Here is a 57671-nt window from a genome sequence, read left to right as displayed (position 1 = left end):
CGGCGTATTGTCCGTGACCAACGTGACCGCCGACGCGGCAAGCGGCATCAAAACCGGCGTCGTGAGCAACAAGCGCGTCTACATCACCGCACGACAGGTGCCGACCGAACCCGTGCAAATCAAATACAGCGTAGCCAACGCAGCAGGCACGTCGACCGGCGTGATCGTACTGCAGCCGCCGGCGTTGACCACCTCCAACTCCATACCGAAAGCCGACAACATCACCACGCAGGTACGCACCGACGGCATCGTCTCCATCGACGTGCTCGACCACGTTACCTACTCCGACGGCACCACGGTAAACCTGCAAAACGACCTGCAATACGACAAGAGCACGTTCAAAGGACTCGTATTCGTATCAGGCAACACCGTACGATACCAAGCATCCAACCAAACCGGATCCTTCCCCGTAACATACACGGTCAAAGACAATCTCGGCAACGCGGCATCTGCCACAATCACCATCAACGTGCATCAAAAAGACGCCGAAAACAAGGCGGCGCCAACACCATCCGACGTTGAAGCACAGGTTGCGGCAGGGCAGAAAGTACAAATCCCAATCATCCTGACCGGCATCGACGCCGATGGTGACGACGTGCAGCTGCTCGGCCTCGGCAACAAGGCTCCGACGCTCGGACGCATCAGCGAAGTCGGAGCCACCTACCTGGTATACGAGGCATATGCCGACTCCGCAGGAACCGACACCTTCTCATACGCCGTCGAAGACTGGACCGGCCAACGATCCCAAGCGCAAATCCGCGTGGGCGTGTTCAAATCCGGCACTGACTCGGGCGTGTACGCACGCGACGACGAAATCACATTGCGCCCCAACACCGCGGCAACCGTACCCGTGGCGCAAAACGACATTTCCGGAGACAACACCGACCTGACCGTCAGCAAAGACGTCGAATCGCAAGACATCAGCAATGTGAACGTAGTGGATAATGCGCTCGCCTTCACCACGCCTCAGCAGGCGGGCACCTATTACGTGGTGTATACGGTCAAAGACAAGGCAGGATTGTCAGACACAGCAACGCTGACGGTGAACGTCGATGGCAACGCCACCATCGAACCGCCGACCGCATACGACTACCGTGTGCCTTCTTCGGCGACGATCGACAAGAAATCGGTCGACGTGGACGTTTCGCAATGGATTGCGAACCCTTCCGGCAGCGCCGACGAACTGCACGTGGCCGTTGATGATTCGGCCACCGACCATGCGCATGTCAAAGGCGGAGACAAGTCCACGACCATTACCGTGGAATTGACGGACGAGGCGCGAGCCGTGCCATACACCGTGACCAACACGACGTATGACATCACGTCCACGGCGTTCATCCAAGTGCCCGCATACGGCGTGTTTCCGCCGGCCCTTCGGCCGAAAGCGCCGGCTTTGAAGGTGAACGCGCGAGAGACGATCACCATCAATATCGCCGATTACGTGCGTGTGGGCGCAGGCAAGACCGCGTATGTGGACGGCGCCGATTCGGTAAGCGCCACGAAAGCCGCGGACGGCGACCTGTATGCGAACGACCAGACGTTGAAGTTCACCGCGCCGAAGGACTACTCCGGCCCTGCATCCATCACTTTCACCGCGGTGGATGGCAAGCGCGACAAGAACGACAAGGTGAAAATCATCAATTCGGCAGTGTTGACGTTGCCGATCACCGTGATCGGGCGCGACGTGCCCGCGCCGACGTTCTCTTCGTCCACCATCGACGTGGTCGCCGGCGAGAGCGCCACCACCATCGACCTGACCGCGTTGACCCATTCGGCGTCCGACCTATACGACGACGAAAAACAGTACACGTATTCGGGTGGCGCTGATTCCGACCAGGTGAGCGCCAAAGTGAGTTCTAACGGCAAACTGACCGTGTCCGCCGACAAAACCACGTCGCCGGGAACCACGGTGAGCGTGCCCATTTCAATCCAATATTCGAAGGGCACGGTGAACGCGGGCGTCACGGTTCGTGTGACGACCTCCAACAGGCCTTTGGCACGCATCAACGCGAAAACCGTGAAGGTCAAGGCGGGAAGCAGCGAGGAAGTGAACCTGCTTGCCGACGCGTACAATCCGTTCCCCGATTCCGCATTGACCGTGACCGGATGTACGTCCGACGGCGCGTCGAAGCTGACCGTGGACTGTCCGTCAAACGGTGTGGTGTCGATCAGCGCAGCTTCCGACATCGGCGCGAGCACCAACAAGGTGATCGTCAACGTGCGTGATGCCACCAATACGAAGGAACGTGAGATAACAGGCACCATCAACGTTTCGGTAATGGACAGGCCGGATGCGCCTCTGCTCTCCCCCATCGCGGGAGACCCGCAGGATGGCGCGGTGAATCTGAGTTGGACGGCCGGTTCTTCGAACGGCAGCCCGATCAGCGGATACAAGGTGACGTGGAACGGCGACGGTTCCGGCGAGAAATTGTGCGGTTCCGTGACCTCCTGCCAGATTACCGGTTTGAAGAACGGCAAGACGTACTCGTTCAAGGTGCAGGCCAAGAATGAGGTCGGCTGGTCGAAGGAGTCGAACAGCGTGGAAGGCACGCCTGACAAGCTTCCGGACGCGCCGACCGATGTGAAGGCCGAAGCCGGCAGGAACACCGTCGTTGTCACATGGAAAGCTCCGGAAGGCAATTTCTCCGCCGTCGACGGCTATGAGGTGACGTTAAATGGATCCAATATAGCGAATCCGACGCAAAAGGTTGAAGGTACAAGCTTCACGTTCAAATTCGACGACAATGCGATTACCAATGGCGCATCCTATACCGCCACGGTCAAGGCACATAACAAAATGAACTGGAGTCAGCCATCCGCCGTGTCCAATGCCGTTTCGCCTTGGGGTAAGCCTGACAAACCAACCATCTCCGCAGTGCAGAATGGCGACAAGATTGTGGTGAGCGGGCGGATCAATGACGCCCGTAACTCGAAATACCAGTCGATTACGGTAAGTATCAGAGACGAAGACAGATCCGTAGAGACCAATGCCACGGACTATTCCGTCGAATTCGACATCAAGAACGAGTGGTATTACAAAGAGATTAAGCCAACGATTACCGTGGTCACGGAACGCAGTGGTTCGTCGAGCAGCGAAACATCCGTTTCGCCCTTCACAGCAGTCGACCCTCCAACCAATGTGAAGCTGGAACTCAGCAACAATACATGTGTGGCGACCTGGTCCAAAAAAGGGCGCGTCACAGGCTTTGTTGTAAGGGCCAAGGATTATTACAATGCTGATCTTCACGAGAACAGAGCAGAATGGCCGCTTTCCGGTAACTGGAGCACCTGCGATACGGTAAATGTTCAGCAATACTTCATTGATACGTCACATATCAGCACCCCTGAAACTGCCAACAGCAATACCGTCGGCAACAAAATTAAAGCGGAAATCACTACCATGCCGACCCTTTCCTGGGATGCCAATGACACGAATCTCATCAAGGTCGCCGGCGGATCGGTGAAAACATGGAATCAAATTGGCAGCTACTCTTTCGTATTCACCGGAGGTGGCAAAACATACGAAATCCCTTGGGCCCAAGGTACCAGTCAGTTGAACGCCGAAAAGCTACCAACGGGGGTTGACTACACATGGAAGTTTAAAGTCACCGGTCCAGACCCGGCACTCAACAACGAGGCAGACGGATCAACGATCAAAGACTCCGACCGCTATAACGAACCGACCCCCGATCCTAAGCCTGATTCCAATCCGGACCAGTCGGGATCAGGGCAAAGTGACGCCCCTACGGCTTCATCCGTAGCTCTTTCCACCATCGATGGAAAAAGCAAGCCGTGGGTGAGAGGCCTGGCCTATTACGCCAATCGCTAGCCGGTATGGCAATCTCGACGAACAATCCAATATCGACAACCAATCATCAATACGACCAATAGAAGCAAGCAAGGAGCACCCATGAGCAACGAAAACGATGACGACGCCACCCAGCTGGGTTCCATCGGGCACCATATGAACAAGCCGCAACAGCCTGGCAATCCGCAGATGCGCCCCGCATTCCAAGCTCCAAGCCTGCCGACGCATCCGCAGAAGCAAAGCGGCGACGATGAAGACACCGTGCTCAGCGCATACAACGCAACGCCCTCCAGGCCTGCAATGCCTACGGTTCCAACAACGCACCCCATGAAGGCGCAACCGGCACAGCCGGTGCAGATGCAACAACCGTTGCCGCAATCGCAGCCAATTCCGGCAGCGGCACCACGCCAATTCCCGCAGGCCACGACATCGCAAGCCAAGCCCGCGCAGCCAGCCGCAACCTCGTCCATGATGTCCGCGCCACAGGCCGACATCACCGAATTCCACAACCAGTTCGCCAAACTGGTCGACAGCGTCTCCCAGGTCGTGGTCGGCAAGGAACAACCGATCCGCCAATGCGCCACCGCCATGATTGTCGGCGGCCACATTCTGCTTGAAGACAACCCCGGAACAGGCAAGACGCAGCTGGCCCGAGGCCTCGCCAACTCCATCGACATGTCGTTCAAGCGCATCCAGTTCACTCCGGATCTGCTGCCTTCCGACGTGGTCGGCGTAACCTACTACGACCAGAAGAACGGCGAATTCGAATACCGCGAAGGCCCGATTTTCGCATCCATCGTGCTTGCCGACGAAATCAACCGAGCCTCGCCGAAAACACAGTCCGCGCTGCTCGAGGTCATGGAAGAGCAGAAAGTCACCGTCGACGGCGAAACCCACCCGGTACCGCAGCCTTTCATGGTCATCGCCACCCAGAACCCCATCGAACAGCTCGGCACCTACAAACTACCGGAAGCGCAGATGGATCGTTTCCTCATCAAAACAACCATCGGCTATCCGAGCCATGACGTGAGCGTAAGCATTCTCAAGCAGGTCAACGTCACCGACCGTGCATCCACCGTACATGCGGTGCTCACCGGCAACGACGTGCTACGCATGCGTGCCATCAGCGAAACCGTTCATCTTGACGACGCGATCCTCGAATACATCGTGCGCTTGGTGGAAGCGACGCGCCACAACGAACGCATCCAAGTCGGATCGTCCATGCGAGGCGCACTCGCGCTGACCCGATGCGCCCGCGTGTGGGCGGCGTCCAACAATCGCGGATATGCGGTACCCGACGATGTGAAGCAGCTGGCGGTCGCCGTGCTCGCGCACCGCATCACGCTCACCGCAGAGGCCACGTTCGCCGGATACACCCCCGGTCAGATGATCGAACAGATCCTCGAAAACGTACCTGCACCGACCGTAGGCGCCACCGTCTGAAACGTATACCCGACACAGCTGCACGCGCAGCACGACAGAAGCGCACAACCGCACGAAACGTTCACAAACCCCCGAAAGGTCAAGTATGCGACAATCCAAAACCATGCAACGCAGGAGAACCATGCAACGATCCCTGCGACGCATCAAGCATCGCATCAAACGACTGGTCACCTCATATGTGTCACCACTCGGATGGGCAGTGGCCGGACTCACCATCGCCTCGCTCATAGCGTTCACGATCCTCGGATGGCATGAACTGCTGGCCATGGCGATCATATTCGTCTGCATGATGGTCGCCGCCATCATGCTGTCGCTCGGCAACACGTCGTTCACTGCCACCATAGACGTGTCCAGAAGGCGAGTCACCGTGTCAGACACCGTGAAAGTCGACGTGTGCGTCGACAATCCGGGACACACGCCAACCACATCCGCACGAGGCGACCTGTCCATCGGCGACAATCACGAACGATTCTCCATCCCCATGCTCACCGCTGGCCAATCACACCAAACAACCGTGGAATTCACCGCCGTCTCCCGCGCGGTGTTGCCGGTCGGACCGCTTTCCATACGCAAAGGCGACCCATTCGGACTCGTACGGCACGAAAAGAAACTCGCCGACCAAATCAACGTGTTCATCCACCCGCAAACCGTCATGCTGAACACACTCAACGCCGGAATTCCGCGAGACTTCGAAGGTCAGCCCAGCGGCGAAATCGTCGACGACGACCTCGACTTCTACGGACTGCGCGAATACGAGCCGGGCGACGACGTGCGCAACGTGCACTGGCTCAGCTCCGCAAAAACGGGAGCGCTGATGATCCGCCAATACGAAGCAACCCGACGTACCAACACCGCATTGACCATCAGCGTGAACCCAGACGACTACCTCAGCTCCGACGAATTCGAACTGGCGGTATCCGTCCACGCATCCATCGGCGTGCAATGCCTGCTCCAAAACCGCCCGGTAACCTCCCATGCGGGAAACGAACACGCCACGCCATGCAACTCCACGGAATTCCTCGACGGATGCAGCGCCATTACCCCCGACATCAACGACAATCCGAACCTCGCACAAACCACCCTCACCCACACCCCCGACTCATCGTTCTACTACATCACCGTCGGCAGGCTCAAAAGCATCGACGAGATCAAACACATAGCGCTCGCGCTCCCCCGATCAGCAACCTGCGTGGTACTGCAAACCGCCATCGGGCAACCACGCGCCATCAAACAATACGCCGACTTCACCCTGGCGACCGTAGGAAACCTAGACGATCTTCCAATGATCATGGGGGTACTGGCATGAGCACCGCAGGATTCAGCAAACACAGCATCAACGCCAATACCGGCGAAACCCGCGCCGACCACACCACCGGATTCGGCAACACCTTCACCGAATCATCCACCGGCACCTTCACGGAAACAGGCACCGGAACAGGCTCATGGGCCGACTCCACACACTCCGCCATCTGGATGTCACGAGACGGCAAATCGCAAGTCCTTCCCTACTTACACCGACCACGCGCCTCGCAATACGCAAGCTTGCTCGTAGCAGCCCTGCTCACCCTCGCCGCAGCCAGCAACCTCATCGACGTCTACGGATCAGCCGCATCCTGGGCCCTCGCCGCCATTCCAGCCACCATCATCGGATCACTCGTGGCGCTCGCAGGCACGGTTCCCGCGCTCCGCCTCTGGTGGCAGATACTGTTCACGGCCGTCGCGCAACTGGTTGTCGGCCCGGTTCTGTTCCTCAACGACACCACCATCACACACTTCATCCCAACCCTGCGTACGCTTACGCAAGGATGGATGCAGACGCTCGGCTCCTTCAAATTCATCCTGTCGGTCGAACCTCCAACCGGCACCACGGACGGCTGTCTGCTTGCAGTATGGACCATCTGCCTGTGGTTCGCGCTGCTCACCGGCATTTTCGCAGTGACGGAAGATGGCAGATTCACCATGATCGCCATTGTTCCCGTCATCGCCAATCTTGCGATCTGCGCATTGCTTGGCTCATCTTCCGGCTATTACCGCATATTCGTCGGCAGCGCAATGGCGCTTGTGCTCGTGATTTGGATCAGTGCACGTTGGAAATTACTGGAATTGGGACGTTGGATCAGTTCCGTGGTAATCGTGGTTGTTTCCATCGCATTGGCGATCGGAGGATGCCTTGCCGTCGGCCGGGACCGCACCATTCTGCGCGACCATTACGATCCGCCGCTCAGCCCGTACGATTACACAAGCCCGTTGAGCGGCATGCGTTCGTACATCAAAAACAGCAAGGACGATGTGCTCCTCACCGTCGAAAACCTGCCCGCAGGTTCGAGCGTGCGGCTAGCGGTCATGGACCGTTTCGATGGCAACGTATGGAACCTGTCCGATTCCGCCATGTCGTCGGACTCCTCCAATTACCATCGCGTCGGCACCTCCATCACCAACAACGCCGAAGGCAAGAAATTCACCGCAACATTCACCGTGAACAAAGGCCTGAGCGACTACTGGCTGCCCATGGCCGGAGCCGCATCGAGCGTGACCTTCGACAACAGTGAAAACGTCGACTCGTTCTATTACAACAGCGACACCATGTCGGCCATCTATCCCTCACGCACCTCCGAAGGCCTCACCTACACGGAAACCGGCATCATGCCAGCAGTTCCCACCGACAAGCAAATCGCCAAAGCCAACGCAGCCTCCATCAGCCAGCCTAAAGCCGAAGACGTGCCCGACTGTGTGGACAAACTCGCCACAGCCATAGCCGGCGGCCAATCCAAAGGCGGCGAAGCAGCCCAGGCCATCGCCGAAAAACTCAAGGAATCAGGCTGGTTCTCGCACGGCTTGAGCGGCGATTACCCGTCTACCGCCGGCCACGGCAACTACCGTATCGACCAGCTGCTCGCCGGAACGGCCATGGTCGGAGACAGCGAACAATACGCCTCCGCAATGGCACTCATGGCACGCAGCCTGGGACTTCCAAGCCGAGTGGTGCTTGGATTCCTACCAAAAGACGATGAAGGCGACATCAGCGAAAACCGCACCGAAAAACAAGGGAAAAACACCGTCATCGAATTCACCGGCAACGACGTGACCGCATGGGTGGAAATCAAACTGGACGGCTACGGCTGGGTGGCGTTCTACCCGACGCCAAAGGAAACCAAAGTCCCCGACGAAAACCAGAACCTCACCCCACCGAACCCGCAAGCCCTGGTACGTCAACCCCCAGTACCCCTCACCGACCCGCTGCGCGACGACACCCAAGCCAAAGGCAAGTCCTCAATCGGCGGAAGCATGGCTGACGAAACGTCAATCAACCTCTTCTGGCAGCATTTCGGCAGAATCGCAAGAAAAGTAGCCATCTACGGAAGCCCCCTGTGGACGCTGCTCATCGTATGCGGCCTCCTGCTCGCCATCAAAGCGATCGCACTGGCACGGTCAAGAAAACACGGCAGCGCGCAACAGCGAGTGGCGGCAGGATGGCAATCCGTGGCGGCGCTCGCTCGGCAAAGCGGACTTGACATTCAAGGCACGCGCAGCGAACAGGCGGTCTCCATCGCAAGCCAGATGGATATTTCCTGTGAAACGTTGCTTGCCTTGGGCACACAGGCCGATTACGCGGCCTTCTCCGGTAATACCGTCAACGAGGAGCATGTGCAGCAGTATTGGCATGATATTGCGCAGGAACGCAAGTACATGCTCAAGTCATTGCCGACATTGCGCAGATGGCGCGCCAAACTTTCGCTTGCCGACGTTTTCCATTTTCGAGGCAAACGCGGCGCGAGCGACGATTCAGCGAATAACGCAGCGGATACGGCAACCAATATTTCGGATGACAACGATTGAAACGTCAGCAAAATCGGAGATCATGAGGATATCGTCGATTTGCAGGAAGGCACATTGCAGACGTTGCGAACCGTTCAATAACGCGCATGTTCCCGCAATGGCAAGCGTCGATGATTAGATTGCCGCTTTGTTCTCAGCGCATTCAATACAATATTTACAGATCACGAGATAAGGAGACCATGATGGTCGATTTCGATACCGCGGCCGCAGCTGTGCAGGATCCGAACGCAGATCCCGTGCTCTTGGCGAAAATCGCTTACGAAAATCCAGAATTCGGCGCGAATGTGGTTGCCAATCCGCGTGCGTACCCTGGTCTGAAACGTTGGGTCGCCCAATTCGGCGATGAACGCGCACGCCAGCAGCTGGTCGCATTGGGGTGGCCGGTTCCGCAGGAAGGCGTTATGCAGAGGAATACCGAAACCGTTCCGGAACAGGCACAGCAATCCCAAACGCAAGCGCAGTATCAGCAGCCGCGGCAATCGTCGGACGTGCAGCATCAGATGCAATACCAGACGCCGGCAACCGTCCAACACCAGCCTGAATCGTTCATGGAAGCGTCGGCATCGAATATGGCGAACGACGTTTCGACGGAATACGTCGAACCGTACACCAATCCAGCGGATTTGTCGGAAGTGGCCGATTATTCTTCGGCCCAGCCGCAATATGACGCACAGCCGTACGCGGACAACGCCCAGCACGCCATGCAGCCGCAGGAACCGGCCGCGTCGAATAGCGGTTTTACCGCGGAATTGGCCATGACCACGCAAGACAAGATGCTGATGGCCCAGATCGCGAGCGAGGCTCCGGAGCTGCACCCCTTCCTCGCACGCAATCCGAATATCTACCCGGATCTGCTTGACTGGCTTGCCAATCTCAATGATTCCGCCGTCAACGCGGCCATCCGCCTACGCCAGTAGCAAATAGCCGGTCAGCAAGCGCCAGTTGGCAGGTAGCGAATCGCAATAGTTGAAGAGGGCTGTACGCGCATCCTCACGCGTACAGCCCTCTTCGACTCTCGACATCGTTCATTGTCACACCGTCATTTCAATCATTCCAAACCTTGCGGTTTGACGGCATACTTGGCGATACGCAACAGAACGTCTCAATCAACGCTGCTCGAGCGTAAAGAACTGGTCTCCGATACGAACCGTGCAAGGTGCTTCAAACTTTATCGGCTCGTGCTCAACCTTGGTCTCCTCATTGCCTTGAATAATGTACGTGCCATTAAGCGATCCGTAATCCTCAATCCACAACGTACCATCCTGATCGAAGCTGATCGCCGCATGATTGCGTGAAATCGTGCGCGTCGGATCCTCCAATTTCACGGATTTGGCACCTTCCGGCACTTCAACGGACGGCTTGCGTCCCAAGAGCACGCCCATGTCGATAATCACTTCCTGACCGGTCTGCTCATTGTAAAGCGTGTATTCCAGCTCCGGCTGCTTCATGGTGAAGGCCGAAGACAGCACCGTGCCATCCCAATCGATCTCATCATCGTTGGCCGGTTCGTCGTTGATTGGTTCCAGCAACATGGAAACCTGCTCCATCGGCTGAGATTGCACCGTTCCCGGCATTGCAGAATCGACGAAGGAAGGCATTACGGTGGCGTCATCGTCGTACCAGCCTGGTTCAGGCGGCGGCGGATATGGAAGAAAGCTCATACCCTCATTGTAATTTGACGTTTGATTTGCGATATTAAATTCGCTCTGCAATACAGGCAGTTTTGTAATATGCCGACTGTTGGCATAATGATCGCAACAATCGTCTTTTTTGTATTAAAAATGGGGATCAGCTGTTTGAAGCCAATCCCCATTTTTATGTCTATCGGATGATTTCAGACGTTACGTCGTTCCATCATCGCCTTTCGGATCACAGGTTGTCGCCCAAATCCATCTGGCCGCCATTGTCGTCCAGGAAGTCATCCGGATTGAAGTCGTCGCCAAGCTTCAGATCGCCGAAATCGATGTTGGAGAAGTCGACTTCGGACAGATCCGCATCGCCGAAGGCAGCATCGGACTCGTCGCCACCCAAACCGAAGTTCGGGTAGATGGTGTCGCGAATGGCCTTGTCGGGCTCGACCACGGCGTTACGGTAACGGGCAAGACCGGTACCGGCCGGAATGAGCTTACCGATGATGACGTTCTCCTTGAGGCCCTTCAGGTCGTCGACCTTCTGGCTCAGGGCGGCTTCGGTGAGCACGCGGGTGGTCTCCTGGAAGGAAGCCGCGGACAGCCAAGAATCGGTTGCCAGCGAAGCCTTGGTGATGCCCATCAGCTCCGGACGACCGGCGGCAGGCTTGCCACCTTCCTTCACGGCCTTCATATTGGCGGCCTTGAAGCGGGCCTGATCCACCAGTTCACCCGGAAGCAGGTCGGTATCGCCGGAATCGATCACCGTGATACGACGCAGCATCTGGTGCACGATGACCTCGATGTGCTTGTCGTGAATATCCACGCCCTGGGAGCGGTACACGGTGTGCACTTCCTCCACAATGTTCACCTGGGCGGCACGAGGGCCGAGGATGCGCAGGATCTTCTTAGGATCGACGGAGCCTTCGATCAGCTGGGTGCCAGCTTCGACATGCTCGCCGTCCTTGACCAGCATCGGGGCGCGACGGGTCACCGGGTAGACGATCGGTTCGACGGATTCGTCATCCGGCTTCAGCATGACCTGACGGCCGCGCTCGGTGTCTTCCACCTTGACCACGCCTGCGAACTCCGCGATCGGAGCCTCGCCCTTCGGGGTACGAGCTTCGAAAAGCTCGGTAACACGAGGGAGACCCTGGGTGATATCGGATGCGGAAGCGACGCCGCCGGAGTGGAAGGAACGCAGTGTCAGCTGGGTACCAGGCTCGCCGATGGACTGTGCCGCCACGATGCCAACGGCCTCGCCGACGTCCACCAGCTTGTTGGTGGCCAGAGACCAGCCATAGCACTTGGCGCACACACCGCGCTTGGAATCGCAGGTGAGCACGGAACGGGCCTTGACTTCTTCCACATCGTGGGCGACGAGATCGTTGAGCACGTCCATGGACAGTGCGTCGCCGGCCTTGTACAGCACGGTTTCGCCGTCGGCTGGATCGATCACGTCAGCTGCGAGCAGACGGGAGTACGGACCACCGTCGGCAGCCTTGACGAGATGCAGGTTGCCTTCAGCGTCACGCTCGCCGACCTTCATCGTCAGGCCGCGCTTGGTGCCGCAATCCTCTTCGCGCACGATCACGTCCTGGGAGACGTCCACCAGACGACGGGTCAGGTAACCAGATTCTGCGGTACGCAGTGCGGTATCGGCCAGACCCTTACGCGCGCCGTGCTGGGAGATGAAGTATTCCAGCACGGACAGGCCGTCGCGGTAGTTGGACTTCACAGGTCGAGGAATGATCTCGCCCTTCGGGTTGGCCACGAGGCCTCGCATACCTGCGATCTGGTTGATCTGCATCATGTTTCCTCGTGCACCGGACTGCACGATGATAGCCAGATTGTTCTTGGAGTCGAAGTGTTTCTCGACAGCCTCGGAAACCTCACTGGTGCACTTGGTCCACAGGTCGATGAGTTCCTGGCGGCGCTCCTCTTCGGTAAGCATACCGATTTCGTAGTTCTCGTTGACCTTGTCGGCTTCGGCTTCGTACTTCTCGATGAACTCGTCGCGCTCGGACGGCTGGATAACGTCGGAGAACGCGAAGGACACACCGGACCACGGTGCGCGGGTGAAGCCCATATCCTTCAGAGCGTCCAGCGTTGCAGCCACCTGTGCAGTGGAGTAACGGGTTGCGATGTCGTCGACGATCTTGCTCAGACGCTTCTTCGGAGCCTGATCGTTCACGAACGGGTAGTCGACCGGCAGCGTGCTGTTGAACAGGATGCGGCCGTAGGAGGTTGCGAAAAGCACGGAACCATCGTGGAAGCGCTCTTCCTTCACCACCGCCGGGCTGCCCGGTTCAGGATCGATGACTTCGATTTCGCTCGGTTCCCAACCCTTCGGAAGCACGAAGTCTTTCGGAAGGCGGATAAGCACCTTGGCCTGCATGTCGATCTCGTGCTTGTCGAGCGCCATTTCGGCCTCTTCGAGCGAGGAGAACACACGGCCCTGACCCTTGGCTCCGTCGATGACGGTGGTCAGGTAGTACAGACCGAGGATCATGTCCTGGCTCGGCATGGTCACGGTGTGGCCGTCTGCCGGCTTCAGAATGTTGTCGGAAGCCATCATCAGGGAGCGGGCCTCGGCCTGGGCTTCGGCGGACAGCGGCAGGTGGACTGCCATCTGGTCGCCATCGAAGTCGGCGTTGAATGCGGCGCAGGCAAGCGGCGGCAGGTGGATGGCCTTGCCTTCCACCAGGATCGGCTCGAATGCCTGAATGCCCAGACGGTGCAGCGTAGGTGCACGGTTCAGAAGCACCGGATGTTCGGCGATGACCTCTTCGAGCACACCCCACACTTCGGAATCGCCACGGTCCACAAGACGCTTGGCGCTCTTCATGTTCTGCGCGTAGTTGAGGTCCACAAGACGCTTGATGACGAACGGCTTGAACAGCTCGAGGGCCATCGGCTTCGGCAGACCGCACTGGTGCATGCGCAGGGACGGACCGACCACGATCACGGAACGGCCGGAGTAGTCCACACGCTTACCAAGCAGGTTCTGACGGAAACGACCCTGCTTGCCCTTGAGCATGTCACTCAGGGACTTCAGCGGGCGGTTCGAAGCGCCGGTGACCGGGCGTCCACGACGACCGTTGTCGAACAGGGAGTCGACGGCTTCCTGAAGCATGCGCTTTTCGTTGTTGAGCATGATTTCAGGAGCGCCGAGCTCGATCAGTCGCTTCAGACGGTTGTTACGGTTGATCACACGACGATAGAGGTCGTTGAGATCGGAAGTGGCGAAACGGCCACCGTCGAGCTGCACCATCGGACGCAGATCCGGCGGAATGACCGGGATCACGTCGAGCACCATGGCTTCCGGCTTGTTGCCGGTGGTCAGGAAGGCGTTGACGACCTTCAGACGCTTCAGGGCGCGGGCCTTGCGCTGGCCGGTGCCGGTGTCGATTTCCTCACGCAGCTGCTTGGAAGCGGCCTCAAGATCGAAGTCCTGCAAGCGCTTCTTGATGGCTTCGGCGCCCATGCAGCCTTCGAAGTAGTCGCCGTAGCGGTCTTCCATTTCGCGCCACAGGTCGACGTCGCCTTCCATGTCGCCCGGCTTCAGGTTCTTGAAGCGGTCGAACACGGCGCTCAGACGCTGAATCTGCTCGTCGAAACGGATGCGGATCGCGGCCATTTCACGCTCGGCGCTGTTGCGCAGCTTGGCGCGTGCGGAGCCCTTGGCTTCACCTTCGGCCTCAAGTTCGGCCAGATCGGATTCAACTTTCTTGGCACGCTCTTCGATTTCCGCGTTGCGACGCTTCTCCAGATTGGCGATGTCGTTGTCGAACTCGTCCTGCAGACCCGGAAGATCCTCATGACGCTGTTCCTCATCGACGCTGGTAACCATGTAGGCGGCGAAGTAGATGACCTTTTCCAGATCCTTCGGAGCGATGTCCAGCAGGTAGCCCAAACGGGACGGAACACCCTTGAAGAACCAGATGTGGGTCACCGGAGCGGCAAGCTCGATATGGCCCATGCGCTCACGGCGCACACGGCTCTTGGTGACTTCCACACCGCAGCGTTCGCAGACGATGCCCTTGAAGCGCACGCGCTTGTACTTACCGCAGGCGCACTCCCAGTCACGGGTAGGTCCGAAGATCTGTTCGCCGAACAGACCGTCTTTCTCCGGCTTCAGGGTACGGTAGTTAATGGTTTCAGGCTTCTTGACCTCGCCGTGGCTCCAATTACGGATGTCTTCGGCAGTGGCCAGGCCGATCCTCAGTTTGTCAAATGCGTTGACGTCCAGCACTCTATTGTCCTGTCTATCGATTCTTAATGCTTAATCACGTTTCGTCAGGCTGGTCGCGCCACGTTTTCATACGACGCGACCAGCCATGGGATCACTGGAATTCAGGCTCTTCCGCAACCTGGTCAGCCTTGGCGACCGCGTCGGGGCGCGCGCCGATGTTGAAGCCAAGATCGTCGGAGGAAGCAGACGGATCGTCGTCCTCGTCCTTCATGTCGATGGCCACACCTTCCGCGTTGAGCACTTCGACGTTCAGGGACAGGGACTGCATTTCCTTGAGCAGCACCTTGAAGGATTCCGGAATGCCTGCCGGCGGCAGGTTGTCGCCCTTCACAATGGCGCCGTAGACACGCACGCGGCCGTCGACGTCATCGGACTTGGTGGTCATCATCTCGTGCAGCGTGTAGGCGGCACCGTAGGCCTCGAGGGCCCACACTTCCATTTCGCCGAAGCGCTGTCCACCGAACTGGGCCTTGCCACCCAACGGCTGCTGGGTGATCATGGAGTACGGGCCGGTGGAACGTGCGTGGATCTTGTCGTCGACCAGGTGGTGCAGCTTCAGCATGTACATGTAGCCAACGGAAATCGGCTTCGGGTACGGTTCGCCGGTACGACCGTCGAACAGCACGGCCTTGCCGTCGTCTCCGACCAGCTTGTTGCCGTCGCGATCCGGCAAGGTGCAGGAAAGCAGTCCCTTAATGGTTTCCGGACGAACGCCGTCGAACACCGGGGTTGCCACCGGGGTGCCCGGCTCGCCCTTTTCGGCGCCCTGCGGAATGTTCTTCTTCCAAGCGGCTTCGATATCTGGGTCGAGGGAGATGTCCCAGCCGGCATGTGCGATCCAGCCCAAGTGCAGTTCCAGCACCTGGCCGAGGTTCATTCGAGAAGGCACGCCCAGCGGGTTCAGCATGATGTCGACCGGAGTACCATCCGCGAGGAACGGCATATCCTCTTCCGGCAGAATGCGGGAGATAACACCCTTGTTGCCATGTCGGCCGGAGAGCTTGTCGCCCTGGGTGATCTTACGATGCTGCGCAATGTAGACGCGAATCATCTGATTCACGCCGTTCGGCAGCTCGTCGCCGTCTTCTTCGGCGTCTTCGCGGGTGATCTCCTTGACGTCGATCACCGTACCGGTCTCGCCGTGAGGCACACGCAGCGAGGTGTCACGAACTTCGCGGCTCTTCTCACCGAAGATGGCGCGCAGCAGACGCTCTTCCGGAGTCAGCTCGGTTTCGCCCTTCGGGGTGACCTTACCCACCAGAATGTCGCCGGCTTCGACTTCGGCGCCGATGCGGATAATGCCACGCTCGTCGAGGTTGGCCACCGCGTCTTCGCCGACGTTCGGCAGATCACGGGTGATCTCCTCGGCACCCAGCTTGGTTTCGCGGGCGTCGATCTCGTATTCCTCGATGTGGATGGAGCTCAGGGTATCGTCCTGCACGAGACGCTGGGAGATGATCACAGCATCCTCGTAGTTATAGCCGTTCCACGGCATGAAGGCGATGAGCAGGTTCTTGCCCAGAGCCATTTCACCCTTCTGGGTTGCCGGGCCGTCGGCCAGCACGGTGCCGGCTTCCACACGTTCGCCGTCGTGGATCAGCGGCACCTGGTTGTAACAGGTGGTCTGGTTGGAACGGCGGAACTTGGCCAGCTTGTAGGAGCTGGTGGTGCCATCGTCGTTCATTACACGGATGATATCGGCGGAAACATAGGTCACCACGCCCGGCTTCTCAGCCAGAATCACATCACCGGAATCAACGGCTGCACGCCATTCGGCACCGGTGCCCACCAGCGGGCGCTCGGATTCGATCAGCGGCACGGCCTGGCGCTGCATGTTGGTACCCATCAGTGCTCGGTGGCCCTCATCGTGTTCCAGGAACGGAATCAGGGATGCGCCGACGGAAACCATCTGGCGCGGGGAAACGTCCATGTAGTCAACGGAGCTGACCGGCACATCGACCGCTTCTTCCTCACCGACTCGGGCAAGGGCCTGCTTCTTGACGAAGTTGCCGTTCTCGTCGAGCTCCTGGTTGGCCTGTGCGATGACGTGCTCGGCATCGCGGTCTGCGGTCATGTATTCGACCTCGTCGGTCACATGGCCGTTGACGACCTTACGGTACGGGGTCTCGATGAAGCCGAACGGGTTGATGCGGCCGAAGGTTGCCAGAGAGCCGATAAGACCGATGTTCGGGCCTTCAGGAGACTCGATCGGGCACATACGGCCGAAGTGGGACGGGTGCACGTCTCGCACTTCCATGGATGCACGGTCGCGGGACAGACCGCCAGGACCCAGAGCGGACAGACGACGCTTGTTGGTCACACCTGCCAGCGGGTTGTTCTGATCCATGAACTGCGACAGCTGGGAGGTTCCGAAGAACTCCTTGATGGTGGCGTTCACAGGGCGGATGTTGATCAGGGACTGCGGGGTGATGGCCTCCGGATCCTGAGTGGTCATACGCTCGCGGACCACGCGCTCCATACGGCTCAGACCAGTGCGCAGCTGGTTCTGGATCAGCTCGCCGACCTGACGGATACGACGGTTGCCGAAGTGGTCGATATCGTCGACGTCCACGCGCAGATCCACATCCTGACCATCACGCTTGCCCGGGAACTTGGTGTCGCCGGCATGCAGAGTGACCAGATACTTGATGGTGGAGATGATGTCTTCGCGAGACAGGCTGCGATCGTTGATATCCTTCTCCAAGCCAAGCTTGCGGTTGATCTTGTAACGGCCGACGCGGGCCAGATCGTAACGCTTGGTGTTGAAGTAGAAGGAATCCAGCAGATTGCGGCCAGCTTCCGGCGTCGGGGTGTCGGCCGGGCGGATCTTGCGGTACAGATCGGTCAGAGCCTCGTCCTGGGTCTGCACGGTCTCCTTGGCGAGCGCGTCCATGACCAGCGGGTAATCCTTGAAGGCGTCGGCGATCTCGTCCTTGGTCATGCCGATGGCCATGAGGAACACGATGGCGGACTGCTTGCGCTTACGATCCACACGCACGCCGAGCACATCACGCTTGTCGATCTCGAACTCGAGCCATGCGCCACGGCTCGGAATGATCTTCGCGCCGAAGACTTCCTTGTCGGAAGTACGATCCTGGCTACGGTCGAAGTACACGCCCGGGGAACGCACCAGCTGAGACACGATCACTCGCTCGGTACCGCCGATGATGAAGGTGCCGTGCGGGGTCTGCAGCGGGAAATCGCCCATGAACACGGTCTGGGATTTGATTTCGCCGGTGTCGCCGTTCTCGAACTCAGCGTTCACGTACAGCGGAGCGGAGTAGGTGTAATCCTTCTCCTTGCACTCCTGCACGGTGTGGCGCGGTTCCTCGAAATATGGATCGGAGAAGGTCAGGCTCATGGTCTGAGCGAAGTTCTCGATCGGGGAGATCTCCTGAAAGACCTCGTCAAGACCAGAGGTGTGGGACACGGTGTTGGTGCCGTTCTCCAAATCCTCCTCGACACGCTTCTGCCAGCGCTCGTTGCCGATGAGCCAGTCAAAGCTGTCAGTCTGTACACCCAACAGGTAGGGTACATCAATGGGCTCGCGGATGGAGCCGAAATTCACACGGTCCGACGCCTTGTGCAGATCAATATCGTGCTGGTCGGCGCGTGCGATGATGGTGGTGGTGTTCGTCGTAGCCTCAGCCAATGGACGTTCCTTATCGCTCGCTAAATCGTTTCGATATGTTTCCCCGGAAGCGCTCCCATTGGCCACCATATGCCTAGTACGCGGGCGCTTCTTCTTTGTCAGCGTGCCCGCTATATGACACGCATGTACGCAAAGTCATGAGAATAACATATCCTGTAGATTTTTATTCGACAGTTATGCCGACCGGATCGGACTTGGCTTTGGGATGCCCTTCAAGTGAAAGCTGCGCCGAATACACGCCCCGACCCACCTTCGGTAGGGTGGATTCCTCCACACACTCACTGCCGGTACGCGTTCCCGGCCAAGTAATCGTCTGCTTGACCTCGTCGCCCTTCGCCAACAGACGATAATCAGCATCCACAGGACACACATTCGACTTCCAAATCACATCATCGCCCGATTTGATCGTCAACACAACGTTGGAAGCCGATATATCAACCAAACAGCCGACCTTGCTGGAACCGTCATATTTGATATCCGTCGTAAAATCCATCGAACCGCCCACGCCGAAACTCGACGCCGCAGGAGTCAACGAAAGCGCAACATTCGTCGCGCTGCAATCCGGCACCCCGCTTTTCTTCTTCTTCGTCGGGGACGGCACTTCCTTACGGGAAATCGCATACACATCCGCATGATGAATCTCCCGATTCACCGCAACAATCCCCCTAGACAGGGAATACAGGCAAAACACCAGAAAAGAGACCAGCACCACCACCGCAATACCGAAGACAATGCGACGACGACGAAATATCGTCTGCTGTTTTTTCGAACGCTTCTTGCCGGATTTCGAGAACGTCTTCTGTGCCATGATTCCACAGTCTAGCGTGCGCGCATCCAAAGAACATCGGCACCCGCCTTTTCATACCGGAAGACGCACAGCCGCATTCGGCAGGATCTCAATAAGACCATCCTCATCCAACGACGCGATACAACGGTCAAGTTGGATATGATCATTCCACAATCGTTCAAGCGACTTACGATCGACGGCAATCTCACCTTCCGGCAGATTACGCAACGCATTCAGCACCAGTCCACGCACCTGACGATCCGTACCCTGAAAACGCTGACGCGGCCTTGTACGACGCTCCCCCAATCCCGGTCGTCCATCACGCAAAAACACACACAGCGAAGAAACTGGACACACCTCACACAACGGCGATTTCGCCGCACACACAATCGCACCCAATTCCATAACCGACTGATTCCACACCACCGAAGAACGGTCGAACCGCCTGCATTTCGACACACCATCCTGTGGCAACACTTGCCTCGCCAATGCACGCTCAGCAGGACTCGCCGCACCGCCAAGCGACTCCACACCAAGGAAAACACGCGAAAGCACCCTGCGAATATTCGTATCTACCACCGCGATGCGCTCGCCGAATGCGAAACTCATCACTGCGCTGGCCGTGTAATCGCCGATCCCCGGCAGAGCCAACAGCTTATCGTATGTTCGCGGCAGCTCATTGCCATAGTCGGAAGCGACCACACGAGCGCATTCCTGCAAGCGCAACGCGCGCCGAGGGTATCCAAGCCTGCCCCAGGCAGTGATCACATCAGATTTCGCCGCACCTGCAAGCGCAGCCGCATCAGGCCAACGCTCCATCCAATCGTTCCAATACGGCACCACACGGCTCATCTGCGTCTGCTGGCTCATCACCTCGGAAACAAGCACACCCCATGGCGTGGCACGGCCGAATCGCCACGGCAGATCACGCGCCGAGGCATGCCACCATTCGGCGAGCGCGACCGCCACAGCTTCGGCGTTTTCGATTTCAGCATTATTCCCATTCGTGTCGTTCATCGTACCTATTCTTGCATTCATGACGAACGAAGAGCATACCAATGACGCGCAAGGCGCAAACGCAGCGGAAGCCAAAGTCGAGAAAATGTTCGAATACGGCTACCGCAAATCGAATTACGGCCCGGACGAACTCGTGACCGATGCGCACGGCAATCCGATTTCCGTAGTCGACGCGATGCTGTCGGCCGAAGACGCGGCAAAAGCCGAAACCTCCACGCCCCACCTGTGCTACTACTCCCCCCGAATTCCAGGCAACACCGGTTCGGCAATCCGCCTGTGCGCAGTGACCGGCACGATCCTGCATTTGGTGGAGCCGCTTGGATTCAATCTGCGCGATACGAAGCTGCGCCGCGCCGGATTGGATTATCACGACATGGCGCACGTGGTATTACACCCGAATTTTGAAAACCTAGTGGAATCCATGCCGAATTCTCGCATCATCGCGTTCACCGCACATGCCACCAAACTGTATACCGACATCGAATACAAACCGACCGACATTCTGCTGTTCGGCCCGGAGCCGGGCAATATTCCCGATCCGATGGATATTATGGCCGGGCCGCACGTGACCGAACAGGTGCGATTGCCAATGCGCCCAAGCCTGCGCTCCCTGAACCTCACCAACTGCGCGTCCATCGCCATCTACGAAGCTTGGCGCCAGCTAGGCTTCGCCGGCGGCCAGTGACCCCTCCCCTGCCTGCCAACTTCTAGGTTTTTCAATAATTTACTTGCTTTTGTATAGCAAATTCCGCGGGAGAGGCGGCGGGGTCTATTCCCGACACGCTCCAGGCCGCTCAGGCCAAGTCTTTACGGTCTGAAACAGACCCCGCCGCCTCTCCCGCTACGCTGAGTTCAACTTAAGTAAGTTTCTTTTCTTTTATGCAAGACACAACGAAATGTACGAAAGCGAGCAGAAGAGCCGGATATTCTGTTCGAGACCGTAAGCTTGGCCGAACGGCCTTGAGTGTGTCGCGAATAGAATATCCCGCTCTTCTGCGACCTCCCCATTACAGCAGCTTATGCACCCAACGCAAGCACAAATCGCAAGAATGAATCGCACGCGACAAGCATGCATCGGGAAGAGGGAAGGGAGGGGCTAGTTTTTGAAGCTGTGAATTGGGGCGGGGATGCGACCGCCTCGAGTCACGAAAGCTTCGCAGCTGGTCTGGTTGACTGGAATGATCGGCGCATATCCCATCAGGCCGCCGAAGTTGGCCATCTCCCCTACGCCTTTGCCTTCAACCGGAATCACGCGCACAGCCGTGGTCTTCTGGTTGACCATGCCGATCGCGGCCTCATCGGCGATGATGCCGGAAATGGTGGATGCGGTGGTGTCTCCCGGAATGGCGATCATGTCAAGTCCGACGGAGCACACGCAGGTCATGGCCTCAAGCTTTTCGATCTTCAGGCAGCCATTGGTTGCCGCATCGATCATGTTCTTGTCTTCGGAGACAGGGATGAACGCGCCGGACAGTCCGCCGACGTAGGAGGACGCCATGATGCCGCCCTTCTTCACCTGATCGTTGAGCATGGCGAGCGCCGCGGTGGTGCCCGGTGCACCAACCTGTTCGAGGCCGATCTTCTCAAGCACTTCGCCGACGGAGTCGCCTACGGCCGGGGTCGGTGCGAGGGAAAGGTCGATGATGCCGAATGGAATGCCGAGGCGACGGGATGCCTCCTGTGCCACCAGCTGGCCGACGCGCGTGATCTTGAACGCGGTGCGCTTGATGGTTTCGCACAGGAATTCGAAGTCCTTGCCCTTGGCTTCGTCGAGCGCGCGGGAAACCACGCCTGGGCCGGAAACGCCGACGTTGATGACCGCGTCGCCTTCGGTTACGCCATGGAAGCCACCTGCCATGAACGGATTGTCGTCCGGGGCATTGCAGAATGCCACGAATTTCACGCATCCGTAGGAATCGTTATCTGCGGTGGCATGTGCGATGTCTTTGATAATGTGGCCGAGCAGTTCGACGGAGTTCATGTCGATGCCGGTCTTAGTGGATCCCACGTTGACGGACGAGCAGACAATGTCGGTTTCGCTCAGCGCCTTCGGCAGGGAGCGGATGAGCAGCTCTTCGGCGGGGGTCATGGACTTGGATACGAGAGCGGAGTAGCCGCCGATCAGGTCGACGCCGACCTTCTTCGCCGCCTTGTCAAGCGCATGCGCGATTTTCACGAAATCATCCGACGTTTTGCACGAGCTTGCGCCGACCAAGGAAATTGGGGTGACGGTGATGCGCTTGTTGACGATCGGAATGCCGTAGTCGCGTTCGATGGCTTTGCCGGTGGATACGAGATCCTTGGCGTACGTGGTGATTTTGTTGTAGATGTTGTCGCAGACTTCGTCGACGCTGTCGGCCGCGCAGTCCAGCAGGCTGATGCCCATGGTGATGGTGCGTACGTCGAGCTTCTCCTGCTCGATCATCTTGTTGGTCTCGTGGACCTCCATGATATTCAGCATGGTTTTTCCTTACGATTAGTACGATTCGTGGCTTCGATTACTTGCGTGGCTCACGTATGCCGCGGATCAGACGCGGTGCATCTTGGTGAAGATCTCCTCGCGCTGGCAGCGGATGCGCACGCCGATCTCCTCGCCAAGCTTGTCGAGATCGTCCACGACCTCGCCGAATTCCTTGTCGGCGTTGGAATAATCCACAATCATCATCATGTTGAAGAAACCGTCGATGATGGTCTGGGAAATGTCAAGCACGTTGACCTGATGTTCGGAAAGGTATGTGCAGACGCGTGCGATGATGCCGACAGTATCCTGACCGACGACGGTGATGATTGCCTTGTTCATGGAACTCCCTAAACGTTAGGTGCGAATATCCAGTTGCCGTCTCGGCGAATTGCCGGACGTGCCCTCAAGTATAGGGAAGGCACGTGCCAAAACACGTGCCTTCCATCTATTTGCCTTACATACTGAGATGACTGTCGGATATCACCTGCCTCTGTAGCAGCTGTATGTCACCGCCAGATGCCGTCGAGCACACGCACATCCACGCAATCGACCTTGCCGTCGGCAACAAAACGGAACTCGCCATCGCCGTCCGCACCTTGGAACAGCATGCTGCCGGCCGCTTCCCCGTTGTTAAGGAAGACTTCCACCACATTGCGGTCGAAGAAGATTTCGACGCGACGCACGTCGGCGATGCCGCTATCGAAATCGATGTCGTCCACGACTGTTCCCTTCGTGACCAGTCGGGTCACGCCGTCGCGACGCTGCAGCTGCAATTCAGTCGAATCACCATTGGCGGGATTGGTACCGGTCGCGATGAGCATTGTGAAATCGTCATCGTCGGCCAGATGCATGTCCGTGTAATACGCGTTGTTCGGCACAATAAAGAAGGTCCCGTTTTCGTCTGCATGCGCTTCCAAACGATCGCCTAGCAGCTGCTCGTACGCTTCTTTGACAGGACGGCTGGTCAAGCGGCCGTCACGCACGTGCAGTTCACGTGGCAGCGACATCATGCCGTTGGCGATGCACGGCTTTTCCACACGCATCGCGGGAAAGTCGGTATACCATCCGAACACGATACGACGCCCGTCGTCGGCAAAGCTTTGCGTGGCATAGTAGCCGGTACCGAAATCGCACCAATCGCTGTTCTCTACCTGCAAACGTGGACCTTCGGCGGTGTCCTTGAGATCACCAACATACCAACGCACCTGCTGGAAACGACCTTGCTTGTCACGGTAGTGCATCAACGCGCCGATGGCGACTGTCTTGCCGTCGAGCTGGAACAGGTCAGGACATTCGTAGGTACGCGATAGCTGGTGGCCGAAATCGGCGAGCACCGGTCCTTCATACTGCCACGTCACGTTGCGCTTGAGTGGTTTCTTCGCGGAGAAGAGCGCCATGGCAGGCACCGTGTCCATATTGGGCTTGTCGGTGCCGGGCCTGCCTTGCGGACCGCATGTGAACCAGCCGTCTGTACCCTGTACGCTGATGCCAGGCGCCGCGGAGGACACAGCATCAGTATCGAATTCGGAGACCGGCAGATTCGTGGCGGTCACCATGTAAGCGCGTTCCGGATTGATAGCCTCGCCAGACATGCCGGTTTCCACCTTCGGATCACGGAAATCGAAGCCAAAACCATCGTTAACGCGCAACGCGACCGGAGATTCGACACTCACATGCACGCCATCCTCACACAAGCAGGTGGTCTGGTATTCAGTAACAGACGATTCGTCTCCGCGAGTCTCCAGGTGCCGGGTTAGATACAGGCGAATAGCGGCCGCATCATCACCCTTGCAGGGATTGTCACACGCATCCACCGTCACCGCGGATCCGGAGAACGCGCCACCAACGATGCGTTCGTCGATATGCAGCTCCGGCTGCGGTTCGAGGAAGATTGGCAGATGCGTCCAATGCACCAGATCGCGGCTCACCGCATGCCCCCAGTGCATATTGTCCCAGCCAAAACCATACGGATTGAATTGGTAGAACAGATGGTAGCGTCCTTGGAAACGACACAGGCCGTTAGGATCATTCATCCAGCGAGCGAATGGCTCGAAATGCGCCGCAGGGCGAGCGAAGCGATCATAGATCTGCTCCAGCGTCGGCTGCGTATCCCATTCATTGTCGTACGGATTCATGCTGATGAAACGCACGCCTTCATCAAGGAGATTCTCACACTCGGACAAGTAGGCGAACCGTACGGTCAGTCGGTGCGCACTCACCGTAATACGCACGTTCGTCGGCACCGGAATCAAGAAATGGTGACGACGCTCGGCCACCGGCATGGCATGGCTGGCGATTTGATGGCCGTCCCCGTCTGTAATGGTGACGGCAGCGTCATCGCCGCATCTTTCGGCGAACAATTCCAGCAGACGGTAGCCGCCGGTTTCGATGGCAACGGAATAGTTGTCAGGCATAATGATCTCCTCCACAGCGCCACATGATCGGATATCACGTGGCTACGCATTGAAAAACAGATAATTAGAAAAACAAATACGGAAAGAAACGTCCGTCACGACACGATGGAATCGCGTTCGATGATGCGGCAGCGCAATGCTGTTTTGCTGCCATCACGTTGCCTCTGCACCGCCATGCTACGATCGGACTCAAGATCGGCTACGGCCTTGTCGCCGTCAAGTATGGCGACAAGTTGCCGAACCGCTTCAAAACCCATCTCATAATGGGGTAGTTCCAGCGTAGTCAGTGATGGTTTGATCACATTAGTGATGAACGGCTGGTTATCGATGCTGATCACCGACACGTCAGCGCCGATGCGCACTCCGCGTTCGCGTGCGGCTTCGTAGATGAAAGTGGCGCGCACATCGTTGAAACAAAAGATGCCGTCCGGCTTGATTTCGTCGAACACCCGCGCCGCTTCATCGTCCGCGTTAGTAAATTCCGATACTTCGACAACCAAAGCGTCATCGAATGGAATGCCTGCTTCCGCAAGCGCACGTCGGTAACCAGTCAGACGTTGACCTTGCGCGACGATGGGGGTTGCGGAACCGTAGTAGACGATGCGTCTGCATCCAGCTTTGATCAGACGGTCGGTGGCATCATACCCCGCCAGTTCATCATCGGGGTAGACCGAGGGAACTCGCCCCGCTGCATCCTCACTGTCCACCACCACGGTCGGGCTGCCTTCCAAGACTTCGGGAATGTCCACTTTGCGGTGGAACATCATGGCGTATAGGAAGCCATCCACGTTGTATCGGAGCAGGGCGGATATTTCTTGGTTCTCGAGTTCAGCGTCATTATTGGTGTTCGTGGTAAGCAGTATGTATCCGAGCTTGCTCGCAGCATCCTGCGCACCTTCGAGTACCTTGCTCGCGTACGGGGTCGTGGCGATCTCATCGGTCACAAATCCCAAGGCGTTGGATTTGTTGGTACGTAGGGTACGCGCCACGGAATTGGGCTTGTACCCCATGTTCTCGGCAGTCGCACGGATTTTCTGCGCAACCGCCTTGCTGACGCGATTGTGATCCTTGTTGTTCATAACCAAAGACACAGTGCATACGGAAACACCCGCTTCCTTAGCTATGTCTTTGATGGATACCAATCGTTTGGACCTGTTCACTCGTTGCCTTACTGACGACTGCACCATTTTATCACCCCCTTTTTTGCGAACATGTCACGATGTCTGGTTTCGGGCGTGGCCCGCGCTCTGTTCCATGCGGTCATGAATGTCCATTCCAGGCAGACGGCCGAATGAATAAATAATCCAGGCTGTGCAGAACATCGGCAGCGACAAGCCGAACACCATGAGAATTCCAGGCCATTGCACCCATACAAGCACGGTAAGAATCAGCAGTCCAACCTGCAGAAGGCTGCACAACGGGCGTGCCACAATCATCGCCAGTGTTGTACGAACAATCCAGACGGAATTCTCTTCATAGTTCGCGCGCACCACCCAAACCAAGGACGAGAACACTGCCAAAACTACGATGATGAGCAGCAGCACGCCGGAAACCATGATGTCGAAATCGCCGCGAGCATGCCAGTTCATTACGCAGTAGTCGACGATGACCACGGCCCAGAGAATAATCAAAGGCCAACCGAAAAGATTCGCGCGCTTGACTTCGCTTTTCCAGAAGCCGTGAAACGTCTTCCAAACTTCCTTGGCCCGCATTGAACGGTCCTCAGAAAGCACCCACGCACGGAACGTAGCCTGCGCAGCCGCGAACGAGGGGAGAAATCCCAGCACGACGGCTCCCATCAGAGTGTGCGCGAGTATGGCCACGTTGACCACGAAAATCGCGACTAGCAGACGGCAGAACCGCTCGTAGGCCACAGAGAAGCGGGCAAGCATAGCGAATCCTTTCTATCGGCTGGCTTTTAGATTGGTTATCTCTTGTCGGATTGCGTTTGACTCAACCCTTGACCGCGCCGAGCATCACGCCCTTGTTGAAGTACTTCTGCAAGAACGGATAGAGCACAAGCAGAGGCAGGGTAGAGACGATGATGATGCCGAACTTGATCTGATCGGCGGCCTGCTGCTGCGCAGCCGCGTTGACATTGGTTCCAGTACCCTGCGCCACCAGTAGCAACTGCTGCAACACCACCTGCAATGGCTGCTTCTTGTCGTCGGTGATGTAGATAAGGCCCGTCATGAAGTCGTTCCAGTGGCCGACAAAGTAGTACAGACCAATTACAGCCAGAATCGCGGAGCTTAACGGCAGCACAATCTTGAAGAAGTAGCCAAAGTAGCTCAGCCCGTCGATCTGGGCCGCGTCGAAGAGCTCTTCGGGGATAGAGGTTTCGAAGAAGGAGCGGGCCACGATCACGTTGTACACGGAAACTGCGCCAGGCAGGATGAACACCCACATGCTGTTGTTGATGCCGAGGCTCTTGTACAGCAGGTAGTTCGGAATCAGGCCGCCGGCGATGAACATGGTCACGGTGAACAGGAACATGATCACGCGTCGCGGCTTGAACTCGCGACGGGATAGCGCGAAGGCGCAGGGAATGGTCACTGCCATGTTGACCGCGGTGCCGACCACCGAATAGATGATGGTGTTGAGATAGCCCTGCCAGATGCGCTGGTTGGCGAACACCTTAGCATAGCCAACGAAGGTCACACCCTTGGGTAGCAGCAGCACTTCACCGCCGGCCACGGCGTTCGGATTTGAAAATGATGCGATGACCACGAACCACAGCGGGTAGAGCACCGCCACAATGGTCAGGAGCAGCAGCACATTGATGATGCCCGACACCGCCAGGTCACCTGGCTTCTGCTTCTGGCGCACGTGCTTGTTCCAGGGAATGTCGTTCTTGTTCTGGGTAACAGCCTCAATTGTTGCAGACATGATAAAACCCTTCTAGAAAATGCTCGTATCGGAAACGCGCTTGGCGATTGCATTCGCGGTGATCAGGAAGATGAAGTTGACCAAGGTGTTGAACAGGCCAATTGCCGTCGAATACGAGTATTGGCCATTGATAATACCGATTTTGTAGGTGTATGTGGCGATGACTTCGGTGGCCGGCATGTTCAGCGAATTCTGCATCAGATAGATCTTGTCGAAGCCCACGTTGAGCACGGAGCCCATGTTCATGATGAGCAGGATCGCACATGTCGGCATGATCGCAGGAATATCGACGTAGCGAATCAACTGCAGACGGCCTGCACCGTCGATCTTCGCCGCCTCGTACAGCGATGTGTTCACACCGGCGAGCGCAGCCAGGTAGATGATGGAGTTCCAACCAACATGCTGCCAGACTTCGGAGATCCAATAGACCGCGGTGATGGCGCTGGTGGAGCCCATCAGTGATTCATCACCGAAGAAGCGACCGAGAATGCCGGTACCAGGAGTCAGGAAGATGTTGAGCATGGAGACGATGACCACCACGGAGATGAAGTGGGGCATGTAGGTGATCGTTTGTACGAAACCCTTGATTTTCTTAGAACCGATCTGATTGATCAGCAGGGCCAGAATAATCGGAAAAATGAAGCCCATGACCAGTGTCCAAAGGGAAATGCGGATGGTGTTGGTCATGATCTCGCCAAACAGCGGGTTGTGGAAGAATTCCAGGAAGTATTTGAAACCGACGAATTTGCCGCCGGTCAGGCCTTTGGTCGGATCGAACTCGCGGAAGGCGAGCTGGATGCCCCACATCGGCACGTAGGAGAACAGTCCCACGAAGAACAATGCCGGAGCGGAAAGAATCCACAACTGCCAGTAGCGACGTAAATGGTCGGCGATGCGATCGAGCAGACCTGGTTTCTTGCGGTCGGGAGCCGCTTCCATCGCCACGGTCCGTGCAGCAACGCCTTGCGATGTTTGTGCACTCATGTTGGTCTCCAATTTAGGATGATTGCTAGGGAACAAAAATGCGGGGTCCGGCGGCAGTCACGGGAGAGAAACGAACCCGTGCGATGGACCCCGCGGTATTACTTGGCTACTTGGTGTACTTGTCGTACCACTTCTGCCAAATCTTGATGTTGGCGTCGAGGCCGAGGGTCGGTTCGGACACCTTTTTCACGTAGGCATCCCATTCCTTGTCGATGCCGCCCTTCTGGACCCACTTCGCGATCTGGTTGTTCGCGTAGTTGGAGATGGCGGTGTTGTTGTTTTGCAGGGTGTTGGAGTCCTCGGTATCCGGGCGCACGTAAATCGGTACGACATCCTTGACGCCGTCGACGCGGTTGCGCGCCTCACGAATGGCCAAATCGGACGCAGTGACCTGGTCGGCGTTGGTGTCGTTGACCATCTTCACGTCGTCGCGAATCCAGCCACCGAAGCGGTCCTGCAGGGCGACGGCGCGGGTATCAGGATATTCGGCGTAGGCTTTAGCCTTGTCGATGGTGTACTGGTGGTCGCCGTCATCGGAGACGATATCTGGAATAGAGCCGAAGAATCCAGCCACGGAAAGCTTCTCGCCATACATGGCGTCGATCACCTTGTAGATGGCGTCCTGGTTGGCTGCGTTCGGGTTGACGGTCAGGCCGGAACCGGAGTAGGCCCAGCGGCAGGCGTCCTGGGAATAATCCCACTTGACCTGGGAGTCGGGCGTGGAGGCGTCCTTCTTCAGCGGCGGCAGGGTGACGTACTGGTCGCCAAGCGCGTTGCCGTATTCGGCGTAGTTGGACCAACCGAAGGAGACGCCGGTCAGCGCGGTCTTGCCGTCACTGACGGTCTGCGAAGTGTATTGCGAGGCGTCGCGGGTGAGCACATCCTTCGGGATAAGGCCCTTGGCCATGAGTCCGTGCAGGTAGGAGACGACGTCCTTGAGCGCGTCGGAGGTGTAATAGCTCTTAACCTTGCCGTTGTCCACATAATAGCCCTGTTCGGAAGCGCCACCGCCCATGAAGGAGGTGACCACGCCTTCGGAGTTCATCAGCGCCAGAGGGCTCCACAGGCCGAAGCCGAGGCTGCGGATATTCATCGGCACCTCATCAGCCTTGCCGTTGCCGTTCGGATCCTGGGTCTTGAATGCATCGAGCACGTTCTCGAGCTCGTCCCAAGTGGTCGGCATCTGGAGTCCCAGCTTGTCCAGCCAGGTCTTGTTGATGAACATGTGAGTGCCGGAAACCTCGTAACCCTTGCCGCGGTCGGAGGGCAGCATGGCGATCTTGGTGCCATCGGTAACGTACTTCGCGGCGCCCGGCTGGGCCTTGAGGAACTTCTTGACGTTCGGCATCTTGTCCAGATGCGGCTTGAGATCCTCGAAATAGGTGCTGTACTTGGCCGCATCCACCATGCTGAACAAGCTCAAGCCAATGTCCGGGAATTCACCGGCGGCCATCTTGGCGCTCTTCTGCTGACCCCAAGCGTTGTCGGAGACTTCCTGCCACTTGATGGTGCAATCGCAGGCGGCTTCCAGATCCTTGGTGTACTGGGTGTCCTGCATCGGATGGTCGGTCACGTTGCGACGAACCAGAATATTGACGATTGGCTTGCCGTTCTCGTCTGTGGTGGCCTGCTTGTTGCCGCAGGCGGCAAACGTCGTGACCATAGTCGCGACTGCAGCTATTGATGCCAACAGGCGAACACTTCTTCGTGCCATGATTAGGCTCCTTCTTCCTTGATGTTTCCTCCCCGTACCGATGTAAGACGCACCGGTACGACCCCGTCAGCCACTTGCTTTGTGGTTGTTTCCTTGCGGTGGTTAACACTATAAATCGTTAATCGTTTAATGTCAAACGTTAATCGTTTATCTCAATAGTTAACACTCTCATCGACCAGTCCCCCCAGCGTCGCAAACGTAAACTTCGGCTCTATACTGCCGTTCTTGCAGAACACCGGAATCACCCACATCGCGACACGCCGTTAATCGTATAACGTATCGTTTTCATCAAATACACGTACCGCCCATCCACTGCACGCACAAAAACGTAGCCGAACAGGACGGCCACCAAGTCGACACGTCGCTACTTACGAAAGATGCTCCCCTCCTTCAGGAAGAAGGAGGGGAGCACGAATACGATCACAGACGGCACCAGGCCAAACACGTAGCCGCACCGGGAGCCGGAGATGAAGCATTCGGCATCGTGTCTGCTGTCCATCGCCGCGGGATACGCCGTGCGCCATCTGGTCCACAGTAAATCATGAAAAACGCGCGTTGGCGCACGTCCTTTTCATGGACGTGCGCCAACGCGCGTTTTTGCATCAGCTTCTGCGATCAGGCCTCGCGGCTCGCGGAAGCCGCAGCGAACGCCGGCAAGGCGCGAGGTGCGTTGAAACCTTCCTTTTCGAAGCGGTCAGCAATCTTCTGTGCGATTTCGTGGCCCTGGCCCTTGTCCACCAGCGCGATGATGGAGCCGCCGAAGCCGCCGCCGGTCATGCGTGCGCCGTATGCACCGTTGGCGCGGGCCACTTCCACGGCGATGTCGAGTTCGGGAACGGTCACTTCGTAGTCGGCTGCGAGCGAATCATGAGACGCGTTGAACAGTCGTCCGGCTTCGTCGATCTTGCCGTTGGCGAAGGCACGTACGAAGGAGTTGACGCGCGCAATCTCAGTGATCACATGACGCACGCGCTTCTTCATCGTGTCGTCTTCCAGCTTGTCGAGCGTTTCCTTGAGCGCCTGGAACGGATCGTCGGACTTGGCGATGCTGTCGGCAACCACACGCAGGTTGGCCACGCCGAGGATTTCGGCGGCCTTCTCGCAGGTGGCGCGGCGCTGGGCATACTGGCCGTCGTTGAGCTGGTGCGGAGCCTGAGTGTCGAGCACCATCAGCTCCAGACCGTACTTGTCGAGATCGAACTCCTGCTGGGAGACATTCTCCAGCGGGCTCAGCTCCGGGCGGCAGTCCAGGCGCAGCGCATGGCCGAACGTGCAGCGCATGGAGGCGTTCTGGTCGAGGCCGCCGGTGGAGGCGCCGGCCATGTCGTTCTCGGACTTGATGGCGGCGTTGATCAGCGTCACACGGCCGGCGTCGGAAGCGCCGTAGCCCAAGCCGTACACGTCATCCAGGGCCAGCGCGGTCGAGCAGGTCATGGCGGCGGACGAGCTCAGGCCCGATCCGAGCGGCACGCAGGAAGAGAATGCCGCATCGAAGCCTTGCACGGCGTTGAAGCCGGCTTCGCGCAATGCCCAGGCCACACCCACCGGGTAGGCGGCCCAGCCTTCCACACCACCGGCCTGCAGACCGTCGAGGTCGGCTTCGGTAACGTTTTCGGGGTCGACGTCGGAAACCACGCGCACCTTGGTGTCTTCACGCGGCTTGAGCGCGATGAACGTGCGGTGCGGCAGTGCGATCGGCAGGCACAGGCCCGCGTTGTAGTCGGTGTGCTCGCCAATCAGGTTCACACGGCCCGGTGCGGCCCATACGCCAGCCGGTTCCTCACCGTAGGTGGCCTTGAACAGGTCGACGGCGATCTTCACGCCTTCGTCATGCGAAAGCGGCTCAATGAATTCAACAGCAGTCATTGGTGTTTTGTCCTTTGGGTTTTATTGGTTTTCAGCCTTCGATGTCGATTGGTCCGAGCTCGTGGAAGCGCTTGGCGATGAGTTCCGGCGTGGTGTCGGAAACCCATGCGGCCATGCCGGATTCGGATCCGGCCAGATACTTGATCTTGTTGGCTGCGCGGCGGAACGAGAAGAACTGCAGGTTCAGGCGGTAGTTTTCACGGCGTGCGTCGTGGATCGGAGCCTGGTGCCATGCTGCGATGTATGGCAGGTCCATGCCCTTGCCGTCGCCCTTGTCGAAGAACGCGTTGCCGCGCTTGAGCAGGGTGGAGTACATGACGGCCAGATCCCAACGTTCCTGGTCGTTGAGCTCGTCGAGGGTGAGCACGTCGCGCACCGGGGCCACATGTACCTCGAGGGGCCAGCGGGCTGCGGCTGGCACGTAGGCCACCCAGCTGTGGTTGCGCATGACGATGCGCTCCCCAGCTTCGATTTCGGAGTTCATGAGATCCTTGAGCAGGTTGCCGCCGGTCTTCTCATGGTAGGCTTCGGTCTGCTTGAGTTCGGCTTCCATCTTCGGCGCGATGAACGGGTAGCAGTAGACCTGTCCGTGAGGGTGTGCCAGGGAGACGCCGATTTCCTGTCCGTGGTTTTCGAACGGGAAGATCTGTTCGATGCCTTCCATCTTGGAGATTTCGGCGGTACGGAACGCCCATGCTTCCACAACGGTGCGCAGACGGGAGACCGGCAGATCCGCCGGCAGACCGTTTTCGTCCGGGTCGAAGCAGATCACTTCGCAGCGGCCTGCGGCGAGCTTCTTCTCCCACAGCGGGTTGCCGTTGACGTATTCCACGGCTTCGGAACGGCCCGGCACTCGAACCATCGACGGGAAGCGGTTTTCGAACACGACCACGTTGTAGTCGGTATCCGGCACTTCGCCGTCCTGATACGGGTCGCCCGGCTTGCGTGCGGCCAGCGGGTTGCCTTTGGCGGTGGCACCCGGTCCTGCGGTGATCGGGCGGTTCATGCGTGCGGTCGCCATCGGAATCCAATCGCCGGTCAGTGGATCGCGACGCATTTCCGGAGCGGCGTACGGCACTTCCTCACCGGCTGCGTTGAGCTGGTTGGAGAAGCGGTATGCCAGCTGACGAGGATCGTTCAGTTCGCGCGTCTTCGCGCCGGAAACATATTCCGGATCATCGTCGAGGTAGAAGAACGCACGGCCATCGGCGAGCGTGGTCGGCGTGATGCGAATGTGCTCCTTCGCGTACTCTCCGGGAGTGTAGTTTGCGAATTCACTCATTATGGTTATTCACCTTCCTGAATAGGCTCGCTCTGGTGCGCCAGCACGAGCTCTTTAACCAAATCCCTTGTTTTCCCAACCGAATCGGGGTCTAGTCCATCATCGGTAATGACCGTGTCCACCTGGTCGAAGCGTGCGAAAAGCGACAATGATGTGCAGCTCCACTTGGTGTGATCGGTCAAAATTATGGTTCGATCGGCAATGTCCATCATTGCCATATCGGTTGCAGCCTCAAGCGAGTTCGGCATGAGGAAGCCGCGCGGAATGGACACGGAATGCGTGCCCAGGAAGACTGTGTTGACGCGCAGGGAGGACACCACCTTGTCGGCAATCGGCCCTACGAGCGAGTTGGATCGGGTGGTCACGCCGCCGGTCACGATGACTTCCACGTCTTTCGATTCCAGCGCCTGCACCAGTTCTGCCACCGGAATGGAGTTGGTGAGGATGGTTATGCCCGATGACTGCTGCGATTCAAGCAGATGTTGCGCGAACACGTATGCCGTGGTGCCGCCGCCGACGGCGATCACGTCGCCGGGCGCCACATATTTGATGGCTTCCTGTGCGATGGCGTCTTTGAGGCCGATGTCCATCTGCGACTTTACAGAGAACAGCGGCTCGCTCAGCAGCGTGCTGGTGGTGACGGCGCCGCCGTGCACGCGTTTCAGCAAACCCTTGTCGGCCAGATCGGCGATATCGCGACGGATAGTCATGGCGGAAACACCCAATTCTTTGGACAATGCGGTGATACGCACCGCACCGCGGGTACGCAACCTGCTCAAAATCAAATGTTGACGTTGTGACGATATCATTCGAACATTATCGCACATGTTCACTCAAAATAAAAACTGAGATGAACGTTTCGCGTGTTTTACTGGCAAAAAAGTGTACTTGAACATCCCATAATCCTCCGAATCGCACAAAAACGAACGTCGACATACCGTCAACGAAACCGATCACCATGTTGCCTTCTTTCAGCAAACGATGCGAGAATGGTGAACCATGACGTATGTTTCTGAGAATTTCTGGCACGACGCGGTGAACAAAGCCACCACCGATCTCTTCACCTTCGGCTACAAGCACATCATCAAACCGTTTTTCGTTTTCAATCAAACGCCCGACGTGGCGCATGACCAGATGATCCAGTTCTGCAAGATCACCAAGAACATTCCTCCGCTGATGTGGGCGTGCCGTGAAATGCTCAACTACTCCGACCCGGTGCTGGAAACCAATGTTATGGGCATCGACTTCGTCAATCCGTTCGGTCTTTCCGCCGGTCTTGACAAGAACTGCGAGATGCCGGTCTTGCTCGACAATGCCGGTTTCGGCTTCGAAACGGTCGGTTCCACCACGTCCCGCCCATGCCCTGGCAATCCGAGGCCGTGGTTCCATCGCCTGCCTGAATATGATTCGATGATGGTGCACGTCGGTCTTGCCAATGAGGGATCGGAAATCGTGATTCCGCGTGCTGAGCAGGCTTGGACGAAAGCTCGCGACATGCAGATTTCCGTATCAATCGCGCGCACGAACGACACCAAAACCGGCGATTTGGAGGAGGGCATCGAGGATTACTGCACTTCGATGCGTCGCGCCGTCGGCCGCACCGCCATGGTCGAAGTGAACATCTCCTGCCCGAACACCATGGCCGGCGAGCCGTTCAACGAAAGTCCGGAAGCGCTCGACAGGCTATTCACCGAACTCGACAAAATCGAACGCCCGCAGCCCACACTGGTAAAACTGCCGTTGAACAAGAGCTGGGAAGAGTTCAAGGAACTGCTTGACGTGCTTGCCGAGCACAACGTGCAGGGACTATCGATCGCGAACCTGCAGAAGGATCGTACCGGCATGAACATCCCGCGTGATTGGGAGGGCGGATTGTCGGGCTCGCCTTGCTATGCGGCCAGCAACGAACGCATCAAGCAGGTGTACCGCGAATACGGCGACCGTTTCACAATCGCAGGCATCGGCGGCGTGTTCACACCGCAGCAGGCCTATGAGAAGATCCGTTCCGGCTCGTCGTTGGTGATGTTCATCAGCTCGCTGATGTACCGCGGTCCGCAGCAGATCACCGTTTTGAAGCGCGGCCTCGCCGAACTGCTCAAGCGCGACGGTTTCGACCACGTCAGCCAGGCCGTCGGCATCGACGCCTGATTTCAGCCGGCTTCCCGATAGATGAAAGCAGCAAAAATAATGCGTCCCGCAACCAATACCATGGTGCGGGACGCTATTTTATTGCGATTACCAATACTGCCTGTTTTTATCTGATATTTATCTGACGATAATCCAATCTATCGGTTCCATTTAATACGCGCCACGCACGTATTGCGGCTGATAGGGCGCATTTTCGGTCGGAATATCGAGCTTGGCTGCGGCACGCAATGGCCAGTTCGGATCACGCAATGCCACACGTCCAATTTCGATGGCGTCGGCAGCACCGGATTTGAGAATCTTCTTGGCCTGCTTCGGTTTGGTGATCAGACCGACCGCCGTGGTTGGGATTCCGGCACGCGAACGCACCTGCTCCGCGAACGGAACCTGATAGCCGGGCTTGACCGGAATGGTCACGCCCGGAATCATGCCTCCGGTGGAAACATCCACCAGATCGACGCCATGCTCCTTCAATACTTTGGCAAGGTCGACGGTCTGGTCGAGATCCCAACCGCCGGCAGCCCAGTCGGTTGCGGAAACGCGCACCAGCACCGGCATGGTGTCGGGCACGACGGAACGCACGGCGTCCACGACCTCGACCAGCATGCGGATGCGGTTTTCGAACGATCCGCCATACTCATCCTCACGCTCGTTAATCAGCGGGTCGAGGAACTGCGACAGCAGATAGCCGTGGGCCGCATGAATTTCCACCGCGTCAAAACCGATATCATAAGCACGCCAAGCGGCATCGCGGAACTGGTCGACAATGGCATGGATCTCGTCAACGGTCAACGCGCGAGGCTTGGTCAGCGAGCCGAACGCGTTGGCGCTTGGCCCCACGGTCTTCCAACCGCCCTGTTCCTCCGGCACGCTCTCATGCTCGAAACCGATGGAGAAGCAACCGGTGGAGGCTTTGCGTCCGGCATGGTTGAGCTGCACCGCCATGGTGGCGCCGGCGGCCTTCGTATCGGCAACGATCCAACGCCATGCATCCATCTGCTCGTCGGCCCACAATCCCAAGTCGCATGGCGAAATACGACCCTCCGGCGCCACTGCGGTAGCTTCCACGATAATCATGCCGAAACCGCCCATGGCACGCGACACATAATGCTGGTAGTGGAATGGCGTGGGCAGACCATCCTGGGCCAACGCGGAATACGTGTCCATCGGCGGCAGCCAGATACGGTTGCGCACGGCCACTCCACGCAAAGTCATAGGATCGAACAGGTCAACCGTGCCATTGGTTTTGGCCTTCTTCGACTGCTTCGTCTTCTTTTCATCTTCGCTCATCGTAGTAGCTCCCCCTCCGGTCGCACCTACCGGCTTCATGCCGATCAGCTGAACCTTCTTTTCGTATTCCCCTTGAGCTTCTCTGGAGATTTCGTGCCGTAGAACCGGCACTATCTGCATTCTACGCAGAACGCCCGCCGAGCATGGCGGGCGTTCATTGATTGTTCACTTCCATTCACTGAATTGCGGAAGCGTCACTCATCTTCGGTCTGCTGCTGATCCTGATCAGCCTGCTGGTCGTTCTGCTGGCTTTGCTGCTGAAGCGACTGGCTTTGCTGCTGAAGTGACTGGTTCTGCTGCTGGATGATTGTGCTTTGCTGCTGTGTGGCATTCTGCTTTCCACCGCCGATCCTGGTGACCGCGCCGGATGTTGCGGAATACTTGGCCGCAGGCTGCCCATAATCGTTATCAATCGGCAGCTGTTTGCGTTCCGCATAAGCATTCATAAAGTCACGCCATGCCGGGGCCGCGATGGTGGAACCATCCCAATAGCCGTGGTATTGGCCGTTGATAGCGATATTCGCAATCGGGTGTCCAACCGGATTCTGCACGTCACCGACGAGCACGAATGTAGCGATCTGGTTCGGAATGAAACCACCTGTCGTAACTAGCTGATCCTCGTGGGTACCGGTCTTGGCGAAGGTCTTACGTCCATTGGCCAACTGTGCCACACCGCCTGCGCCGTCAGGACGAACAACGCCTTGATTCATGGCCCAAGCAAGCGTTTGAATGATTTCCGGATCAACCGCCTGATGGCAGTTCGCGGAAGGCACCTTAATATCATTGCCATCCACATCAGTCACCTGCTTCAGCGCGATCGGATTGCATTGCACGCCATTGGACGCATATACAGCGAAGATGCTTGCCATCGTCAGCGGGGACACGTTGACGTTACCGACCATCATGGCAGGCACGAATGATGAGGTCTTGTCGAGCGTCTCACCGGTATTCGCATCATGATAGCCAAGTTCAGTTGCGGTATCGGCAATCTTGCACAAACCGATGATGGATCCCATGGAAGCCTGCGTGGTGTTATGAGACCTTGCCAAAGCCAATGCCGGCGTTTCCGGGTTCACCGTTCCATTGGTTATTGCGTTGGTGACGTTCCACGAATCGGTGCCGCCGGTATAACGATCGCATGCGAACAACGAGGTCGAATACCTCGTGGACGTCTGCAGGTTCTCGTTGACGGAATGCCCTGCTTCCATCCATGCCACCAGATTGATAGGCTTCCACGACGAGCCGATGGAGAAGCCCATGCCGCCGCCGTCTTCTCGGTCCACGGCATAGTTCATGGAATCCCTGGTCTGGTCGTTCTGCGCCGCTTCGGTGGCATCATACGTTCGATTCAGACCGAAGCCCAACACTTCTCCGGTACCCGGTTTGACGGACGCCATCACGATTTCCATGCCGGAGGAATCTTCCGGCGGAATGGTGTTGCGCGCGGTTTCGTTCAACAAGGTGTTGGCGTCGATATCCAACGTGGTGACAATCTTCAGACCGCCCTCTTTCAGCAGTCTTTCCCTGTCCTCGCTGGTCTTGCCGAATTCCTTGGAATTCAAAATCTTATGCACCACGTAATCGCAGAAATAGCCTGCATCATAATCCGCTGCCATGCAACCGGTGGAAATAGGCTGGACATTAAGCGTATCCACGAGCGGAGTATTGACCGCTTCCTGATATTCCGCATCCGAAATATAGCCCTGCTCGTGCATCAGCTGCAGCACGATGTTGCGTTGCTTCTCGGATTCCGGCTGGTTCGATTCGACGGAAGGATCGTACGCGTTCGGATTCTTGGTGATTGCCGCAATGGTGGCGGACTGCACGATGTTCAGCTGATCGGCGGTGGTATTGAAATACCGTTTCGCAGCCGCCTGCACACCATAGAGGCTATTGCCGCCGAACTGTGCGATATTGAGATATCCCTGCAAAATTTCAGGCTTGGAATACTGCTTTTCCATTTGCACGGAAATCAGCATTTCTCTCAATTTTCGTGCGATGGTATCTTCCGACGCATGGTATTGCGCAATCGGATCGTCATCCTGCTGCGCCTGCAGAATCAGCACGTTTTTGACATACTGCTGGGTAAGGGAGGAACCGCCCTGATGGTCGCCCTTCACGTATGTTTGGACGAATGCACGGAACACACCCTGCACATCAACGCCGCCGTGAGTGAAGAATCGCCTGTCTTCACGCGAGACCACGGCCTGCTGCATGTATTTGGAAATCTTCTTCAACGGCACGACTTCACGATTCTGATCCCAGAATTCGGTGATTTTCGTGGTGCCATCGGAAGCGTACATGGTCGACTTCTGCGGCAAGCTGGTCACATCAAAATCAATACCTTCGACCGACAGCGACGGAATAACCGCCTTGGCGACGCTGTTCGCGCCGAAAACCGCCGGTAGGAGGAACAAACTGGCGGCCACGCCGCCACCCACACTCAGCGTGATGTAGGCAATCACGAGCGCGAGCACACGTTGAACGGTCAAAGTCTTCTTTTCGGGCATGGTGCCCATTCTAAAGTGGTGGGTCTACTAATCAACCGCTCGCCCACAGGCGTCACGGATTTCTCACAAACAACCGTAAAACTTGAAAAACACTGGAAAATAGCCGAAATTATCGTCTCGCCCGCCGAATAAGCATACCCGGCTGATAGATGACGATGGAACGGCCCTCACGCGCAATCCATCCACGGTTGGCGAAATCCATCAGCGCCTTGTTCACCGTCTCACGCGACGAACCGACCAGCTGCGCCATTTCCTCCTGCGTCAGATCGTGTGGCACCTTCAACCCCGCCTCGACCGGCTCACCGAAACGTGACGCCAGATTCAGCAGCGTTTTTGCCAAACGTCCCGGCACGTCCATGAACACAAGTTCCGAAATGCGCTCGTTGTTGTCACGCATGCGATGCGCGAGCACCTGAAGCATGTCGACGGCCACGCGCGGATGCTCGTCAAGCCATGCGAACAGGGCGTCATGTTCAAGCCACACGACTTTCGTGTCATTGGTCATGGCCACGGCGGACGCGGTGCGCGGCCCACCGTGCGGATCGAACACCGGAATCTCACCCAGCACTTCGCCGTACGCATGAATGCTCAACAACTGCACACGTCTGTCGGACGATTGCCGGATTAGTTTGACGCGCCCGCGTTCCAGCAGATACATGCGATGATCGGTGTCGCCTTCACGGAAAATATAGTCGCCCTTGTTGTATTCGGCATGTTGCAGATGCGGCAGCAGTTCCTCCGCCTCTTCGGAAGAAACCTGCTTGAACAACGCGGTATGCAGCAACATTGCACTTTCGCCACTGGGTCCACTATTTGTCTCGTTTGGCGTAGCCATTTGTCACACCTCCGTGTTCATAGGCGCATCCTCTGGGCACGGCCACCAGACGTGTTGTCGGGCGCGCTGCTGCGGCTTCGAAAGCTTGCTGCGATTCCGCATGCCCTCGTGGAACACCAAGCCTTCGTAGCGTTCTCATCGCCCTTGACATTCGGGCGGCTTCTATCGTCGGGCTACATTGTAACTCGCTTGGCGGCATCGAGCAGCCGTTCAACCACGTCTTCGCGGCTCATGCCCGTCTGCGAGCGCATCGGATCGACTCGTTTTACCGCTGATTTCACCGCTTTGTCCGACATTTTTTCGCGTGAGGTGTTCAGCACCCGTCCCATTTTTTCCGCGTCGATATCGTAGGCGAGGGTCACATGGTGCAGTACGGCGCCAGGCCCTCCTCCTACTGGCGTGAAGCGGCGTTGCGCGGCTCCGCCGAGTTTGCCATATTGCGTGGCGATGTCGTTGAGACCGGCGAATCGTACGTCGAGACCGAGTTCCTTAAGCGCGCGCACCAGCCAGAAATCGCAGAGCCGGTATGATTCCTCGACGCCTATGCTTTGGGTGAAATCGAGCGGCGCGTATAGCGAGTAGGTGATGGTGTTGCCCGGTTCGATGAACATTGCCCCGCCGCCGGTGCAACGTCGGACCACGGTAAATCCTTCCCTCTGCGCGACCGCCGTGTTGACTTCGTCTTCGAGTGATTGGAATTTGCCGATGACCACCGCCGGCGCGGCCCATTCCCAGATACGCAGCGTGGGTTCGCGTTTTCCTGCCGCCACTTCGCGCGCCCATGCGATGTCGGTTTCCATTTGTTCGTTTGGATTTCGCGGTTTGTCATGGATGACGGTCGGTTTCAGGGCCCGCCAACGTTCCAGATATTCCTCTTGCGTCAGCGCATTATGCGTTTCCAGTTGTTCCCCGGAATATTGTTTCGCGGACCGCACGATATTCCCGTTGTTCGTTGCATCTTCCGCATTGCGCGATTCGCTTCCTGTGATTGCGCGGAGGAAAGCGATGGCGATGCCCTCTTCCGTCATGCCCACCAATCGCACGTTCGGATAGTTCGCGGTAATCGCTTGCAATCGTCGCGTAATATCGCGTGCGGGCGCGCTTTGCTGGCTTTGCAGCAAGTTTTCCAAATCCTGCAATAGTCGGCGGGAATCCTTGTCATTGCCGTCAAGAAAGAAATCGCCGTCGATCCGGCATTGTTCTACGGATTGGGTGGAGCTTGCGCATTCGCGGGAATATGCTGGAACGGCATCAGAAAGCCGGACGGAAACCCCTACGAGTTTTCCACCCGGCTGCTTGTACAGGCCTCTGCGCATCAATCTTGGAGCTCTTGGCCACGCCCGTCGCGGTGCCAGCTGGATCCGTAGCTGGAACACAGGATGAGGACGGCTTCGATCAGAGCCCAGATTCCGGAAATGATCGGTCCGACAAGGATGATCCATCCGATCAGGGTCAGCAACAGCTGGGCCACGGCCTTGCCGGTGTAGCCCAGATAGAAGTTGTGTATGCCTAGGGTGCCGAGGAACAGGCCAAGAAGGCCGGCGACGATCTTCGACTTCTGCGCGTAGCCGTAGCCTGGCTGCTGTTGGGCCGCCTGATAGTAGGCCTGCTGCGCGTAGATTGGCGGCTGATTGTATGCGGGCTGCGTGTATTGGGGCTGCGCCGGCTGCTGATCATAGGGGGTCTGCGCCGATTGTGCGTAATCCGCCGGTCCATACATCGGCTGGCCGTAGCTAGGCTGAGCTGGCTGCGTAGGCTGCGCGTAAGCGGGAGCGGCCAAGCCATCTGCGGGCACGGACGAACCGTAGGCAGCCGGCTGACCATATGGCTGGGCATTGCCATACGTACCGTCGGGAATGTTGTTGCCCTGCGCGTCCGGGGCATGTCCCTGCACAGGCTGCTGCGATGCATACTGGTTGGGATTGTACGGTTGCGCTGCAGGCTGATTGCAGCCATCCTGGAATTGTCCGAAATCAGCTTGGGTCGAATCATTCGACGCGTAATAGTTGTCTTGTCCGGAATTGTTGTAGCCGGCATTGTTGTCACTCATGTTTCCAACAATATCCCATAATTTGCCTTATCTCTTTCATCTACCCTGAAAGCAATCCCTGAAATCCCCCTGAATATACGTGAAGCCCGTCGAACCAAGCATGAAGCTCGATTCGACGGGCGTTTCAACAGGCGAATGGATCCGGCAAAATCATATAATCCGGATCATGCCCGTCACATGCGGGCCAGAATGTCGCGTCCGACCTCGTCGGTGGAGCGGGTGGTGGATCCCAGTTCCTCAATGTCGGCTTCGACGGCCGCATCGATCTTGGCTGCGGCTTCGTCGAATCCAAGGTGGCGCAGCAGCATGGCTGCGGAAAGAATCGCGGCGGTCGGATTGGCCTTGTTCTGACCTGCGATATCTGGAGCGGAACCGTGGATCGGCTCGAACATGGACGGGTATTCGTCGGAAGCGTTGATGCATCCGGAAGCGGAATAGCCAACGCCACCGACCACGGCGCCGGCCTCGTCGGTGATGATGTCGCCGAACAGGTTGTCGGTGAGGATCACGTCGAAACGGGACGGATTGGACACCATGAAGATGGTGGTCGCGTCAATGTGCAGATAGTCATGGGAGACTTCCGGATATTCCTCGGCGACCTTGTCAACGATGCGCTGCCACATGTCGCCCGCGTTGACGAGCACGTTCTTCTTGTGCACGAGGGTCACATGCTTCCTGCGCTTCATGGCCAGCTGGAAGGCGTAACGTACCACGCGCTCCACACCGTAGGCGGTGTTGATGGAGACTTCGGTGGCCACCTCGTTCGGGGTGCCGCGACGCACCGCTCCGCCGGCGCCGCAGTACAGGCCTTCGGTGCCTTCACGCACTACAACGAAGTCGATGTCGCCCGGGTTGGCGAGCGGGGAGGTCACGCCCTTGTACAGCTTGGAAGGACGCAGGTTGACGTACTGGTCGAGATCGAAGCGGAGCTTGAGCAGCAGACCACGTTCCAGAATGCCGGCCTTGATGCGCGGATCGCCTACGGCGCCCAGCAGAATCGCATCGGTCTTCTTGATGCGCTCCTCTTCCTCTTCCGGAAGAATCGCACCGTCGCGCAGGTAACGCTCGGCACCAAGATCGAAATTCTCGTAATCGAATTCGGCGACGCCCTCGGCCGCCTTCTCCAGAGCCTTCTGGGCCCACGGAGTCACTTCCTTGCCAATGCCATCGCCCGGAATGACAGCGATGGTGTACTTCTTTGCGGAATCACTCATAGCACGCGACTCTAGTCAACGAATCAGCACGTGGACACGTAACGCTCAACTAGTGGACACTCCATATGGCGTCGTCGGCGGCCACGAACGTGTCACCTTCATTGATTTTGACGTCGTATGGCACTTTCCAATGCAGTTCGGTGTAGGACCCTCAAATCGGGGGCCCTACAAGAAACGCCGAACATACACGGTCGGACACAAACGAATTAATGCGTAATACCCATCATCGCAAGGCACCAAGCATTCTCATAGGAAATCTCCTCCCACTGCTTATACCTTCCGGACGTACCCCCATGACCGGCCTCGACCTCAATCTTCGCCACGGCATCCACACCAGCGCGCTGCAGGCGAGCCAACCATTTCATCGGCTCCACATACAGCACACGCGTGTCATTCATCGACGTGGTGATGAAAATCTTCGGGAAAACCACAACCCGATCATCATCGGCATCAGCCGGCGCATTCTCATACGGCGTATATTCCTTCATATACCGATACACGTCCGCATTATGCAACGGGTCGCCCCACTCGTCCCACTCCGTAACCGTCAACGGCAACGACGGGTCAAGAATCGACGTCAACGCATCCACAAAAGGCACATCCGCCTCAATACCGGCAAAACATTCAGGAGCCAGATTCGCCACGGCACCCATCAACAGGCCACCGGCGGAACCACCATCGGCCACCGTGCGAACAGGAGACGCCAAACCGGCACGTTGCAACGCACGCACGGCATCAACGAAATCCTCAAACGAATGCTTCTTATTGAGCAGATGCCCCTGCTCATACCAGGCACGACCCATCTCACCGCCGCCGCGAATGTGCGGCACCGCATAAAGCACGCCACGATCAAGCATACTGATGCGAGACACCGAGAATCCCGGATCCGAACTGATCTCATACGCGCCATAACCAGTAACGAACATCGCCGAATCACAAGCAGGCACGTCCCGACGCCACACCAAGGAAACGGGAATACGCTCGCCATCGCGGGCGGTGACCCACACTCGGCGTTCCATATATTCGCGCGGCTCAAATCCACCAAGCACGGTGGCACGCTTCAACAGGCGATCCTCACCGGTTGCCGGATCGACATCATGCAGCTCGCCGGGGCGCGTATAGCTGGCGAACGAGTAGCGTATACGGGGCGCATCATATGAAGGATTATCTCCCGTACTAATCGAATACAGGCGCCGGGTCTCCCCCGGCATCGCATCGGCAGTCGCGCCATCCGACGAAGTCATCGCCTTACGGGAAATCCCATGCACGGCCGATCCTTCGCCTTGCGCAGCGGCCAACTGGTCGAGCGCACCCCACACTTCGGCACGCTCCACGTTGATCTCGTCCACCGACTCATCAACATCCCAATCGCCTTCCAACGCGTGCGGAACCAGCTCGGTGAACCGCCATGGGCGACCTGCAAGAAAATCCTCCGCGGCCGCATCCTTCGTCATCACCGCAATATGCGGCAGACTTTCCGCACGGTACTGCAACGCCACGTAATGCCGATGAATCGAAATTCCCTCGATGCCAAGACCATGCGCACCCTGCAAAATGGCGGGATTGCAAGGATTCGAATACGGCGTGCCGATCGGCATCGAAGAAGCGCCCGGTTCAACATCGTCGCCATGCTCGCATCCGTACGGCGAGCCGACGGCCACACGCACACCCTCACCCAAACGATACGGGGGCTCATGCGAACGCATGTCAATCACATCGATTTCGAAATTCGGGTTCAACGCATTGTGGTAAACCACGGCGAGCGGAATGTCCTCGCCATGCTCGCCGGCACCTTCGAAACGGCTGAAGCTCACGTCATATTCCACATCCGGCTCGCGCGGAATGAACGCACGGAATTCACCTTCCGGATCGTCAGTGGAAAGCAGCAGCACTTCGGTGGTGGTTTTCGATCCGGTGCCGATCACCAGATTGCGTTCGTCGAACGACAAGCCGATGCCCACCCAGAATCGTTCGTCCTGTTCGCGATACACTTCCACATCGTCGGTGACGGGGGTACCAACGCGGTGTCGCATCACCGCATATGGACGCCATGCGTCGTCGAGCAGCACGTAGAACACCCATTGCGCGTCCGGCGTGAAACAGGCGCCGCCGATGCCTTCGAACACTTCCGGCAGTTCATCGCCGGTTTCGATATTGCGAATACGGAAATTGTAACGTTCGTCGCCGCTGGTATCAGTGCCGTACAGCATCCAACGTCCGTCTTTGGAAACATCCATGCCACCAATGCGGAAGAAATCGTAGCCTTGCGCTTCGGCATTCGTGTCGAACACCACTTGTTCGCCGTCGAGGGGAACGCCGATCTCAATGGTCGGCGGATCCCAATCGTCTGCGCTTCGAATCGGCACACGGCATTGCACCGCATACTGCTGGCCTTCCTTGGTGCGTGTGAAATACCAGTAGCCGTCCATGCGCGTTGGCACGGACATGTCGGTTTCCTGCACATGCGATTTGAACTCGTCGAACAATGTGGTGCGTAGGTTTTTCAACGCTTCCATGCGCTGTTCGCAATACTGGTTCTGTGCGGCGACGTAATCCTGCACGTCCTGCGATTCCTTGTCGCGCAGCCATTCGTACTCATCGATGAAGGTGTCGCCGTGGAACACGCGCTCCGTCGGCACGCGTTTCGCGATCGGCATTCCGCATTCGCCCAGACGGCTCTGACGGCTCTTGTCGTTTTCCTGCGCGCCCGTTGCGTCCTGTTCACCCCGAAAATCAGTCATGCAGGCGATTATACCGGTATCGCGTTCCCAATCCAGCGCAACGCGCATCCCCCTTGCTGTAAGTGGAAAGAAAAACGTCAGACACCCAGCTGTTGTTTCAGGAACGGCAGCATGGTTTTCATCAGATTCGAGCCAGTCGTTCCCGTAAATACAGGAACGTCGGTGACTGGAATCGGCTGCGTGGCCGCACGCCCCGCAACGGTGCCGAGATTACCGGAGGCCTCGCGTGGAGACAGTTGCCGTATGCCGATCGCAAGCACACGCCCCGGATACCGACGTGCGATCGTGGCGTACGTGGTCGGATCCTTCTGCCCATCATCGCCGATCAGAATGAACTTCATATCGGGAAAATCAGCCATTAATTGTTCGGCATACTCGAGTTTGTGCTGCACTCCGGAAGGAATGAACGTTTTCGGGCGGGGATCGAGGTCACGCAGCAGCAGCGGCCCTTCCGGGAACCCATGGTCGGCAATGAAATGCCTAATCGAGCTTTCCACGTTCCACGGCGACGTCGACAGATAGAAGAACGGGGCATCCGGAAACATGTCCGCAATGCGGTTGAACAGCAGATTCATGCCCGCCACCGGCATTTTCTTCTTCGGATTGAGCAGCAGCAGATTGTAGGCCGCTTTCATCAGGCTTGGCGCCTGCGTGACCATGACGGTGTCGTCCACGTCGGAGATTACACCGACTTTCGTGCCGCTGGGAATGGTGAACAGGTTGGCTTTGACCGGCTTGCGGCTACGCACCTTGTACGACACGTCATGCACGCCGGGTTCGAGCGAATGTTCGGCCACGAGATCGAGATAGCCTGCGGAATCGGATGCGGCGAATTCGCTGGAAACATTGCGCTGCGCATCCACTTCGTCATACACTTCCGACGCCCCCACCTGCACGGTTTCGAGGGGCACGCCGTCGATGGCGATGCGCACCTTCGTATGCGGCGAGGGGATAGTGAGCATGGCGCGGATGCCTCGGGTCAGGCGTCCCGCCTGGCGTTTGAATGGGCCGTACACGGTTCGGCAGATCAGGCGCGAGTAATGTTCGGTGCCATAGCCGACATACGGTTCCACGCGCGGATACCAATTGAGATTGCGTACCATATTTGTCGAGACCGTCACCCACCCGTTGAACGCTCTGGTGAGGGCACGGCGGAACAGCTGTGTCAGCGGAGGCTTGACTTCGATACGCTCATGTTTTGAAGCGGCATCAAAGGTGGTGACCACCTTGCGTGCGGGAATGGGCACGGTCGGCATGTCATCTTCGGATATGACATCCGGTTCACGCTGGGGCAACGGCTGTGGTTCGGTCATATCCCCACTATAAAGGCGATTGCCGAACTACTTAGTGCCCCAGCCATGAAAATCAGGGATTATTCAGGGAACGGTAACGATTTCATACCTGATTTCGCATGCGGTTCCCTGTTCCGAGACGTTTTGCCGAATCTTTTATTCCGCCACGATGTTGGCGTATTCCTCGGAGGAAAGCAGTCCCGGTTCGTCATCCTCAAGCTCGATTTTGAAAATCCAGCCTTCGCCATACGGATCGCCGGTAACGATGCCCGGATCGTCGGCCGCTTCGCTGTTCACATAGCGGATCACGCCAGCCACTGGAGTGACCAGCGGCGTGACGGCTTTGGAGGATTCCAATTCCGCCACTTCGTCGCCGGCCTGTACTTCGGTGCCGACTTCCGGCAGATCGATGTACACGAGTTCGCCAAGCTGGTCGGCCGCATATTCGGTGATGCCCACCATGGCCGGTTCGGTGGAGGCGTCCACCCACACATGCTCGTCGGAGTATTCGAGATGCTCGGGAACGTCCAGATTCGGCCTGTTTTCGTTTTCTTCACTCATGAAAACTCATTCTATGTCAATTGCGCGCATTTCCCATAGCGCGGTACCGAAACTTGTTACGGCAGATCGTGGCCGAGCCATTCTTCGATCATGTAGCGGGCGATGGTGGCCTTTCCGGGGGCTTCCATACGCCCTGTTACCAGCTCGTTCATATATTCGTCACGGGTCATCCAACGCGCTTGCAGGGTCTCGTCACCGTCCACATGCACGTCGGTGGTATTGGCCACGCCCTTGAACGCCATCATGAGCGAGGCTGGGAATGGCCATGGCTGCGATCCCAAATATTTGAGTTCGCCGAGGTCGATGCCGACCTCCTCTTTGGCTTCGCGCCGGCATGCGTGCTCCAGATTCTCGCCCGCCTCTACGAAGCCTGCGGACACGGAATACAGGCCGGTGTTGCGCCATGCGCTGTTGTGCTGCAGCAGCAGACGGTCCTCATGGTCCACAATCGCCGTGATAACGGCCGGCTCCACTCTGGGGAACAGCAGCCGTCTGCCATCCGCTTCGCTGGTGCACCGCTGCGCCCATCCGCCCAACGCCGGTTCGGTCGGAGCGCCGCACGTGGGGCAATGGCGTTGGCGCGCATGCCACACACCTAGCGAAATCGCCGTTGTGGCCTGGCCAGCCTCACGCGCGCTGGCATGTGGGGCGAATCCGCGCAGGTCAACCCAGTCGAATCGTTCCGCTGCGTTTTCCAACAGCGATTTCGACGTCTTCGCTTCCGGTTCGCGCTGTTCGTCGAACGCGTCGTCCGCGCCCATATGCTCGCTGCTTGCGGCCACCGGCTCTGCAGCCTTCACACGAGACACGTCAACGGCCACCACATGCTCGTCACGCTTGCCGCCATATGAGCCGAGGAATATGGCGAGCGCCGTCGGATGCGTGTGCAATTCCGCCGCTACATAGGATCCGGGCAGCTGTGTCAAACGCATGTGCACGTTGGCGTAGTCCGCGATGGCGCCTTGTCCGCGTGGCACCGCCACCATGCCGTCTTTGACGAGAATGACTTTCGTAGCAGGTTCCAGCAGCACTGTGTCGAACAGGTCGGGTTCGTCGCGTCTTGAAACCTCATAGTCGATGTCGCCTTGCGCAAGTGGCAGGAACGGCAGTGCCTGAGTCAGCGCCAGTGGCGAGAACACGCTCATCGATTGCTTCTTTCTTTGAATACGATATATAGAAGATTTTTTCTATATAAATCGTATTTTCTTTATATTTTTGTATATCTGATTACGCTATTGACGGTAGTTGCGGGAATATCGGCTACTGCACTCTGCGCACCAATGCAAGCAGTGCGTCGGCAACCGCCTGCGGATGCTCATAGGCGCTGAAATGACCGCAATCAAATACCACCGTCATATCCGCGCTCGTAGCCGTCATCGCATCGGCGATCGGCGCCATCACGCTCGGCGGACTCGACGGATCCTTGTCGCCGCAGATCACCGCGACCGGCGCTGTAATCGACGACAGCACATCGTTCAGGTCCGGACGGCCAGCAGCCATGCGTTCACGCCAGGCGATGCCTTCGGCCGGCTGCTCGTTGATCCATGCAGTGAACTGTTCACGGTAAGCGTCCGACTGTTTGATGGTTGAATCCTCAAGCGTGGCGGCGGCGAATCCCATAACCGGCTCATGCGTGCCCGTCGATTCGCATTCCTCGGCGATCGCGATGCGTTTCGCACGCATCTGATCGGAATCAGCGGCGGCCTTCGTGTCGCATAAGGCCAGTGCGGCGACGGCTTCGGGGTGCAAACGCTGAATGTCGAGAATCAGGTAGCCGCCCATCGAAAGACCCACCCAAATCGCCTTGTCGTATCCGGCAGCGTGCAACAGGTCGACGTAAGCGTCGGCCATGCGGTCCAAACCGTTGGGGAAAGCGCCGTCCGTGTCTTTGCCACCGCTGTTCTCGTCGGAAGGAATCGGCCCTTCTCCCGCACCGGGCATGTCGGGAGCCCAAATCGGGAATTGTTTCACGCCATGTTCCGCAGCGGTCGTTTTCAACGCATCCGCGCATTCGTTCCACATACGGTGGTCCACAGGGAACCCGTGCACCAGCACCACGGGAAGCCCCGCCCCTTCGCAATACACATTGTTATGCAATTCGATCGTCATATGCGCTCCTCCATTACTCTCCCCTGTTGTTCATGCATTCGCAGCCTATTTGCCGGTCCAAGCAATCGCCTGACGCACAATCGTGCCATATCCGTTGCTCATCTGGTTGACGAAAGTGTCGAGAATCTCGCTGTTCGGATTGACCCATTCCACGTCGAGCGTCTCGTCCTGCGGCTTGCAATCGCCCGCGATCGGCACTACATAGCACAATGCGATCGCATGCTGGCGGGAATCGAAATAATCGGACAGTCCTGGCGTCGGGAAAAACTCAGCCACGGTGAATGGCTGCAGGCTCACTGGCAACTGCGGCAACGCGATATCTCCCAAATCCTTGGCGATATTGCGCGCCACGGCCTCACGCAACGATTCGTGGTAGAGCACGCGGCCGGCGATCAGCGTTCGTTCGATGCTGCCGTCGTCAGACACACGAAGCAGTGATCCGACCTGTGAGACACGTCCCAGATCATCGGTGCGCACCGGCACCACAAGCACGTACGGGATCGGCATTTCACCTCGCATACGGTTGATTTCGCCGGAAGCAAGCCATCCTGGAGGGTTTCCTATTCCGCGGATGAAATCCTCCGGCGTGATGTCGTCGAATTCTCCGCGACGGCGGCCTGCATCGAAATCGCCCTCGTCGGGCACTTCATCATTCATCACTGGCATAGTCCCATTATCACGCATCTTGTGTGAATTGGCTGGAAAAGCGTGCGATGGAAGACGATTCCTCTGATAGCGGATCTTGCGCATGCCGGGAATGCGTCGGGTTGGGGCACGGTTATATACTCCAAAGCAATCGCATACGAGGGGTGCAGCCCGTCACGCGCGTCGATGGAACGAACAGCAAGGAGCAATCATGGCAACGCATGCAGTCACTTCCGAGGATTTCAATCAGATTGTGGAATCCAACGATCTGGTATTCGTGGATTTTTGGGCGACCTGGTGCGGTCCGTGCCGCGCATTCGGTCCGACGTTCGAAAAGGCGAGCGAAGCGAATCCCGACGTTTATTTCGCCAAGGTCGATATCGACCAGAATCCGGATCTCGCTTCCGCGGCCAAGGTGCAGGCCGTGCCGACGTTGATGGTGGTCAAGAACCAGCAGATCGTGTTCCAGCAGGCCGGTGCGTTACGTGCGTCGGATCTGGACGATCTGATCGCGCAGGCCAAGGCGTTGGATGTCAACGCGGCCGCTGCCGAAGAGGCTGAGGCGCAGGCGGAGTAGGCTGAAAATTACAACGATTTCAAAGGTGTCGTTCGATGGTAAACATCAACGGCACTTTTTGTTTTGCCCGCCTATTGCGTACGCTGGCTTTGCCCGCCTGTTGCATATGCGCCCGCTCGGTTTCCATGGCGTGAGGTAAACTGGCTTGCTAGATGTGCGCTTTCCGGCGAAGCCTCGTGTGGCAGCGCACCGCATGCCGGGCATGCGTGAATTCGCCGAGGATCTGAACGCGCGTTTAGGAGCAGAATGGCTAACCACAGCAAGCACGCCCAGTCGTCTACCTTCGCCATGCCGAGCAAATCCTCGCTGGTGAAGATCGCCGCAACGGTTGCGGCGGTGGGCCTGTTGGCTACCGGCGGCATTGTGTCGCGCAATCTTTACACGTCCGCGGAGCGGAACACGGCCAATCAGGTCACGGCTTTCTCCGTCACCGATTCCGCGGAAGCGTCCCGTGGCAATGCCCGCGAGCTGCTTAATGGAGACACCTCGTACGTCACCGTGAAAATCAACGGCAAGTCACGCGTGGTGCCCGGCACCAATTTCACCGACGTGAAGTCCGTGCTTGACGCGGGTGATATCACGCTCGAACCGGAAGACACGGTCTCCCCTTCGCTCACCACCAAGGTCGATGAGAAAACCGTGATCACCATTCAGCGTGCCGGCGCGAGCGTCGAGGTTTCCGACACCGCCATCGGCTTCAATGTCATCAAGAAGGAAACCTCAAGCCTGCCGGAAGGCCAGGAGAAGGTCGAGACGGAAGGCGAGGAAGGCGTGATGGAAACCACGAACCTCGTGACCAAGTCCGGTGACACCGTGGTTTCCTCCAACATGATCAGCTCGTACGTGAAGAAGGCTCCGGTCGACAAGGTCATTCTCGTTGGCACCGGCTCCACTTCGTCATCCTCCTCCAGCGCTTCCGCGTCGATCGGCACCACCGTGCCGGCGGGCGAAATGCAGCAGTGGGCGCACGATTATCTGCTGTCGAACGGCTACACCGAAGCCGATTTCACCGCCACCGTATACATCATTACCCATGAGTCCGGCTGGAGCGTCACTGCAACGAATCCAAGTTCGGGAGCCTATGGCCTGCCCCAAGCATTGCCTGGCAGCAAGATGGTGAGCGAGGGCGCCGATTGGGCTACCAATTACCAGACCCAGCTCAAGTGGTTCTGGGGCTATTGCGCACAGCGTTACGGTTCCATTCAGGGAGCCTATTCGTACTGGCTTGCCAACCACTGCTACTGATATGCGTTGCCATCTGATTTCAACCCGATCAGATGGCAAGCTCGTATTGAAAGTTTATGCTGACTGGTGATTGATATTTAATTTTCGTAATTCAACGCATATAGTTTGAGCCTTGTAATATTTGAAGATATTACGAGGCTCAAACTATATTGTGATTCGATATACCACTAAGATACTATCGGTTTCACAGGGCGTTGTTGGCGCCGATCACCGTAGCTTCCTTGACGTCGTCGATCTTCCTGCGCTTGCGGCCACCATGGCCGGCCTTCGGACCGCGCTTGCCGACGGTGCCGCTACGAACCCCGTTCTTGGCGTCGAAGAGGATCACGCGCTCATCGCTGTGATATTCACCTTCCAAAGCAAAGTAGGCGATCTTGTCTGCAGGCACTTCCGGGAAAGTGAAGAACTTCTGCGTTGCAACAAGCAGGTCAAGATTGCGAGTGGTCACGGAAGCCGGACGATCAGCGTTCGGATTGTTGAACTGAACCGCGAAATCGTCGTTCTCGTCGCACACCTGGATTGCGAACTTGCCGCGCTCGTAATTCACCAGCAGCTTGACGAATTCCGGACGACCGAGCACTTCGGAAACACCCTTGGAAAAACGAACGGATTCAAGCATGACCGTCATGGTCAACTTGCCACCAGTTCTTTCGCCAACTTCTTTGAAACCATCAAGAACGGACATGTAAATCCTTCCTTTACTGTAAATAACTACGTGAAATACTGTACCTCATTGTCAGTAATAAAAAATGCCTCCCTTTCTATTATTCAAGAAAGGGAGGCGATTTTCTTGCATCAACGCAATGCGCAGCCTAGTAGGAACCGGTACCGCGGAAGACTACGAGCACGGTCTTCGCAAGAATCGCGAGATCTCCAGCGATGGACCAATTCTCGATGTACGAAACGTCCAGATACTCGCTCTGTTCCTGCGAAAGATCCGAACGACCGGAAACCTGCCACGGACCAGTAATACCGGGCTTCACCAGCAAACGCGTGGAATACAGGGAGCCATAGCGGGCAACCTCGTCAGGCAACGCCGGACGCGGCCCAACCAAAGACATATCGCCCTTCAACACGTTAAAGAACTGAGGGAACTCATCCAACGAAGTCTTACGAATAAAATGGCCAATTTTCGTAATACGTGGATCATCCTTCATTTTGAAGATAAAACGATCGCTCTGGCCATTCTCTTCAGCAAGCTTCTTCTTCAACTCTTCTGCATTGGTAACCATGGAACGGAACTTGTACATGGTGAACGGCTTACCATGTAACCCGACACGCTGCTGAGAGAAAAACACCGGACCACCATCATCGAGTTTGATGGCAATAGCCACACCAAGCATAATCGGCGAAGAAATCAACAACGCGCAAGCCGAACCTATGATGTCGACGACACGCTTCACCACAGCAGTAGCAGTAGTGTATTGCGGCAGACTCGCCAACAACACCGGCTGCTCAGCAGTATTACGCAAATACAAGCGATGCCCGCTCACGTCAGCCAAAGACACAGCCAGGGCAAGCTCCATACCCAAAGATTCCACTGCAAGAGAGATACCATGCAGCATTTCGGAATCACGAGACAGCACGTCGGCAACATACACTTCTTGAGCGCCAAGGCTTTCGCACGTGCGGGGGAACGCGGAATTAAACGGGATCACCTTCAGCATATCGGCACCCTCAACGGTGGGATCCGGCTCGAACGAAGTGACCACATACGCGTCTTTCTTGCTGCCGTCAGCTTCAATCGGGCATACTGCGACCGGCGAATACCCCCAATTGGAATAATCCTGCATGGTACGCAACGCACGGTTAATGCCGTCGGAAGAACCAATCACCACGGTCTTATACTTGCAAGAACCTTTTTTGCGGCTGCGATGCAACCACTGACGCATCTGCCAACGGGCAATCACTTCCAGAAAGAACGCGATGATCGGGGCAACGATAAGTGCCGTTCGTGGAAGCGCAAGTTTGAAAATAAACGCAACCGAGCAATACGTGATAATAGTGAGCAGCGAAGCGTTGATGATCTTCGCGTACAGCTCATAGCCCTCCGCCATCACATGCCTATGGTATGCACCGACGATCGTAAGGCTCAATACCCAAATGGCACTGAAGCAAACAAGAAATAGCCAGAATGGCATGACGCTACCGATGGCTTCATATGCAGAATTGTTTGCCCACAGGCTGAACGCGAGAGAAACCAGCATGACGGCAAGGTCGACCATTACCAGACAGGCAACGAACGAATACCTCCACCCCGGAACGACCTGCTTCTTGGCCCGCTTGCGGCTACGCCCGTCCCCATCAACGGGAAACGGCGTGTTCGAGAATGTCATCGGTTCAAACTGCGAAACGTTTTGAGCTTGATCCTGAACATGCGCCCGCTGCTTATGCCATGCGTTGGAGGAAACAATATGTATTTCCTCCGTCTTTGGCGTTGAATCCGAATCGCAGGAGTTCCCTCGCATGTCCAATCCCTTCAGTCTAGCTCTTACACTCCATCCCTCTAAGGCAGACTACACCCACCCCCCCCCCCGAGTAACATCCACCACCCTAGAATGGCATAGAAGGGTGATGGATGTCGGTACTCCCAGAATCAGCCGCGATCGACAAACTCAATGTCTGCTGATCATACGAAGTTTCTGCAGTATTGCAGGACTTTCTTCCGTCAATAGCGATGCGTCACCGTGAACTGCGGGTCGGCGCCAAAATCGCGGTTGACCACCATCTGCGTGAGATTGTCTTCGAATTTGCCGGAGTCAGACCATTCGAAGCGGATCAGCGATTCCGTTAGAATGCCGATTCTCCAATGCTCCCCCTGCAGGGTCGATGCTTCGCGCATATTCGGCCGCGCCTTACGCACATACACCGCAAACGGCCCATCCGTTGCGTTCGCCGCACTGTTCACAGCGTCATTCACCGCGCTCTCTGCACCCGTTCCGATGTCTGACATAATAACCCCCTACGTTTCTGCCATGACAGAGCCCCACCCCCGAAAAAGGCCTACGAGCAACCCCCTATCTCGCGCAACATTCCATCCTCGCAACTTATGACGATTGACAAAGGTGCTAAAACCATTTATCATCGGTTAGTGAATTTGATTAAACGATTTACCATCGTGTAATGCCGCACGGTCTCGTTTGATCGGCAAGCTTCGGCGAGGCGGTCGCAAGCTTGGATTATTCGCAGTTGCAAGACTGTGGAAGGAGAAACACTATGAAGAAAATCATCCTTGATTTGGACACCGGCATTGATGATACCCTTGCCATGTCGTATGTCCTCGCTTCAGAAGACGCTGAACTGATTGGAATTACCGGAACCTACGGAAACGTGCTATTGGAAACGGGTGTCGCCAACGATCTTAACCTTCTGTCTATGTTCGGACGTGAGGATATTCCGGTATTCAAGGGCGTCTCTCATCCAAGCAACGCCACCGATTTCGCAGTCCCCGACAGCTCCGGCATCTTCCACGGAAAGAACGGCACCGGAAACGTCGACATTCCCACTCGCGCGACTCGCAAAGCCGAAGAAACGTCAGCCGTGGATTTCATCATCGACTGCGCACGCAAGTACGGCAAAGACGAACTCGTGTACGTTCCCACCGGCCCGTCCACCAATATCGACGCAGCCTTCGCCAAAGCTCCGGACATCATCGACAACATCACCATCGTGATGATGGGTGGCTCACTAACCCAGCCAGGCAATTGCAACCCCTTCATGGAAGCCAATGTTTCCATGGATCCGGAAGCTTCAAATCGTCTTTTTGCAACTTCCGCAGACATCACCATGATCGGTCTCGATGTGACCATGCAGGTCCTACTGACCAAAAAGGAAACACAACAGCTGCGCGACACGGGCACGAAGGCCGGCACATTCCTGGCAGATATGACGGACTATTACATTGACATCAGCGAGCAGGAGGATCCCGCATTCCAGGGAGGCTGCAATCTGCATGATCCCTTGGCCGCCGCAGTGGCGATCGATCCGACGCTGGTCACCACATACCCAATCAACCTCATGGTTGAGACCGAGGGACCAAGCATCGGACGAACCATTGGCGATCCGGCCCGCCTGCTGAGCCAGCCGAAGAACACGAAGGTCGCGCTTAGCGTCGACGCGGAACGTTTCGTCGGCCGACTCATGGAACGTCTGCTCAAGCTCGCTCGAGAATCCGAGTAGCCGCGAAGAAGCGGACTCATGCGGAAAGCAGACTTATACGAAAACACCCTTACACAAAGCTTTATACAAGGAGAAAAATGTCTGATTCCACCCAAGCCGTAAATACGACGGCTACAGACGATTTCGAAGACAACCGTGCGAAAACAAAGAAGGCCCTCCCCGCCTTGAACCGCACCCCGATTGTTGGACTGAAGAAATTCAGATTCGATGATCGGAGGTGCGGTTCTTTCGTATGCGTGAG

The 57671-nt window shown here is 57.2% G+C and carries 41 protein-coding genes (1 of these 41 running past the window's edge); 10 read left to right on the top strand and 31 right to left on the bottom strand.

The annotated features are described in order from the left end of the window. From WMO36_RS07320 to WMO36_RS07300, 5 genes are all read left to right on the top strand, one after another. A protein-coding gene (locus tag WMO36_RS07320) for an Ig-like domain-containing protein (RefSeq protein WP_349077205.1) crosses the window boundary here: on the top strand, positions 1–3829 show its 3' portion. Its footprint begins 2201 nt before the window's first position; only the last 3829 of its 6030 coding nucleotides appear in the window; the start codon falls outside the window, past its left edge; the stop codon is at positions 3827–3829. Positions 3830–3910: 81 nt separating this feature from the next. Continuing rightward, positions 3911–5251, top strand: a complete 1341-nt coding sequence (locus WMO36_RS07315) for an AAA family ATPase (RefSeq protein ID WP_349077204.1) — start codon at positions 3911–3913, stop codon at positions 5249–5251. A gap of 85 nt (positions 5252–5336) precedes the next feature. After that, positions 5337–6557, top strand: coding sequence for a DUF58 domain-containing protein (locus WMO36_RS07310; RefSeq protein WP_435374738.1), 1221 nt, complete (start codon positions 5337–5339; stop codon positions 6555–6557). Beyond that, the gene (locus WMO36_RS07305) at positions 6554–9088 is read left to right on the top strand and encodes a transglutaminase TgpA family protein (RefSeq protein ID WP_349077202.1); all 2535 of its coding nucleotides are present in this window, start codon (positions 6554–6556) and stop codon (positions 9086–9088) included. Before WMO36_RS07310 ends, WMO36_RS07305 begins: the two co-directional genes overlap by 4 nt. A 182-nt stretch (positions 9089–9270) precedes the next feature. Beyond that, on the top strand, positions 9271–10005 hold the full coding sequence (locus WMO36_RS07300; RefSeq protein ID WP_349077211.1) for a variant leucine-rich repeat-containing protein: 735 nt from the start codon (positions 9271–9273) through the stop codon (positions 10003–10005). A gap of 189 nt (positions 10006–10194) precedes the next feature. Here the strand turns inward: WMO36_RS07300 and WMO36_RS07295 are convergent, their stop codons facing one another. The 5 genes from WMO36_RS07295 to WMO36_RS07275 all read right to left on the bottom strand — a co-directional run bounded on the left by WMO36_RS07295 (position 10195) and on the right by WMO36_RS07275 (position 20427). Further along, entirely contained in the window at positions 10195–10749 is a 555-nt protein-coding gene (locus tag WMO36_RS07295) for an FHA domain-containing protein (protein ID WP_250779154.1), read from the bottom strand. 208 nt (positions 10750–10957) lie between these two features. After that, positions 10958–14971, bottom strand: a complete 4014-nt coding sequence (locus WMO36_RS07290) for a DNA-directed RNA polymerase subunit beta' (protein ID WP_349077201.1) — start codon at positions 14969–14971, stop codon at positions 10958–10960. A 91-nt stretch (positions 14972–15062) separates the two neighbouring features. Further along, a complete protein-coding gene (rpoB, locus tag WMO36_RS07285; protein WP_039199145.1) occupies positions 15063–18623 on the bottom strand; it encodes a DNA-directed RNA polymerase subunit beta in 3561 nt (1186 codons plus the stop codon). Between the two features lie 163 nt (positions 18624–18786). Beyond that, positions 18787–19431, bottom strand: coding sequence for a hypothetical protein (locus tag WMO36_RS07280; protein WP_349077200.1), 645 nt, complete (start codon positions 19429–19431; stop codon positions 18787–18789). Positions 19432–19482: 51 nt separating this feature from the next. Then, a complete protein-coding gene (locus tag WMO36_RS07275; protein ID WP_180753741.1) occupies positions 19483–20427 on the bottom strand; it encodes an A/G-specific adenine glycosylase in 945 nt (314 codons plus the stop codon). 19 nt (positions 20428–20446) lie between these two features. Between WMO36_RS07275 and WMO36_RS07270 the strand changes: the two genes are divergently transcribed. Further along, positions 20447–21112 (top strand): tRNA (cytidine(34)-2'-O)-methyltransferase, encoded by a 666-nt coding sequence (locus tag WMO36_RS07270; protein WP_081995912.1) that lies wholly within the window; start codon positions 20447–20449, stop codon positions 21110–21112. Between the two features lie 411 nt (positions 21113–21523). Here WMO36_RS07270 and WMO36_RS07265 read toward each other — a convergent pair whose 3' ends face one another. The 11 genes from WMO36_RS07265 to WMO36_RS07215 form a co-directional block, all read right to left on the bottom strand. Further along, positions 21524–22888, bottom strand: a complete 1365-nt coding sequence (locus tag WMO36_RS07265; RefSeq protein ID WP_004221323.1) for a PFL family protein — start codon at positions 22886–22888, stop codon at positions 21524–21526. 66 nt (positions 22889–22954) lie between these two features. Beyond that, positions 22955–23227 carry an ACT domain-containing protein gene (locus WMO36_RS07260; protein ID WP_034879504.1) on the bottom strand — a complete coding sequence of 91 codons (273 nt, stop codon included), beginning with the start codon at positions 23225–23227 and terminating at the stop codon, positions 22955–22957. 167 nt (positions 23228–23394) lie between these two features. Further along, positions 23395–25302, bottom strand: a complete 1908-nt coding sequence (locus tag WMO36_RS07255) for a glycoside hydrolase family 32 protein (protein WP_039199148.1) — start codon at positions 25300–25302, stop codon at positions 23395–23397. 95 nt (positions 25303–25397) lie between these two features. Further along, positions 25398–26489 carry a LacI family DNA-binding transcriptional regulator gene (locus tag WMO36_RS07250; RefSeq protein WP_349077199.1) on the bottom strand — a complete coding sequence of 364 codons (1092 nt, stop codon included), beginning with the start codon at positions 26487–26489 and terminating at the stop codon, positions 25398–25400. A 27-nt stretch (positions 26490–26516) separates the two neighbouring features. Then, positions 26517–27194 (bottom strand): YesL family protein, encoded by a 678-nt coding sequence (locus tag WMO36_RS07245; protein ID WP_055428184.1) that lies wholly within the window; start codon positions 27192–27194, stop codon positions 26517–26519. Between the two features lie 61 nt (positions 27195–27255). Next, positions 27256–28191, bottom strand: coding sequence for a carbohydrate ABC transporter permease (locus WMO36_RS07240; RefSeq protein ID WP_012578328.1), 936 nt, complete (start codon positions 28189–28191; stop codon positions 27256–27258). Positions 28192–28203: 12 nt separating this feature from the next. Further along, complete coding sequence (locus tag WMO36_RS07235; protein WP_012578329.1) at positions 28204–29175, bottom strand: ABC transporter permease; 972 nt, start codon at positions 29173–29175, stop codon at positions 28204–28206. A gap of 106 nt (positions 29176–29281) precedes the next feature. Then, positions 29282–30889 carry a type 2 periplasmic-binding domain-containing protein gene (locus WMO36_RS07230; RefSeq protein ID WP_039199152.1) on the bottom strand — a complete coding sequence of 536 codons (1608 nt, stop codon included), beginning with the start codon at positions 30887–30889 and terminating at the stop codon, positions 29282–29284. 615 nt (positions 30890–31504) lie between these two features. Continuing rightward, complete coding sequence (gene galK / locus WMO36_RS07225; protein ID WP_349077198.1) at positions 31505–32755, bottom strand: galactokinase; 1251 nt, start codon at positions 32753–32755, stop codon at positions 31505–31507. A gap of 31 nt (positions 32756–32786) precedes the next feature. Further along, positions 32787–34037, bottom strand: a complete 1251-nt coding sequence (gene galT, locus WMO36_RS07220; protein WP_033501640.1) for a galactose-1-phosphate uridylyltransferase — start codon at positions 34035–34037, stop codon at positions 32787–32789. A gap of 5 nt (positions 34038–34042) precedes the next feature. Continuing rightward, positions 34043–34846 (bottom strand): DeoR/GlpR family DNA-binding transcription regulator, encoded by an 804-nt coding sequence (locus WMO36_RS07215; protein ID WP_349077197.1) that lies wholly within the window; start codon positions 34844–34846, stop codon positions 34043–34045. Positions 34847–35036: 190 nt separating this feature from the next. On the opposite strand from WMO36_RS07215, the gene WMO36_RS07210 reads away from it, so the two are divergent. Further along, positions 35037–36185, top strand: a complete 1149-nt coding sequence (locus WMO36_RS07210) for a quinone-dependent dihydroorotate dehydrogenase (RefSeq protein ID WP_099571708.1) — start codon at positions 35037–35039, stop codon at positions 36183–36185. A gap of 150 nt (positions 36186–36335) precedes the next feature. Here the strand turns inward: WMO36_RS07210 and WMO36_RS07205 are convergent, their stop codons facing one another. The 12 genes from WMO36_RS07205 to WMO36_RS07150 form a co-directional block, all read right to left on the bottom strand. Then, a complete protein-coding gene (locus tag WMO36_RS07205; RefSeq protein WP_349077196.1) occupies positions 36336–37472 on the bottom strand; it encodes an NADH:flavin oxidoreductase/NADH oxidase in 1137 nt (378 codons plus the stop codon). A gap of 194 nt (positions 37473–37666) precedes the next feature. Next, entirely contained in the window at positions 37667–39991 is a 2325-nt protein-coding gene (locus tag WMO36_RS07200) for a transglycosylase domain-containing protein (protein WP_099595005.1), read from the bottom strand. A 100-nt stretch (positions 39992–40091) separates the two neighbouring features. Beyond that, positions 40092–40817: a Crp/Fnr family transcriptional regulator gene (locus WMO36_RS07195; protein ID WP_099571711.1), complete on the bottom strand. Its 726-nt coding sequence runs from the start codon at positions 40815–40817 to the stop codon at positions 40092–40094. Positions 40818–40990: 173 nt separating this feature from the next. Next, positions 40991–42133, bottom strand: a complete 1143-nt coding sequence (locus tag WMO36_RS07190; RefSeq protein WP_337510025.1) for a lipoate--protein ligase family protein — start codon at positions 42131–42133, stop codon at positions 40991–40993. Continuing rightward, the gene (locus WMO36_RS07185) at positions 42133–42867 is read right to left on the bottom strand and encodes a TM2 domain-containing protein (protein WP_099571713.1); all 735 of its coding nucleotides are present in this window, start codon (positions 42865–42867) and stop codon (positions 42133–42135) included. The genes WMO36_RS07190 and WMO36_RS07185 overlap by 1 nt, the downstream gene beginning before the upstream one ends. 173 nt (positions 42868–43040) lie before the next feature. Further along, positions 43041–44081, bottom strand: coding sequence for a 3-isopropylmalate dehydrogenase (locus tag WMO36_RS07180; protein WP_003835420.1), 1041 nt, complete (start codon positions 44079–44081; stop codon positions 43041–43043). A gap of 206 nt (positions 44082–44287) precedes the next feature. Continuing rightward, the gene (locus tag WMO36_RS07175) at positions 44288–46738 is read right to left on the bottom strand and encodes a S9 family peptidase (RefSeq protein ID WP_173405882.1); all 2451 of its coding nucleotides are present in this window, start codon (positions 46736–46738) and stop codon (positions 44288–44290) included. Positions 46739–46899: 161 nt separating this feature from the next. After that, positions 46900–48135 carry an App1 family protein phosphatidate phosphatase gene (locus tag WMO36_RS07170; RefSeq protein WP_349077195.1) on the bottom strand — a complete coding sequence of 412 codons (1236 nt, stop codon included), beginning with the start codon at positions 48133–48135 and terminating at the stop codon, positions 46900–46902. Between the two features lie 135 nt (positions 48136–48270). After that, positions 48271–48675 (bottom strand): glycine cleavage system protein GcvH, encoded by a 405-nt coding sequence (gene gcvH, locus WMO36_RS07165; protein WP_039199161.1) that lies wholly within the window; start codon positions 48673–48675, stop codon positions 48271–48273. Between the two features lie 56 nt (positions 48676–48731). Then, a complete protein-coding gene (gene nudC / locus WMO36_RS07160) occupies positions 48732–49820 on the bottom strand; it encodes an NAD(+) diphosphatase (protein WP_099571716.1) in 1089 nt (362 codons plus the stop codon). A gap of 115 nt (positions 49821–49935) precedes the next feature. After that, positions 49936–50784: an alpha/beta fold hydrolase gene (locus WMO36_RS07155; RefSeq protein ID WP_349077194.1), complete on the bottom strand. Its 849-nt coding sequence runs from the start codon at positions 50782–50784 to the stop codon at positions 49936–49938. 45 nt (positions 50785–50829) lie between these two features. Beyond that, on the bottom strand, positions 50830–51450 hold the full coding sequence (locus tag WMO36_RS07150) for an NUDIX hydrolase family protein (protein WP_039199164.1): 621 nt from the start codon (positions 51448–51450) through the stop codon (positions 50830–50832). Between the two features lie 190 nt (positions 51451–51640). Between WMO36_RS07150 and trxA the strand changes: the two genes are divergently transcribed. Both trxA and WMO36_RS07140 read left to right on the top strand, forming a co-directional pair. Beyond that, entirely contained in the window at positions 51641–52006 is a 366-nt protein-coding gene (gene trxA / locus WMO36_RS07145) for a thioredoxin (RefSeq protein WP_039199165.1), read from the top strand. A gap of 246 nt (positions 52007–52252) precedes the next feature. Next, complete coding sequence (locus WMO36_RS07140) at positions 52253–53251, top strand: resuscitation-promoting factor (protein WP_337510017.1); 999 nt, start codon at positions 52253–52255, stop codon at positions 53249–53251. Positions 53252–53435: 184 nt separating this feature from the next. Here WMO36_RS07140 and WMO36_RS07135 read toward each other — a convergent pair whose 3' ends face one another. From WMO36_RS07135 to WMO36_RS07125, 3 genes are all read right to left on the bottom strand, one after another. Further along, the gene (locus WMO36_RS07135) at positions 53436–53936 is read right to left on the bottom strand and encodes a hypothetical protein (RefSeq protein WP_003835436.1); all 501 of its coding nucleotides are present in this window, start codon (positions 53934–53936) and stop codon (positions 53436–53438) included. 127 nt (positions 53937–54063) lie between these two features. Then, positions 54064–55719: a sugar transferase gene (locus WMO36_RS07130; RefSeq protein WP_180753742.1), complete on the bottom strand. Its 1656-nt coding sequence runs from the start codon at positions 55717–55719 to the stop codon at positions 54064–54066. A gap of 200 nt (positions 55720–55919) precedes the next feature. Then, positions 55920–56204 (bottom strand): hypothetical protein, encoded by a 285-nt coding sequence (locus tag WMO36_RS07125; protein ID WP_186291056.1) that lies wholly within the window; start codon positions 56202–56204, stop codon positions 55920–55922. Between the two features lie 263 nt (positions 56205–56467). On the opposite strand from WMO36_RS07125, the gene WMO36_RS07120 reads away from it, so the two are divergent. Next, positions 56468–57430: a nucleoside hydrolase gene (locus WMO36_RS07120; RefSeq protein WP_302694710.1), complete on the top strand. Its 963-nt coding sequence runs from the start codon at positions 56468–56470 to the stop codon at positions 57428–57430. The last annotated feature ends 241 nt before the right edge of the window (positions 57431–57671 follow it).

Source organism: Bifidobacterium hominis (assembly GCF_040095915.1).
GTDB lineage: Bacteria > Actinomycetota > Actinomycetes > Actinomycetales > Bifidobacteriaceae > Bifidobacterium > Bifidobacterium hominis.
Note: the sequence above shows the minus strand (reverse complement) of the source record. Positions and strands in the feature narration are given on the sequence as shown.

Excerpts from the sequence above, each read along its gene's own strand:
- WMO36_RS07150 (WP_039199164.1), bottom strand. The coding sequence starts at position 51,450 with ATGCCAGTGATGAATGATGAAGTGCCCGACGAGGGCGATTTCGATGCA.
- gcvH (WP_039199161.1), bottom strand. The coding sequence starts at position 48,675 with ATGAGTGAAGAAAACGAAAACAGGCCGAATCTGGACGTTCCCGAGCAT.
- WMO36_RS07275 (WP_180753741.1), bottom strand. The coding sequence starts at position 20,427 with ATGAACGACACGAATGGGAATAATGCTGAAATCGAAAACGCCGAAGCT.
- WMO36_RS07235 (WP_012578329.1), bottom strand. The coding sequence starts at position 29,175 with ATGAGTGCACAAACATCGCAAGGCGTTGCTGCACGGACCGTGGCGATG.
- WMO36_RS07250 (WP_349077199.1), bottom strand. The coding sequence starts at position 26,489 with ATGGTGCAGTCGTCAGTAAGGCAACGAGTGAACAGGTCCAAACGATTG.
- WMO36_RS07215 (WP_349077197.1), bottom strand. The coding sequence starts at position 34,846 with ATGATATCGTCACAACGTCAACATTTGATTTTGAGCAGGTTGCGTACC.
- WMO36_RS07295 (WP_250779154.1), bottom strand. The coding sequence starts at position 10,749 with ATGAGCTTTCTTCCATATCCGCCGCCGCCTGAACCAGGCTGGTACGAC.
- galK (WP_349077198.1), bottom strand. The coding sequence starts at position 32,755 with ATGACTGCTGTTGAATTCATTGAGCCGCTTTCGCATGACGAAGGCGTG.
- WMO36_RS07310 (WP_435374738.1), top strand. The coding sequence starts at position 5,337 with ATGCGACAATCCAAAACCATGCAACGCAGGAGAACCATGCAACGATCC.
- WMO36_RS07135 (WP_003835436.1), bottom strand. The coding sequence starts at position 53,936 with ATGTCCGTTCTTGATGGTTTCAAAGAAGTTGGCGAAAGAACTGGTGGC.
- WMO36_RS07305 (WP_349077202.1), top strand. The coding sequence starts at position 6,554 with ATGAGCACCGCAGGATTCAGCAAACACAGCATCAACGCCAATACCGGC.
- WMO36_RS07255 (WP_039199148.1), bottom strand. The coding sequence starts at position 25,302 with ATGCCTGACAACTATTCCGTTGCCATCGAAACCGGCGGCTACCGTCTG.
- WMO36_RS07210 (WP_099571708.1), top strand. The coding sequence starts at position 35,037 with ATGACGTATGTTTCTGAGAATTTCTGGCACGACGCGGTGAACAAAGCC.
- WMO36_RS07195 (WP_099571711.1), bottom strand. The coding sequence starts at position 40,817 with ATGGCTACGCCAAACGAGACAAATAGTGGACCCAGTGGCGAAAGTGCA.
- WMO36_RS07185 (WP_099571713.1), bottom strand. The coding sequence starts at position 42,867 with ATGAGTGACAACAATGCCGGCTACAACAATTCCGGACAAGACAACTAT.
- WMO36_RS07180 (WP_003835420.1), bottom strand. The coding sequence starts at position 44,081 with ATGAGTGATTCCGCAAAGAAGTACACCATCGCTGTCATTCCGGGCGAT.
- WMO36_RS07230 (WP_039199152.1), bottom strand. The coding sequence starts at position 30,889 with ATGGCACGAAGAAGTGTTCGCCTGTTGGCATCAATAGCTGCAGTCGCG.
- WMO36_RS07190 (WP_337510025.1), bottom strand. The coding sequence starts at position 42,133 with ATGCGCAGAGGCCTGTACAAGCAGCCGGGTGGAAAACTCGTAGGGGTT.
- WMO36_RS07245 (WP_055428184.1), bottom strand. The coding sequence starts at position 27,194 with ATGCTTGCCCGCTTCTCTGTGGCCTACGAGCGGTTCTGCCGTCTGCTA.
- WMO36_RS07200 (WP_099595005.1), bottom strand. The coding sequence starts at position 39,991 with ATGGGCACCATGCCCGAAAAGAAGACTTTGACCGTTCAACGTGTGCTC.
- WMO36_RS07120 (WP_302694710.1), top strand. The coding sequence starts at position 56,468 with ATGAAGAAAATCATCCTTGATTTGGACACCGGCATTGATGATACCCTT.
- WMO36_RS07170 (WP_349077195.1), bottom strand. The coding sequence starts at position 48,135 with ATGACCGAACCACAGCCGTTGCCCCAGCGTGAACCGGATGTCATATCC.
- WMO36_RS07175 (WP_173405882.1), bottom strand. The coding sequence starts at position 46,738 with ATGCCGATCGCGAAACGCGTGCCGACGGAGCGCGTGTTCCACGGCGAC.
- WMO36_RS07130 (WP_180753742.1), bottom strand. The coding sequence starts at position 55,719 with ATGCGAGGGAACTCCTGCGATTCGGATTCAACGCCAAAGACGGAGGAA.
- WMO36_RS07280 (WP_349077200.1), bottom strand. The coding sequence starts at position 19,431 with ATGGCACAGAAGACGTTCTCGAAATCCGGCAAGAAGCGTTCGAAAAAA.
- trxA (WP_039199165.1), top strand. The coding sequence starts at position 51,641 with ATGGCAACGCATGCAGTCACTTCCGAGGATTTCAATCAGATTGTGGAA.
- WMO36_RS07155 (WP_349077194.1), bottom strand. The coding sequence starts at position 50,784 with ATGACGATCGAATTGCATAACAATGTGTATTGCGAAGGGGCGGGGCTT.
- WMO36_RS07205 (WP_349077196.1), bottom strand. The coding sequence starts at position 37,472 with ATGAGCGAAGATGAAAAGAAGACGAAGCAGTCGAAGAAGGCCAAAACC.
- WMO36_RS07270 (WP_081995912.1), top strand. The coding sequence starts at position 20,447 with ATGACGAACGAAGAGCATACCAATGACGCGCAAGGCGCAAACGCAGCG.
- WMO36_RS07240 (WP_012578328.1), bottom strand. The coding sequence starts at position 28,191 with ATGTCTGCAACAATTGAGGCTGTTACCCAGAACAAGAACGACATTCCC.
- WMO36_RS07260 (WP_034879504.1), bottom strand. The coding sequence starts at position 23,227 with ATGAACAAGGCAATCATCACCGTCGTCGGTCAGGATACTGTCGGCATC.
- WMO36_RS07140 (WP_337510017.1), top strand. The coding sequence starts at position 52,253 with ATGGCTAACCACAGCAAGCACGCCCAGTCGTCTACCTTCGCCATGCCG.
- WMO36_RS07300 (WP_349077211.1), top strand. The coding sequence starts at position 9,271 with ATGGTCGATTTCGATACCGCGGCCGCAGCTGTGCAGGATCCGAACGCA.
- WMO36_RS07315 (WP_349077204.1), top strand. The coding sequence starts at position 3,911 with ATGAGCAACGAAAACGATGACGACGCCACCCAGCTGGGTTCCATCGGG.
- WMO36_RS07125 (WP_186291056.1), bottom strand. The coding sequence starts at position 56,204 with ATGTCAGACATCGGAACGGGTGCAGAGAGCGCGGTGAATGACGCTGTG.
- galT (WP_033501640.1), bottom strand. The coding sequence starts at position 34,037 with ATGAGTGAATTCGCAAACTACACTCCCGGAGAGTACGCGAAGGAGCAC.
- nudC (WP_099571716.1), bottom strand. The coding sequence starts at position 49,820 with ATGAGCGTGTTCTCGCCACTGGCGCTGACTCAGGCACTGCCGTTCCTG.
- WMO36_RS07265 (WP_004221323.1), bottom strand. The coding sequence starts at position 22,888 with ATGCTGAATATCATGGAGGTCCACGAGACCAACAAGATGATCGAGCAG.